The sequence below is a fragment of the Candidatus Macondimonas diazotrophica genome, from assembly GCF_004684205.1.
Taxonomy (GTDB): domain Bacteria; phylum Pseudomonadota; class Gammaproteobacteria; order UBA5335; family UBA5335; genus Macondimonas; species Macondimonas diazotrophica.
On the sequence record NZ_SRIO01000006.1, the window covers coordinates 1 to 57671 of the forward strand.

The window sequence follows — 57671 nt, forward strand, 5'->3', positions numbered from 1 at the left end:
AACCGGCTCGCGCAGCGGACCCGCCGGTAGGCAAATGCCATTCCCAAGGCCGCGCGCACCGTCGATGACCACGATTTCGACATCCCGGGCCAGAGCATGATGCTGAAGACCATCATCGCAAAGCAGTACCGTACACCCCTGCGAGAGCAACAGGCGCGCGGCAGCCGCGCGATTCGGTCCGGCAGCGACGGGCAACTGGGTACGCTGAGCAATCAGCACCGGCTCATCGCCCACCACCCGGGGATCGCTGTGTGCCGTCACCCGTTGAGGCCACTGCCCGGAGCGCCCCCCATAGCCACGGCACAGAATACCGGGCGCTTCCCCCGCCTCCGCCAGTATTTGAGCCAAGTGGATCACTAGGGGTGTCTTCCCGGTCCCCCCGACGGTGATGTTTCCGACGACAATCACCGGCACCGGCAAGCGAACCGACGCACGCAAGCCCAGCCGGTAAGGCAGGCCATGCAGTGCCCGGCCCAGCGCATATACACCCGACAGGGGCAATAAAGGCAGAGCCCGCCAACGTGGCCCGTACCACAACGCCAGAAGTCGTGATTCCAAGCGCCCACGCCAACCAGCCTGGCTCAACCAGTCGCCTCCATATCCCTGAATTGCAACCGATACAGCTCGGCATAGGCGCCGTTCGCCGCCAGCAGTCGCGCGTGACTGCCCCGCTCGATAATCTGCCCATCCTGCATCATCACGATGCAATCGGCCCGCGTGATCGTCGACAGTCGATGCGCGATGACGAGTGTGGTCCGATCACGCATCAAGGCCTCGAACGCCGCCTGGATATGTCGCTCAGATTCGGTATCCAGTGCCGAAGTCGCCTCATCGAGAATCAGGATCGGGGCGTCCTTGAACAAGGCACGCGCAATTGCCAGGCGCTGACGTTGTCCGCCAGAGAGCAGCACACCTTGCTGTCCGACCGGTGTCCAGACGCCGTCCGGCAGATTCTCGATGAATTCCCAGGCGTGCGCCGCACGCGCAGCCCACTCGATCCGTTCCAGAACCGGCTCCGGATCTTCTCCATAGGCAATATTGGCAGCGATACTGTCATTGAAGAGAATCACTTCCTGGCCAACCACCGCGATCTGACGGCGCAAATCGGTCAATCGATAATCGCGAATATCCACGTCATCGATGAGAATCCGGCCACGCTGCGGCTCATAGAATCGTGGAAGTAGATTGACCAGGGAGGTCTTCCCGCTTCCGGAACGGCCCACCAGAGCGACCGTCTGTCCCGGCTCGATCACCAGATCAATATCTTTGAGAACCTCGCCCTTGGCCGGGTCATAGCAAAGACGCACCGCCTCGAAAGTCACCGCGCCGTGTACCCGCGCTACGCGGTGTGTCCCAGTATCGGTTTCGCTGGCCACTTCCAGCAGCGCAAAGATGCTCCCCGCCGCTGCGATTCCTCGCTGCAGCGTGGAGTTGACGGTCGTCAGTTGCTTGAGGGGATTGAGCAAACCCACCATGGCACCGAGAAACGCAGCAAATGCGCCCGGCGTCATCGCCCCGGAAAGGCTGTCGTTGGTCGCCACATAGACGATACCGGCCATCGGAATCGCGGCGATGAGCTGAATCACCGGATTGCTTGCCGCCTGGGTGAGCGCGCGCTTCATCAGCAGACGGCGGTTGCGCTCGTTGACCTGCTCGAAGCGACGCGATTCATGGTCTTGGGCCCCAAAGACCTTGGCCAGTCGCTGGCCCTTGATCACCTCTTCGGAGGCGGTGGTGAGCTCGCCCATGGAATGCTGGATGCGCGTGCTGATGCGGCGAAATCGCTGGCTGATCCATCGAATCAGAACGGCAATGAGGGGCGCAATGATGAGTGCGAAGACGGCCAGTCCGGGATTGAGGTAGAACATCAGACCCATGAATCCCACGACCTTGAGACTATCGCGGATCATGACCGTGACCGCCTGAGTCGCCGCGTTGGCAACCTGATCCACATTAAACGTCAGGCTGGACAGCAGCTGACCGGAAGCATTGTGGTCGTAAAACGTGCACGGCAGATGCAGAAAATGGCCGAACAGCTGAGTACGGATGGCCTTGATGACACGCTGGCCAACGTTGGCCATACAATAGTCCGACAGAAAGGCTGCCACGCCGCGGGCCAGAAAGAGCCCCAGGACCAATGGCGGCATCCAGCGGATGACCATGGGATCGCGTTCCACAAAGCTGCCATCGAGCAACGGCTTCATGAGCCAAGCGAATGCGGTTTCCGACAGGGCGAAAATCACCATCCCCACGACGGCGGCAAGAAACATGGGCCAATGCGCGAGGCTGTAGCGCAGCAGGCGCCGATAGATCTCGAACGGCGTCAAGGTGGTCTGTGCTGATGTCACGGCGATTCCGTTGGCTGAACGGTCTCGATCACCACATCCCGTATCCCCATCTGTGCCAGCACATCGAAGACCGTGACCACAGCCTGGTGGCTGGCACGCCCGTCGGCGCGGACCGCGACTCGCCGGTCGCGATCTGTCCCAAGGCTCTGTTCGAGCGCACGGCGCAGTGTTTCCGGACGGGAATTCACCACGGCCTGCTCTCCGAGGTAGAAACGGCCATTGCGATCCACTGCCACGGTGACCCCCGGATCGGTTGCCGTTTCCGGAGCCGGCGACGCCTGAGGCAACTCGAGACGCAAACCGGACTGCTTGGCAAAGGTGGTGGTGACCAACAGGAAGATCACGAGCACGAACAGTACGTCGATCAGTGAAATGAGATTGACCTCCGGCTCGTCATGGTGGGACCGGCTGAGCTTCATGAAGCCACCGCACGCGCTTTCGGAGACCGGCGGCGCGGCGCGGACGGCGTTGCCGGAAAACCCCCACCGTACAGGGTATTGATCAAGGCGATGGATGCGGCCTCCATTTCGACAACGATATCAGCAACCCATCCGCGCAAATAGCGATGCATCGCCAAGGCCGGGATGGCCACGATCAGACCCGCCGCCGTGGTGATGAGTGCTTCGGCAATGCCGTGCGCGAGATCCGCTGGATTGCCGACCCCTGCGGAGGTCAGCGCGGAAAACATCCGAATCATGCCGAACACGGTTCCCAGCAGTCCCAGCAGGGGCGTCACACCGGCAATGGTTCCGAGCGTATTGAGATATCGCTCAAGCTCATGGACTTCATGCCGCCCCGCATCTTCGATGCTTTCCTTGACGGCCGCCCGATCCAGGTGGCGGCTGGCCAGGCCCGCCGCGAGAACCTTGCCCAAAGGCGAATGGCGGCGCAAACGGAGCACCGCGTCATCATTCAGCTGATCGCTCTTGATCCATTGCTGCACCTGTGGCATCAGCTCGGCCGGTACGATGCGCGCGCGGCGCAAGCTCCACAAGCGCTCTGCGACGATGGCCACTGCACCCAGCGAACACAGCAGGATGGGGATCATCACCCAACCGCCAGCCCGTACCAATTCCCACATCGACGCTACTCCTGTCCATCACGGCGATCCATCGACCGCATTCTACTTGATCGACCATGGATGCTTCATTCCTTAACACCACACTCGACCGGCAAGTGCCAATACCGGCGCGATCTGCACCGCCACCCAACCACGTGAAGCGCTTTGCCGGGATCGAGGCGCACCTGCACCGCCCCGGCCTCGCCCGTAGCCACCCATTCACTTCCCTGCCGATCGAGGCGCCGGCGCACAGCCCGCGCGGGAAAGTTCCAGCGATTGCCATATCCTGCCGCAATCAATGTCCATTGCGGAGCAACCGCTGACAGGAACGTGGCCGATGAGGCCCCTGCGCTGCCGTGATGGCCCGCGATCAGCACATCGGCACGTACATCCACGCCCTGCTTCAGCAAGATTCGTTCACCCCGGCGTTCCAGGTCGCCCATGACCAGCATCCGTCCCCCCGGCGCCGTGATTTGCAGAACACACGACCCCTCGTTATCCGAACCGCGATAACCTGCAGGGGGATACAGTACTTCAAACATTACGCCATCCCAGCGCCAGGTCTCGCCGCTTCGGCAGGGACGCGTTCCAGGGAACGGATGCTCCCCACCACCCAACCATTCGCGCACGGCCATGACCTGGCGCAGACGGACCGCGCCCCCACTGTGGTCGATATCATCATGACTGACGATCACCCGATCCACTTGATCGATGCCTTCACTGCGCAGATAGGGTTCAATCACCCACTCGACCGCATCGGTATCGCCCATGCGTGGTCCGGTGTCGTAGAGCAGAACATGGCGTGCCGTGCGCAAGACGAGAGCCTGCCCTTGGCCGACATCCAGCAGGGTGGCCTCCACGACCCCCGGCTCAATGGGCTGACCCGGTCGGATCAGCGCCAGAACGACCAGCAACGCGCCCATGATGCGACCTGGCGTTCCCCGCGGGGCCAGTAACCAGGCCGTACCGCCTATCATCATCCCCACCCCGATCCAATCCAGCATGGGCAGACTGCTTGCCGCAACCGGCCAGCTCGCCAACCCTGCCCACGGCGTCCACAGGACCGACAGCGTGGTCGCCGCAGCGCCCAACAATGGCGTGGCCAAGGCCGGGAAAAGCGCCCCCAGCAGCGTGCCGGCAAGGATCAACGGCAGCAACAGCACGCTGAATACCGGGACCAGAATCAAGTTGGCTGCAGGTGCCACCCACGACAGACGGCCAAAAGCGAGCAGCAACAATGGCGCCAATCCCAGCGTGACCAGCCACTGGGCGCGCACCAGAGCGCTCAGGCCGCGCCAGCGCCCAAGTCGTCCGCCGAATCCGGCATACAGGCAGCCCACCGCGCCAAACGACAGCCAGGTACCCGGCGCCAGAGCTGCTCGTGGGTCAAGGGTCAACACCAAAGCCAGTGTCGTCAGAAGGAGTCTGGCCCCGGACCGTTCGCGGCGCCACCAGAGTGCGGCCACGAAAGCTGCCATCATCAGCAGCGCGCGCTGGACCGGGACTGAAAATCCCGCGAGAAGACCATAGGCGCCGCCCGCACCCAGTAACGCAATCGCACCAGCCCTGGGCGCGGCCAAGCGCAAGGCCACCGCCGGCAAGCGTGGCCACAACCAGCGGGTCAAGGCGTACACGGGTGCAGAAGCCATCAGAATGTGCTGCCCCGATACCACCGCGATATGGCTCGTACCGGTGTCGCGGAATACTCGCCATTGCTCGGATGTCACCGCGCCCTGATCACCGAGGGCCAACGCACGGATAAGCCCGGCATGGGGATGATCGGCCAAGGCCCGTTCCAGGTTTTGCGCCAGGTGACCCCGAAGGCGAGCCAGGCCCCAAGGGGCAGCCTCGAGCCGCCCGTTGGCGGAATCCTCCCGAACATAGCCAGTCGCAACGATGTTCTGCCGGAACAGCCAGGTTTCGTAATCGAAGACTCCCGGATTGCGCAGTCCCCGGGCAGCGCGCAGACGCAGCGTCAAGCGCCAGGTTTCACCCGGTCTGTAGAGGCGGCCCTGACCGTAATCGGAAATCCGCAGCCGTGCGCCGGACACGACGACCGCCGGCCCCGCATCGCTCGACACCACTTCAGCCAGCAAGCGCTGATGGATTCCACGAGATTGCGGAAAGTCCAGGATGCGAACCACCACGGTGGTGGTTACGCCCCGAGGCGGCAATTCGGGGCGTTGAGCCAGAAGCGCCGCACCTGAAACCGCGGCCCACCAGATCCCGGTCATTACTGCGGCCAATGGCAACATCCAGCGTGAACGGGTGGCGACCGCTGCCACCATGGCGCCCAGCGGGATCAGGCCCAAGAACAGGCATTGTCGGAACCCCGGCAGTACCGGGCTGAGCTGAAGCGCCAACATGCCCGCGACATAGGCCGCCAGAACCACCGCGGGCATTACCGCCCGCCATCAGAAAGGGTGCAGACTCCCTGCCTCGAGGCGCAGTACCCGATCCATGCGGTGCGCCAGATTGATGTCATGGGTGACGATGAGGAAGCTCGTTCCCAATTGGCGATTGAGCGTTTGCATGAGGTCATAGATATGGCCGGCGGTTCCGGGATCAAGGTTACCCGTAGGTTCATCGGCCAAAACACAGGGCGGTTCAGTGACGAGTGCCCGCGCCAAGGCGGCCCGCTGACGCTCACCACCGGAAAGTTGAGCCGGCCGATGATGCAGGCGTCCGCCCAGGCCCACCCGCTCCAGCATATTTTGGGCGCGATCCTCAGCCTCCTGGGGTGCCGCGCGACGCAGCAACAGCGGCATGGCCACGTTCTCGAGTGCACTGAACTCCGGCATCAGATGATGAAACTGGTAGACGAAGCCCATCGCCCGATTGCGCAGCCGGCCCCGCGCCGCGTTGCCAAGGCGGTGCATCGATTCACCAAGCACCTTGACCTCGCCCGCAACGGGACGCTCCAAGCCGCCCAGTAGATGCAGCAACGTACTTTTGCCCGACCCGGATGCCCCTACGATGGCGACCTGTTCTCCGGCAGACAGTGTCAGATCCACGCCATCGAGCACCGGCACTTCGCTCTGTCCCTGTCGAAACCGCTGCACCAGACCCTGACAGGTCAGTACCGTTTGCGGATCACTCATAGCGCAATGCCTCAGCCGGATCGATGCGCGCCGCACGCCAAGCAGGGTACAGAGTCGAGAGCAAAGACAATGCAAACGCCAGGACGGAGATGCGAACCACGTCCGTGATTTCAAGGCGTGAGGGCAGCTCGCTGATGTAATAGACATCGGCCGGCAGAAACTGGAATCCCGCCGCTCGTTCGATGAATGGAACCAGCGTCTCCACGTTGAGCGCAATCAGAACGCCAACCGCCACGCCGGCCAGGGTTCCCACGGTACCGATCAACACACCCTGGACGATGAACACGCCCATGATGCTGGCCGGGGACGCGCCGAGCGTGCGCAGGATGGCGATATCGCCCTGCTTGTCAGTCACCACCATCACCAGCGTGGAGACAATGTTAAACGCCGCCACCCCGACGATCATGGCCAGGATGATGAACATCACCGTCTTTTCGGTTCGGATGGCGCGGAAGAAATTGGCGTGGCGGCGGGTCCAGTCCGTCGCGAAGTATCCCGGATCGAGCACCTGAACCAGATCTCGACTCACCTGTGGCGCCCGATAGACATCATCGAGCTTGAGCCGCACACCGCTCACCGCGTCGCCCAGACTCATCAGCCGGGCCGCGTCGGCCAGATGTACAAAGGCCTGCGTCCGATCGTATTCGTACATGCCGACCTCGAACACGCCGACGACGCGGAACCGCCGCAGACGTGGGATCAGCCCAGCTGGCGTCAGATTGGCCTGCGGCACCATCAGATCGACCGCATCCCCGATTCCCACGCCCAATGCTTCGGCTAGCGCCTTGCCGAGAACGACGCCATAACCCCCGTCGGTCAGGTCTTCCAGTCGGCCTGCCACCATGCGCTGCCCGACTTCAGAAACCTGGCCTTCACGCGCTGGCAACACCCCGTAGAGCATGCCGCCCGTGAGAATCCGGCCATGGCGAAAAATGGCCTCGCCTTCGATGTAAGGTGCGGTGCCGATCACATGAGGATGCCCAGCCACCTGATCCGCCAATCGCGGCCACTGCTCGACGCGGATATCGAAATTGCTGACGGTGGCGTGCGCCGTCATGCCGAGGATGCGCTGACGCAACTCCTGCTCGAAACCATTCATCACCGACAGCACCACGATCAATGCAGCCACACCCAGCATCACCCCGAGCATCGAGATGAGCGAGATGAACGAGATGAAGTGGTTGCGCCGGCGAGAGCGGCTGTAGCGCAAACCAATGAACAGTTCAAAGGGGCGAAACATAGGGGCGCATTAGAGCACAAATCCCGAGCGGTGCGAATGCGTACCGACACAAGATCCGACGCGGCCGTCGCCGCCTCCACTCACCCGCCCCGAGCCCCTGGAAAATCGACGGCACTACCTCTGGTCCGCGTGCGCGAAGCGAAACAGTCCCAGCAAGGCCAGCGCGGTGACGAGAGCCCCGAACCCAAACGTCGCAGACGCCCCATACCCGCTCCACAGCACGCCAGCCAGCGCACTGGCGAGAAAAGTCGCGATCCCGGTGGCCAGATGAAACACACCGAAGGCGGTTCCGCGCAATTCGGGCGGCGCCGCGTCCGCGATCAGCGTCGACAGCAGACCTTGCGTCAAACCCATGTGCAAGCCCCACAACACCACCCCGCCCATCAACATACCCGTACCAGAGGCACTGGCCAGAACCAGATCCGATGCGATCAACACCACCAGACCCGCCGCCATCAGCAGCCGACGGGAGCGGTGATCCGCCAGGACACCGGCGGGATAGGCCGAAGCCGCATAGGCCAGATTCATCACCACCATCACGAGGGGGACTTGGCGCATTGCGAATCCGAGATCTTCGGCGCGCAGCACCAGAAATGCCTCGCTGAAACGCGCCAGGGTGAGCAGACTGGCAAAGCCCAGCGCGGCCCAGTATCGACCCGGCAGATCGCTCAATACCGATAGCCTGAGTGGTGACGACGGCGGTGAAGCCGGCGCGGCCCGCGGCGGCTCGCGAACCATCAGCATCAGGATCAACACCGACAGTACCGCGGGGATTACCGCCACCGACATCACCGCGCGGATATCCCCGGCGAACCATCCCATCAAGATCAGCGCCAGCAGAGGACCGGCCACGGCGCCGACGGTGTCGAGCGCCTGGCGCAGGCCGTAGGCCGCACCGCGAACGGCCTGTGGCGTGAGATCGGCCACCAGCGCGTCACGCGGCGCGCCGCGAATGCCTTTGCCGACGCGATCGATAAATCGCGCCACCAGAACAGTCGTCGCGCTGCCCGCCAACGGAAACAGCGGCTTCACCAGCGCCGCCAACCCATAACCCAGAACCGTGAGCCCTTTGCGTCGACGCACCCGATCACTCAGCACGCCGGAGAACACCTTGGCCAGGGCAGCCGTGGCCTCGGCGATTCCTTCGATCATCCCGACCACCGCCACTGAGGTCCCGAGCGTCACCACCAGAAACACCGGCAACAGGCTATGGATCAGCTCCGAGGAGGTGTCCATCAGCAAACTGACGCTGCCCAAGGCCCATATCGCTCCAGGAAGGCGGGGACGCGCAGACATGACCATCACTCCTCAGGGCAAATCGATTGCGCATGGCTTTTACTGCCCTACGAAATCCGCTATAGTTCACGCCCCCGCGGAGAGGTGCCGGAGCGGTTGAACGGGGCGGTCTCGAAAACCGTTGATCCCGCAAGGGATCCGAGGGTTCGAATCCCTCCTTCTCCGCCAATCCCGCCTGTCCCGCAAGCCACGCCGCGGTAACCCCATCGGCCTTACATGGGATCCCGGTGCAGCGAACGCCCCACCCCCATTGATCCCGGCGGCTGATCCGCATTCAGGCATGCAATTCGGAGATCCGGCCAAGCCCCCGTCGGGCGGCTTATCCCCTTCTCGCCGTCGTCCTCACGATGATCATGAGCGCCGCAGACACGGGCGCTTGAGCTGGCGAGCCACCGCCTGACGCCGGTAATCCGTGTCGAGCCGCCGAGATTCCCTTCCCCGCAGGGATGATGCGTTTACGAAGTGGTCTGCTCCAAGGTGATCTGTACCTGGCAGCGCCCCTGCTCCGCGCTTGGCGAGAAGCTCAGAACACGGACACGCAGCCCCCGTTGTGGCAGGCCATTGATCCAGTGCAACAGGCTTTCATAAGGCACCTCGTGGAAGCTCATCTGCACCGCCGCGTCACCCTGGCTCTGCGCTTCCACGACGAACGGTTCCAAGGCCAGCTCGCGCACCAATTGCTGCGCTGCGAGCAGCGGGCTTTCGCCGTTCGCAGCCGATGCGACCGTGATCGCCCGCAATTCACCGATCACCGCAGCGGCTTCCTGCATCCTGGCCAGTTCGACCCGCTGTGCGGCCACGGTTGCCGTCAGATCATGCCAGCGCCGAATCCCCGGCTGGACAACGCCCGCGATCCAGCCCGCCACCAAGGCCATCGCCGCAGCCAGCAGCAGCAATCGCTGCTCGCGCAGGCTGCGTTGTTTCCACCAACCGCGCAGGCTCACGATCGAAACTCCAGGCGAATACGCGCGCGGGTGCGCCCATTATCACTGGCTGCGGATAACCGGCTCATGGCCACGCCGGATTGCCCCAGGAGTGGAGTCACCGCCTCCAGTGCTGCCAGATCCGATGTCCGCACCGAGAGCTCCAACGTTCCATCCTGATATTGCAGATCTTCGAGGGCATAGTCCGGCAGATCCGTCAACGGCGCCGATACCGTCGCCAGGAGGCGCAGCAAGGGATCCGCCCCACTGCCCTGACGCAACTGCTTCAGCGCCTGGGCCATCTGGATCGCCGGATCGACCACGCGACGTGCCTCGGGAAAGGTCTCGCGATAGAGTTGCGCCATCTGCTCGCTCAACTGGCGCTGCTGCTGTTCCAGAACAAGGGTCTGATAAATTGGATATCCGGCAGCCACCATTCCCCACAAGACAGCCATCGCCACCGGCAAACGCCAGCGCTTCAAGATTGCAGGCATTGCCTCATCCTGTGCGCTCCCCGTATTGCCCAGCGCCAAGCCGGCTACCGTTTCCCGGGCCGGACGTTGCCAACCCTGTTCCGGTGGCCATGACGACATGCTGATTTCCGGCAACATCTCGGCGAGTTCCTGAACCTGCGCTGGATCAGCGATCACCCTGAGCGCCGTCGCTGGTGGATCGTCGACGTTGCCCCACAGGCGACGCAGCATTGGTGCGAGCGCCTCGGGCTCGCAGCCCCATCCCGTCCAGGGGCCGGTACGGACATTGACCTCCCGAGACCCCAAGGCCACGGTCCAGTAGCCGGGCTCCCAGGCGAGCGCCAGGCACGCCGGCAACAGCGGTACAGTCGGAAATCCGAGCTCGGCAAGCCGATCGCGCCAACGCGCCAGATCGTGCCGGCTCACCGCCACCACCGGAATGCATTTGTCCGGCTGGCGTTGCCCAATGGTGAAATCATACTCTTCGAGCTCACCCGGCAAGGACTCTTCCATCGCATAGGGAACCGCGCGCACCAAGGCCTCACGCCCGCGCACGGGCAACGCCAAGGTCTGCAGCAAGAGCCGGGAGGTCGGCGCCAATGCCCACACCGCGCCCGGCTCCGGCGGCGGCTGGATCGGCGGAGCGCCATTGGAGGCGGGTGACACGCCTTCGGCGACGCCGATCGCCTGCCAGGTCACGACCCCCGCATCATCCGCGGGCAGATGAATCAGCCAGCCCTTCATTGGTCTCGATTCGTCGCTGTCGCGCCTGAACGGAAACGTCTTTGCCGTTGCGTCGCAATCGGGTTTCGTAATGCCATGTGCGCCGTCCCACTGTGGTGATGGTATCGAGCTGAAAATAGTCACTGGTCGTGGTCACCAGGGTCGAGAAATCCGCTGGCGTACCGGGCGCAGCCGCCAGCCAGTCCTGGAGGCTGGCAAACGGCTTCGCAAGCGCCCGACGGGCCAGCTCTTCTCCGCCTCGGCCGCCGGCCAGGACATCCAGAATCAAGGGGGGCGCCGTATTGACGTTGATGGCGCCAGGCTCGGGCAAGGCAACCACATAAGGCATCAGCCGCGCCAAGGTCCTGCCATCGATATCCGCGACGAAGCGCAGCTCCTGAACTGACGCCATCGGCCCGTTCGCCGCCCGATAGGACGGTTCCGCACGCAGGTAGAGCACATCCTCCCCACCTCCGGGCAGGGCGATCGTGTCGGGATCGAGCCAGTCAATGATCGCCTCCACACGCACATTGGACAAATCCAAGCGCCGCAGCAGCGCCTTGAAAAAAACAATGGCAGCTGCATTGGGCTCCCCGCCGATCACCAGTGCATTGAGATTGAACCGTCCCTGTAGATCGCTCAGTGAGCCACGCGCTTGCCCCCCGGGAACGGATAAAGTCGTGGAAGGCCTCGCCCACACTTCATTCCGGTGGTCCACCGTGGCACCCGCCCCATCGCGGCGCAACACCACAACCGCCCATGCTTCCATGCTCGCGACGTGGTCTGCCGCCTGGAGTTCTTCCAGAACGCCACTCGCGCGGCCGACAAAGACATCAAGTCGATCGAGCCAAGCCACCGCCAGAACGGTGACGATAGCTGCCAACAGCACCGCCCCCAATAAAGCCACACCCCGCTCGGAATTCGATGCGCCGCTGATCACGGCAATACCCAGCGTCGTTCGAGCCGCCCCCAACCCGCGATGTCCCAGCGCAGCGAGAGCGCGCGCGGCAGAACATCGGCAGCGCCTCCCGGTGGCGGCCAGTCGCTGCGCCAGCGGCCCTCCTGGTCAAGCCAGGTCAACTCAACGGCCCGCAGCCCCGTCAATACGACGGTGAACACTGGCTCGTCACCCGGCGCTGCGTCCAGGATTGGACTCGCCGCCCGCTCCCAACGCCCATCAGCCAAACGGTAGCGTACGCGCATCAGATCGGCGCGCGGAAAATCCAGCGGATTGGGCACACCTGCACGGACCAGATCCAGCTGTCCCGCGCGGGCCACAAGCGGCGGCTGACGATCACCACGGGCATCCCGCACGCTACGCGCCGCGAGCTGGGTGATATCGCGCTCGAACAGTGTCTGGGCGCGCTCCAGGGCAGTCCATTGCGCCTGCGCCTCGCGCACGCCCTCCTCGGCGCGCAACGCGCCCCGAACGCCCTGGTAGGCCAGTATGCTCAGGACCGAGAACACCATCATCGCCACCAGCAATTCCAGCAAAGTGAATCCGGCGACGCGAGTCCTCACGGCTCCCCCAGGTAGATTGCCCAGAGCCCCAGCCCCTGCTGCAGCGCCTGATCGCTTGCCACGGTCACTTCGGCCTTGCGCAAGCCCGGGTCCGCTGCAGCCACGACGCGGGCTTGCCAATACCAGGTGCGGCCCAGCAGCGTCGTCTGGCCGCGCCGCGTGCCCAGTGCCGGCCACTCCGTCGCCAGACGCAGGTCGGTCATCACATTCTGCGCCACCCACGCCGCCTGGGTTCGATCCCGCAGGTATCCGGTATCGACCGCGGCGCGTCCCACCGTCTGCACCAACGCGGCGAGCGCGACCGCAGTAACCAGCAGAGCCACCATGACTTCCAGCAACGTGAATCCGTTCTGGCGACGCATCGCGCTCAAGGGCTGGCCAGTTGGCGGCGAACCTCGCCCCAGCCGGTCCCCGTGACGATCCAGCGCACCCCGGATTGCTCCAGCTCGATCCGGAACGGGCTCACCTCGCCGCTGCCCAGAAGATAGATCTGCGGTGTCTGCGCATCGCCCCCAGCCGTGGGCAGCCGTCGCCCCTCCACCTCGGTGCGCCAACGCAATCCGGGTGGCCAGGCGCGATCCCGGCACGGTGGGTGTGACAGTTTTTCCCATTTCCCGGCACGGTAGATTCGAAAGCCATAATGAGTCGGGTCCACACGCAAGCCCAGATGACGCGGGCCGGCCACGGCGACCTCGATGGCCTGATCGATACAAAGGACCAGCCGATCGGCCTCACGGGCCAGCACCCGTCCGGGATCCGGACCGCGGGTCGACAGCAGCGCCACCGTGCTGATGACCCCGATGATCACGATCACGATCATCAGTTCGATCAAGGTGAAGCCGGCCGCCTCGCGCATTGGCTAGTCCAGATCCCAGCTCTGGATATCGGCGTTGACGCCCTCGCCCCCCGGCTTGCCATCGGCGCCCAGGCTGCTGATCTCCACTTCATCGTTCAACCCGGGGCTAAGGTAGCGATAGGGTCGACCCCAGGCGTCCTTGGGCATGCGATCGAGATACCCCCCTTGACGATAGGCCGGCGGAATCGGTTCGATGGCAGGCTTTTCGACCAGCGCCTCGAGCCCCTGATCCGTCGTGGGATAGCGGTAATTGTCGAGCCGATAGAGGTTGAGCGCGGTTTGCAGAGCACGCAGGTCCTGCTTGGTCTTGGTGACTCGCGCCATGTCCGGGCGGTCCATGATGTTCGGCACGATCAGTGCCGCCAGGATGCCCAGGATCACCACCACCACCATGATTTCGATGAGGGTGAATCCCTTCGCGCGCTTGGGTTTCGGCATATGGACTCCTAGGCCATGAGTTGATTCAAGTCGAAAATCGGCAGCAGAATCGCCAGGACGATGACGAGCACGATCCCGCCCATGAGCAGGATCAGCAACGGCTCCAGTACCCGGACAGCCGCGTTGATCCACGCTTCCTGATCTTGCTCTAACTGGTGCGCTGCCCGTTCCAGCATCTCGCCCAGACGACCGCTGCCCTCCCCGCTGGCGATCAGATGCAGCGTCATGGGTGGGATGCGGCCGGTTCGCTGTAGACTGTTGAACACCCCCGATCCTTCACGAACGCGCTCGGCGGCCTCGAGCACGGCCTCGCGCAACGGCAGGTGCAACAGCACGGCCGCACCGATACGCATGGCCTCGACCACCGGAACGCCGCTGCTCACCAGCAATCCAAAAGTCCGTGTGAAGTGGGCGATGTCATTGCCGGCAAGCACGCCACCGAGCAGCGGCAGACGCAACAGCGCGCGGTGCCAACGGTTGCGAAATGCGTTTTGACGCAGCGCCCGCAAGAACACCACGACACTCAACCCGGCGGTCATCAGTAACCCGATCCCCCAATCCCGCAGAAACGCGCTCAAGCCGATCAGTGCCTGTGTCAACCACGGCAACGGTCGATCCATGCCGGCAAACACCTGGACCACTTCAGGCACGACAAACACCAGCATGGCCACGACGATTCCGATCGAGACGAGACTCAACAGAGCCGGATAGATCATGGCCGCCGTCACGCTCCGGCGCAGTCGGTCCCGATTCTCGGTGTGTTCGGCGAGGCGCTCCAGAACCGCATCCAGATGTCCCGTCTGCTCACCGGCGGCGACTGTTGCGACATAATCGGCCGGAAATACGCGCGCAAAGCGCCGCATGGCGGCCGCCAGCGGCAACCCTTCACTCACCTGACCGTGTATCGCCAGCAAGATGCCGCGCGCCGCGCGCTTGGGCGTCTGGTTCGCTACCGTCTGCAGGGCCTCAGCGAGTGGGACGCCCGCGCGCAGCAACATCGCGATCTGCCGCGTCATCAGGGCCAGCGCGCGCACCCCCAGACGACGGCCATGGTGTTGCCCGCGTGGCGAGGTTTCCACGATCGGCGTCACCGCCAGCGGCGTGAACCCCTGCTCACGCAGACGCGCGCGCACTTGGCGCGGGTGATCGCCCTCCTGAACGCCCCGGTGCCGACGTCCACCCGCGTCAATGGCTTCGAACTGGAACGCCGCCATGACTACTCCTGCCGGCTCACACGCAGCACTTCATCGAGCGTGGTCACGCCGGCGCGCACCTTGGCGAGCCCGGCCTCACGCAAGGGGGCCGATTGCCGGCGCGCCATGGCTTCCATCTCGGCTTCGGGAACACCATCGTGGATCATGCGACGTAGGCTTCCGTCGATGCCGATCATCTCGTAGATGGCCGTGCGTCCCCGGTAACCGGTCTGTCGACAGGCCGGGCATCCAACAGGGTGATAGATCACCGGCAGTGTTTCCGCGTCGTGCAAACCCAGCAGAACACGTTCGCGCGCATCGGGAGGCGCTGCCCGCCGGCAATCGGGACACAAGCGGCGCACCAGGCGCTGCGCGGTGGTTGCAAGCAGCGTGGAGGCGATCAGGAACGGCTCGATGCCCATATCCACGAGACGGGTCACGGCGCCAATGGCGCTATTGGTGTGCAGAGTCGACAGCACCAGATGCCCGGTCAGACTCGCCTGCACGGCGATGCGGGCGGTTTCGAGGTCACGGATCTCCCCCACCATCACGACATCCGGGTCCTGGCGCAGGATGGCCCGCAAACCGCGCGCGAAGCTCATATCCACTTTGGTATTCACAGCGGTCTGGCTGATCCCCTCGAGGAAATACTCGATGGGGTCCTCGACCGTCATGATGTTGCGGCTGGATTCGTTGAGATGACTCAATGCGGCATAGAGCGTGGTGGTCTTGCCCGACCCGGTCGGGCCGGTCACCAGCACGATGCCATGGGGCTCCGCGATCCATGACACGAGCCGTTCCCGTTCGGCCGCCTCGAAACCGATTTCGCGCAGCGACAATCGCCCTGCCTGTTGATCCAGCAGCCGCATGACCACCCGCTCGCCATGGCCTGAGGGAAGCACCGAAACGCGCACATCCACCGCGCGCCCCGCAATGCGCAGCGAAATCCTGCCGTCCTGCGGAAGGCGCTTCTCGGCGATATCGAGCCGCGCCATCACCTTGATGCGCGAAACCAGGAGCGGTGCCAGCGCGGCCTTGGGGCGCAACACTTCACGCAGCACACCGTCCACCCGCAGGCGCACCCGCATGGTCTTGGCAAAAGGTTCGAAGTGAATGTCCGACGCGCCTTCGCGCACCGCCTCGGTCAGAATGGCATTGATCAGCCGGATGATGGGGGCATCATCGGCCTGTTCCAGCAGGTCGGCCGGCTCCGGCAAGGCGAGTGCCAAGTCGTGGAGGTCGCCGGCCTGATCCAGACTGTCGATCACCTCGGCCGCGGCGCCACCCTCGCCGCTGTAGCAGCGATTGAGAGCGGCCTCGAATTCCTCCGCCGACAGCTCGACCAACGTCAGCGGCCGGTTCAGGCGGACTCTCAGCGTGCTCAGCACGCTCAGATTGGCATCGGGCCGGTACCAGACCCGTGCCTGCTGAGCATCGAGTTCGCCGACAATCAGCCCGTGCCGGCGGGCAAAGGCGAACGGCAGCAAGCCGTTTTCGTCACCGGCGGACACCGCCGCCCTCCTCGATCGGCGCCATCTCCTCTCCGGGCGCCACTTCCGGAAGCAGGGAGCGCGATGGCAATACCGGCTCGCGTGCCCGGAGCTGTTGCTGCCGGATGGCCTCGTACTTGCCGTGCGTCGCGAGTTGGTTATCCTCGGCCATCAACAAGACTGTCGGGCGCAGAAAGACCATCAGATTGCGCTTGACCACCCGGCTGTTGTCAAATCGAAACAGGGCTCCCAGTACTGGAATCGACGACAATCCGGGAACGCGGCTCTGCCCCTCGGACAGCTGATCGTCGATCAATCCCCCCAGGACGATGGTTGCGCCATTGTCGACCAGCACATTGGTCTTGATGGCGCGCTTGTTGGTGACCACATCCACGGCACCGATCCGGGCCTTGCTCGCCTGCTCCACACTGGCCACCTCCTGCTCGACCTTGAGGAGCACGGTGCCGTCTTCATTGATCTGGGGCTTGATCTTGAGCGTCAGGCCGACATCCTGCCGATCGATGGTCTGGAACGGATTGAGTGCCGAGTCACTGGCGCCGGTGTTGGTGAACTGCCCCGTTAGGAAGGGCACGGTCTGGGCGACGACGATTTCGGCTTCCTCGTTGTCGAGCGTCAGCAGGGTCGGTGTCGACAGGATATTGGTGTCGGTGTCGCTGAGCAGGGCGCGCAGCAACACGGCCCAGTCGGTCCCGCTGCCATTGACCTTGCCGATCGCCAGGGTTCCACCTTCGCCAACCGAGATACCATCGGTCGAACCACCCGTCGTGGTTCCCGTATCGTCACGCGAGCCCAGCAAACTGGTGGCCAGTGTGCCCAGGCTCAAACCGCTGTTGGCGAAATTGATCAAGCCTGCGGGCCCCGAACCATCGGATATCCCGCTCACGGCCCACTGCACGCCGACCTCCTTACTGCGGTCCGCCGATACTTCAACGATCAATGCTTCGACCATGACCTGCGGCCGGCGGATATCGAGCTGTTCGATGACCGAACGACCGGTCGCGATCTGATCGGGCGCCGCGGTAATCACGACGGCATTGGTGGCGGCATAGGCCTGGACACGAGCCCGATCGCTGTTACCTGGAGCGGGTGCGGGTGTGCCGTCAGCGGCCTTGCCGGCGACTGCACCGCCCAGAATGCTGGCAATGATTGGGGCCACCTGTTCGGCACGGGCGTAGCGCAACGTGGCAACATAGGTATTGCCGCCGGCACTGCGGGGGCCATCCAGCTGTTGGACCAGCTGCTGCAGTCGTGCACGGGTGGCGCGATCGCCACTCAGGATCACACTGTTGGTACGCTCATCCGCCACCACCTGGCTGGCCGCACCTTCGCCGGCCAGCGCCTTCAGGGCGCGCACGACCTCCGTTGCGGACGCCTGCGTCAGCGCGATGACTTGTTGCTGGTTGTGCGTCGGCCGATCGAGCGCGCGCACGATTTCGACCAGGCGGCCGACATTGGCCGCCTGGTCGGAGATCAGCAGGGTATTGGTATCGGCATAGGCCGCCACCAGCCCGTTCTGTGGTACCAGCGGGCGCAAAACGGGAACGAGTTGAGCTGCGGGGATATAGGTGAGCGGAATGACTTGGGTGACAAGGCCGTCCTCAGCAGGCTGCTGTGTGCCGATACGCACCGGCGTGCCACTCTGCCGAGCGTTGACATCCGGAACGATCTTCGTCACGGCGCCTTCTTCGACCGCCGAGAAGCCGTTCACCTCCAGCACCGACAAAAAGATCTGGTAAACCTCGGCAGGACGCAGCGGTCCTGGAGAGATCACGGTGACCCGTCCCTTGACACGCGGATCCACGACAAAACTCCGACCCGTGATCCGCCCGATGGCTTCGATCACTGCACCCAACTCGGCTTCCTGGAAATTCAGCGTGACCGGCTCGTTGGTCTGTGCCCGCAGCCCCGCCCCGGAGAACCCCAGAATCAGCGCCACGCACACGATCGCCCATCTCCGCCGGCTTACCTCAGTCATGAAGCTCTTCCCTATCATGCAACTCCTTCATCCGTTCACGCACCCAGACCGCGGTATCTGGATCAGCTTCTGAGAGATCGTTCAGCCAGCGCGCCATATCCTCGTCCTGAACCCCATCCGTACGGCCCGCCTGCGCCGTCTCGGGCTGCAAGTCGTGCGGGCCGGGCTCGGTGCCGGCTTCAGGATACAGAGGCAGCACTGTCTTGCGGCCGTTGTGCTGCAGCACCACATGATCCGAGAAAATCTGGTGAAGTTGGACATTGGACTCCAGCACACCGCCTTCCCCCAGCACGTGAGTCTGGCCTTCGTATTCGATGATCGCCAATGGGAAAGCGAACCCCGTGCTCACGCCTCGCAGCCGAGCCGATAGCGAGCTTGGCCCTGCAGCCGCAATCGCGGCTGTAGGCAGCGTGACAGTGGGCAGCAACGGGTTGGCAAGGCTGCGAGCCAGTGCGTCGGACGTCATGTCGTCCCGAGCGTCCATCAAGGCCGGTACGGCTTCGGATGCGGGTACGCCCGGATGTCGCCATGTGTGCAGATGCCAGAACATCGCCGCGATGATTCCAACAGTCAACAGCAAGGGGAGACGAACGCGCAAAACAGTCATCCGAAGACTCGGCACCAGACCATCCCCTTATCTTGGCGGGGATCGACCCGGCATGTCAGGCTGTCATATTCAAACGCTGACACTCTAGCGGTCGAAGATGACAGTTCGGGGTCGCCTGTGCTGGGAGCCCTGATCCCGGAACAAGCAAAAGCAGGATCAATGGCTTTGACTCCCTTCCTTGGCTGCATTAACCTTCCATCCCTTCCAATGGTTTAGCCTGGCCGACGGCCGACCTGATTGGCCCGAGCGCACGGATGCCCCCATTGATTTCACGCCAACGACCGTCGCACGAGGGAGACCCGGTTTCATGAGCACCGACCGAATTCATCTGGGCCAAGTGATCAAGCAGACCCCAAGGCTTGCCGCCCGTATTCCCAATTTCATCAAGGCGGGCCGGATCCTGAATCCCCTTCGCCACCATACTTCCTTGGGTTCGGTCATCGAGAATTCGGCGCGCCGCTATGCCGACAACCCCGCCATTTTCTATCAGGATCGGCGGTACTCCTACAAGGAGTTCAATGCTCAAGCCAACCGGGTTGCGCATTTTCTGCTCCAAAAAGGCGTCAAGAAAGGCGATGTGGTCGCCCTGTTCATGGAAAATCGGCCCGAATTCCTGTTCTGCGCCGTCGGAATCGCCAAGGTCGGCGGCGTGGCTGCCCTCATCAATACCTCACAGACAGGGAAAGTGCTCTCCCACAGCATCAATCTGGTCAAGCCGGTCCTGGCCATCGTTGCCGAGGAACTCGTCGAGCCGATCGAAGCTGTGCGTGGCGAGCTCGAGTTGCCAGCCGATGCCTACTATTTCATGGCCGATACCGACACACTGCGCGACTTCGGTCAAGAACCGGACAACTACCAGAATCTCGCCCGCATCGTTGCCGCTCTAAGCACCGAGAACCCGCCGACAACGGCCACCGTCACCAAGTCGGACTTCCTGTTCTACATCTATACGTCCGGCACCACCGGGATGCCCAAAGCATCCATCACCAATCATGAACGCTGGCTCGCGGCTCACGCGGGTTTCGGACACGTCGTTTCGGGAATGCGGCCGGACGACGTGTTCTACCTCACGCTGCCGCTCTACCACGCCACTGGCCTGTTGGTCTGCTGGGGCGCCATCGTCGCTGGCCCGGCCGCCGTGGTCATTCGTCGGCGCTTCAGTGCCAGCGAATTCTGGAAGGATATTCATCACTATCGCTGCACGGGTTTCGGTTATGTCGGCGAGCTGTGTCGTTATCTGCTCAACCGGCCACCGCAGGATGATGACGCCGACAACCCGGTCCGGATGATGATCGGCAACGGGCTGCGGCCGACGATCTGGAAGGAATTCCGCCAGCGCTTCGCGGTCGACAATATTTACGAGTTCTACGCCTCCAGCGAAGGCAACGTGGCGTTTCTGAATGTCTTTAACATGGACAACACCATCGGATTCGGCGGCGGCAACATCGCCTTGGTCAAGTATGACAAGGAAACCGAGCAGCCGGTGCGCAATGCCGATGGTTACCTGGTCCCCGCCGATGACGGAGAGCCTGGGTTGCTGCTCGGAAAGATCACCAAGGCAACGCCTTTCGTGGGCTACACGCAAAAGGAAAAAACCGAAGCCGCATTGCTGCGCAACGTGTTTACCCAAGGTGACGTCTACTTCAACACGGGCGACCTGATTCGTCATATCGGTTGCCGCCACTACCAGTTTGTGGACCGCACCGGCGACACCTTCCGTTGGAAGGGCGAGAATGTATCGACCACTGAGCTGGAAAGCATTCTCAGCAGCCATCCCCATATTGAGGAAGCTGTCGTCTACGGCGTTCAAATTCCGAACACAGACGGCCGCGCCGGCATGGCCGCGATCACGCCCTGTATTCCCGAATCCGAAATCGATTTCAAAGCGTTGCTGGCCTTCATGCGCAAGGAATTGCCACCGTATGCCGTTCCTGTCTTCCTGCGCCTGCGTCAGCAGATGGAAACCACCGGGACGTTCAAATACAAGAAGACCGACCTCAAGTCCGATGGCTTCGATGTCAACAAGGTCAGCGACCCACTCTACGTCTGGCTGCCCGGCACCGATACCTATGCGCTGTTGACCTTGCCGATTCACCAGGCGATCCAGAATGGGGAATACCGCTACTGATTCGTATCCCACATTCGATTCAGCTCATATGGCGGCCAGCTCTGGCCGCCTTTTTTTGTCCCCAACCATCGATTCCTCAGCAACCCTCCCGATGCCTTTCCTGTTCGTGGTGATGTGACCTTGAAACGCCACCCGACTGCAGACCGCATGTCCAGGGACAGGCAGCTGTTCCTCCCGTTAAAGCCAGATCGCCCCATGCATGCTTCGGGGAATCCACACATTTTAGAGGCGACGGGGTACAGGCGAAGATCTGTCGCCTCGCAACCAGCCAGGCGTTTCTACGGGGCCAATGCGATCAAGACCTGCATTGATATCGCTGCACAGGGTGAGTTCGCTCTCGATGCAGAGCCAGATTTGGACAACGACAACGCAGCGGAGCGACACCGACCGCCTGTTGTTGGAACAGCATAAAAAAAGCGCTGGCCTGAGCCAGCGCTTTTTGTGTTCACTCCAGAGGCTTATGCCGGGGGAGGCGTCTCAGGCTTGCGCGCCTTTGACATTCAGTACCGTCAACTCTCGAACGCGCTGGAGAATCTGGATGATCAGTCCACCAATCGCGAACAAGCCCCAACCCAACAGCACGAAGCCCCAGTGAATCGGCGCGGCGAACAACTCTTCAGCATAGAAGAAGGTATGGCCCCACTCGTTCAAACCCAGATTGGGCATGATCAGCACCGGCGCCGCCACAATCAAGGCCATCGGCATGGAGACCCGATTGGTGAAATACGGCACACGGGTATGGAGCAGGACAAAGCCCAGGATCGCACCGACAGCGGCCAGCGGAATGGCGAAATAGAACAAGCCAATATGGGTCGGCGTGAAATCGGTATCGCGAACCGTCACTTGGTGCCATGCAGCATCGGCTTCGACGTACAGACCCAGGATGGCAACCAAGATGATGCTACCCACTGCCGCAAAAGCCAGGATGGCGTAATAGACCAACAACTCGCGCCGGGGAGACATCTCCGGGTTGGCCGGGCGGGTAAACCACAGCAACGGCACGCCGATTGCGCCGATGAGGGTAATAATCGTCATCTGGATATAAAACAGACGCATCCAGTAGGTCTGAAATTCCTGCTCAAAGTAGTCCAGGCCGACTGTGAACGAGTACGCATGCTGATACCAGCGATAGACACCGAACAGCAACGCAGCCAGCGCGACGCCGATAAAAGCAGCCATCCACGGCATACGCGGCGGTTTGCTTTCGTCCTGAACCAAGCCCAGAAACGACATGAGACGCTGCATGACACCCTGCTGGGCCACCGGCGCCGATTGGGTTTTGGTAACGGCGTTCATCGAACTGACTCCTCGGACAATTTGTATTGAATGGATCGAATGGCCAGGCCTCCAATAGTGAGACCCTTCGCTTGAACGAGAGTTCAGGATACCGTTTGCAATGATTTTCGTCAATCGTTATACCGTTTCCACCCCGTCCTAGACATGCATCAGCATAAAGTGCGGGCTGTCACGATGCTGTCATGGTCGGACGATCACAATTGAGTCGCATCACGCGCTGCCCTTATCCTTCCTCAGGACCGATCGTGACCTCCAGAAATTCGCCAGCGCTCAAGGGCGCCAAGTCCCTCCATCTGAAAAAGTTCCTACAGCAAGGCCGGGGAGTTGCATCTTTCGCCCCGTCAAGCCGTAAGCTTTCCGCAGCCGCATGTCGTGGCATTCGACCTGATCGGCCCCAAGTGATTGTGGAGCTGGGCGCGGGGCTCGGCCCCATCACGACCCATGCGACCCAGCGCATGCACCCGGAGAGTCGGATCATCGCCATCGAGCGCGATCCGGATCTTGCCGCTTATGCGCGGCAAGCAGCACCCCGTGCCCTTGTGATTTCCGGGGATGCCGCGGATGTCGCGGCCATCCTGGCCGATCAGGCGATCGATCGCGTCGACGTGATTGTCAACGGCCTGCCGACACCCAGCCTCCCCCACGAGATCAAGCGTCGGATCTTCGACTGGATGGCGACGCTCCCGGGCCCGGTGATGATGAGCCAGCTGACCGTCATGCCTTGGGTCTATCTCCCCATGTACCGCCACCTGTTTGAACGCGTTGACTTCGATCTGGTCCTTGCCAACGTGCCGCCCGGGGGGATCTACCATTGCCATGGCCTGCGCGAAGGATATGCAGCCTGGCTGTAACGACTTGAACGGACAAGCCTGACGCCGAAGCAATCGCGCATTCCGCACCCTCCTGAGGACCGCCATCTTGAACGATCGGTATGTCGGGACTATGTTGTCTGTTGTCGGCTCCGCTCCGGTTCGCTTCCCATCCAGCGTGCCGACCTTCTTGACGCAAGGTACCGACTGCCTTGCATGGACGAACCGGGCCAGCACCGGCGCAACGAATCATCGCACGAATTAGGAGGAGACATCCTATGACGACTCTGACCCATTCCCAGGGTGCCCGAACCGGCCTCTGGCAACGCATCGCCCGAATGGCGGGCATCCCGGATGACGAAAGCCGGGCACCACAGGTCCCCTGGCGCCTTGCCGTCGTTGGCACGCTGCTGGTGGGCCTTGTTCTGGGCATCTACCGCTGGTATCAACAAACCCATTCATTCACTGTCGGTCTGGACTACTTCGAGCAGGACTTCCAGACCTACTGGATGCGGCTGTTCTATATCCAGATGACCATCATCACACTGGTCGGCGTAATCGGCGTACCACTGCTGTGGTTCACCCGCCCGGCCACCCCCTCCATGACCGAACGCCAGGAACTACGCCTCTATTATGGCATTCTGGCCTTTGCCGCGGTTGCCAGCGTGATCGTCGTCGCTGCCTTGGGATTGTTCGTGGAAGCCGATGCCGCCTGGCACCAGGTCACCATCCGCGATACCGACTTCACACCAACCCATATCGCCTTGTTTTACTTCGTGATTCCAGCTTCGTTGGTGGCTGGTGTCCTGGGCTTCATCTGGCTCCATACACGGGTACCCTATTTCGTCAATCGGGTATCCATGCCATTGGCGCTGATGGTGAGCGGCTTCCTCCTCATCATGCCGAACCTCGGACTCAATGAGTGGGGTCATACCTTCTTCTATGCTGAAGAGTTGTTCGCCGCACCGATCCACTGGGGCTTCGTGTTCCTGGGGTGGGCACTGTTCGCAATTGGCGGGTTCGTCATCCAGTTGATCATCCGCATTCGCGAGTTGACCCGTATCGACGCCCCCCAAGCCATTCGCTGACCTCATGAACACCGCACGGGCGCCAGACGTCCCGTGACCTATCGTGAACCGGGCACCTATTGCCCGGTTTTTTTAAGCCTTTTCTCAATCCCCATCGATAAACAGCCATGTTAGGATGCGGCGCAACGTTAGCCATGCCGACGCATCGGGGACGGCATGGATATCGTCCCGATTCATCCCTTGCAGGAGATTAGCGAATGGATATCGAGCTCAGGGAAGAGGATCTGGCCTTCCAGCAGGAAGTGCGCGATTTTCTCACGCAGCATGCGCCCAAGAACAGCAGCGAGCTGTGGAGCAAACGCAACGACTGGTTCAAAGCGCTGAAGGAAAAGGGCTGGGACTGCCCGAAGTGGCCCGTCGAGTTCGGCGGCCCGGGCTGGACGCCCGTTCAACACTATATCTGGGACAAGGAAACCTGCAACTACAGCCTGCCACCGGAGCTGCCCTTCGGCAAGGTGATGCTGGCCCCGATCCTGATGCGCTACGGCTCCAAGGAACAGATCGAACGGTTTTTGCCTGACATCCGCGACAACAAGGTCAACTGGTGCCAAGGATATTCCGAGCCCGGCGCCGGCTCGGATCTCGCTTCGCTGAAGACCAAGGCCGAACTCTCTGCTGACGGCAAGGAATATACCGTCAATGGAACCAAGATCTGGACCACCATGGGCCACATGGCGCAGTGGATGTTCTGTCTGACGCGAACTGCAAACACGGGTGTGCGCCAGGAAGGCATCACCTTCCTGCTGATCAACATGAAAACCCCCGGCATCGTGGTCAAACCAATCTTCACATTGGGCGGCAGCCACCACGTCAACCAGGTGTTTTTCGACAACGTCAAGGTGCCTGCGGAAAACCGTATCGGCGAGGAGGGCAAGGGCTGGACCTACGCCAAGGGCCTGTTGCAGCACGAACGCTCCGGCATCGCCGGCATCAGCCGCACCATCGTCGCACTCGACAAGCTCAAGAAAAATGCCCGCGCGGTGCCCGATGGGGATCAAACCCTGCTGGACGACCGTGGTTTCCTGTCACGCATTGCCGAGACCGAGATCGAACTTCGCGCGCTGGAATTCGCCGAGCTGCGCAGCCTGGCCGACGCTCAGCATACCGGCGAACCCGGCACGGCCTCCTCCATCCTCAAGCTCAAGGGCACCGAGATGCAGCAGCGCATGCAGGAGCTCACCATCGAAGCGGCCGGTATCTACGGCATTAACCAAGGCTTCAAGGAAGCCGGTCCAAAGTTTTCCAAGATGGGCATGATGCTCTACCTCAATGGCCGCGCCGCCACCGTCTACGGCGGCTGCAGTGAGGTGCAAAAAGACGTCATCGCCAAGCGCGTGCTGGGTTTCGTCGACGCCTAAGCCGGCCCATCGAATCTGACAAGGAATCGCAATCATGGATTTTCGTTTCACGGAAGAGCAGCAACTGCTGCGAGACAGTATCGAGAAGTTTCTGCGTGAGGATTACGGCAGCACCGGTGTGGGCATTGCCGAGCGACGCAAGAAATCGCGCAAGGCGCCCGGCTATGACGAGGCCATGTGGAACACCTTCGCCGATCTGGGCTGGTTGGGTGTCGCCATTCCCGAAGAATTCGGCGGCATCGGCGGCAGTCTCGTCGACACCATGGTGGTCATGGAAGAACTGGGCAAAGGCCTGATCCTCGAGCCCTACTTTCCGACCGTGGTACTCGGCGCCAATGCCGTACTGCTCGGTGGTAGCGATGCCCAGAAGCGCAAGATCCTCCCCGGGGTGGTGGAAGGCAAGATCCTGCTTGCCTTGGCCCATGCCGAGGAACAGGCGCGCAACAATCCCTTCGACATCGCGACCACGGCCAGCCGTCACGACAGCGGCTGGACCCTGAATGGCAGCAAATCCCTGGTGCTGAACGGCGACAGCGCGCATCAGCTGATCGTCGTCGCACGTACCTCGGGCAACCGCAATGACCGCAGCGGCCTTACGCTGTTCCTGGTCGATGCCAAGTCCGAAGGCATCACCCGCACCGACTACCCCACCGTCGACTGCCTGCGTGCCTCCGAGGTGCGTTTCGAAAACGTCATGGTCGGCCAGAGTCATGTCCTGGGAACCGTCGACCAGGGCGCCGAGGTGCTCGAAGTCGTGATCCAGCGCGCCATCCTGGCACTGGGCGCCGAAGCGGTCGGCATGATGGAGATGCTGCATCGCGATACCGCCGAATACACCCGTCAACGGGTGCAGTTCGGCCACCCGCTGAGCCAGTTCCAGACGGTCAAACATCGCATCGTCGATATGTTCGTGGAAACCGAGTTGACCCGCTCGCTGCTCTATCGGGCCACCATGGAAACCGAGGCCGCTCACCCCGAAGCAACGCTGGACATACACGCGCTCAAGCACAAGCTGGGCAAGGCAGGACGCTTCGTCGGCCAAAGCGCTGTGCAGCTTCACGGGGGCATGGGACAAACTGAAGAGCTCCGTATCGGTCACTACTTCATTCGGCTGACCGCCATGGATCCGCTCTTCGGCGACAAGGACTATCATCTGCAGCGCTATGTAGATCTGATGTCCATTCCCGAAGGCGAACCCGACGCTAACATCCTGCCGTTCTGACCCTATTCGGTCGCGCATCGGGGGTGACGCCTATGCGGCAGCATCCCCGATGTCTTACCCACCCCGATCCTTCCCCATCGGCTCCAGGTGCCCGCTGTGAATTACCGGGACCGCCCAGTAATGCAGATCCGCGCCGGAGAATGCCGCACGCAATCGCGCCAGCACGTCTGGAAATCGCGCCGCCGGCAGCATCAGGTTGAAAAACACCCGAGCCTGACGGCCAGCTACCTGCTCGGTCGCACTCAGGGAATTTGGATCCTGCCCGTGCCCGGCACCGTGATGAGAACTAAATCCGCGCAGATCGTCCTGGACCAGCAACCAATCGATGACCGCATCGCTGAGTGCCGGCCCAACCACCAGGGTCAGCAGCATCTCGGAATCCGCCGGGTTCAAAGTCTCTTCGGTCATCGGCTTGCCTCGCCAAATCGACGATAAAGAATGGGCAACAACAGCAGCGTGAGCAATGTGGACGAAACCAACCCGCCAATCACCACGATCGCAAGCGGGCGCTGAATCTCGCTGCCCGGCCCCGTTGCAAACAGCAGCGGCACCAGGCCCAGGGCCGCGATGCTCGCGGTCATCAACACCGGGCGCAGACGCCGCTGCGCACCTTCGATGACCGCCGCCTCCAGGGACCGCCCGGCGACCCGCAGCTGGTTGAAGTAGGTGACCATCACCACCCCGTTGAGCACCGCGATGCCGAGCAGAGCAATGAAGCCGACCGACGCCGGCACCGACAGGTACTCGCCGGTCAGCCACAGCGCGAATATCCCGCCGATGAGCGCGAAGGGAATGTTGGTCAAGACCAGGAGCGCCTGACGCACCGAACCAAAAGTGGAAAACAGCAGCAGGAACACCAGTCCGATGGCCAACGGAACGACGATCGCCAATCGCTGTGCCGCCCGTTGCTGGTTTTCGAACTCACCACCCCAGGCCAGGTAATACGCTTCGGGCAGCTCGACCTCCTCAGCGATGCGGCGCCGTGCCTCATCGACGAAGCCGACCAGATCCCGCTCGCCGACGTTCGCAATGGCCACCGCGTTGCGCACCCCCTGTTCCCGCTTGATCGCAACCGGTCCCTCGACGCGCTCCACCGACACCAGGTTCGCCAGCGGCACGCTCCTTCCGTCATCCAGCACCACACGCTGGGCCAGGAAGTCGCCCGGGGAATCGCGCAGATCGGCACTTCCGCGAATCATCAGGGGTGTCCGGCGGTCGCCTTCATAGACCATGCCTGCTGGCCAGCCTTCGACCAACATGCGCAAGTGGTCCTGGAGTGCGTCAACACTCAGTCCCAGGCGACCCAGCGCCAGCCGGTCTGGTACCAGACGGATGTAAAGCGCGCCGTCACTGGCGGGAATGTAGACATCCTCGGCTCCGGGGATGGCCCGCAGGACGGCGCCGATCCGATGCGCCAGTTGGGTTAGCGTGGCATGATCCGGACCGAAGATCTTCACCGCCAGATCGCCCCGCACCCCGGTCAGCATTTCGGACACGCGCATCTCGATGGGCTGGTTGAATACGTAGTTCAATCCGACGAAACCGTCGAGTTTTCCCCGCAATGCCTCCAGCAGTTCGGCCTTCGACTCCATCCGCCACTGTGCCGGTGGTTTGAGCTGAAGGAAGCTGTCCGTTTCGTTGAGGCCCATTGGATCAAGGCCCAGTTCATCGCTGCCCGTGCGGGCGACCACACCGTCCACCTCAGGCAAGCTCATGAGTGCCTGCTGGACGCGCTGGTCCGTGGCCAGGGAGGCTTCGAGCGTAATGGACGGTAGTTTTTCCAGCTGGACGATCACCGTGCCTTCGTCCAGCGTAGGCATGAACGTCTTGCCCACGCGCAGATACAAGCCGCCCGCAACGGTCAGCAATACCAACGCCACCGTGAGCAGAAGTGCGCCATGCGCGAGCGCCCAATGCAGCGCCGGGGTATAAAGTCGATGCACAGTTCGAACCAGGATGGGCTCCGCGTGCCCACCCTGCCCGATCAGCACCGATGCGAGCACCGGAATCACGGTCAGCGACAGCAACAGCGAACTGGTGAGTGCAAAGACGATGGTAGCTGCCACAGGCATGAACAGCTTCCCTTCGAGACCTTGCAGGCTCAGCAGAGGCAGAAACACGATCACGATGATGAGGATGCCGGAGGTGATCGGGGCGGCGACCTCCCGTGCCGAACGGTAGATGAGATGGAGCCGCGGCAAGGGATCTTCGCGACGACTCTGCGACAGGTGGGTCATGATGTTCTCCACCATCACCACTGCCGCATCGACCAGCATGCCAATGGCGATGGCCAGTCCGCCCAGGCTCATCAGATTGGCCGTCAACCCGAAATACCGCATGCACAGGAATGTGGCCATGGCGGAAAGCGGCAGAATCAGCGCCACCGTGAGCGCGGCGCGCAGGTCGCCGAGAAACAAGACCAGCAGCACCAGCACCAGGACAACGGCTTCCAGCAGCGCGCGACTGACCGTATTGACCGCCCGATCGACCAGATCCCCGCGGTCATAGAAGATCTGCACCTCGACACCATCCGGAAGCGACGGCGCCAGTGCATCCAGCTTGGCCCGCACCCCGGCAACCACCTCGCGCGCATTGGCACCACGAAGTCCCAGCACCAACCCCTCCACAGTCTCGCCGCGACCGTTAGCGGTAACGCCGCCATAGCGCGTCAATGCGCCTTCACGCACGGTCGCCACATCCGAAAGCCGTACCGGCTCGGTGGGATGAGATCGCACCACGATCTCAGCCAGATCAGCAAGATTCTGAACGCTGCCCTCCGACCGGACGAGCCAGGCCTCTTCGCCTTCGGAGAGTCGACCCGCACCATCATTGCGATTGTTCGCCGAAAGCGTCTCGCGCAGCTGCGCCAGGGAAATGCCCTGAGCCGTGAGCCGCTCGACGTTCGGCACCACCTCGAATGTGCGGACCGCACCGCCCAGCGCATTGACGTCCGCGACACCCGGAACAGTGCGCAGCGCCGGACGGATCACCCAGTCCAGCACGCTACGGCGCTCCGCCAGAGACACGCCCTCGCCCGTGATCGTGAACATCAGCATCTCGCCCAGGGGTGTCGTCATCGGCGCAATGCCACCGGTCACATTGGCCGGCAAGCGATCCCAGACACCGCTCAAGCGTTCTGCCACCTGCTGGCGTGCCCAGTAGATGTCGATGCCCTCCTCAAAGTCGATGGTGATGTCGGCCAGCGCGTATTTGGTCGTGGATCGCAACATGGTCTGATGCGGGATCCCCAGCATCTCGACTTCGATCGGCGCGCTGACGCGTGTCTCCATTTCCTCTGGTGTCAGGCCCGCCACCTTGACCACCAGCTTGACCTGGGTGGTCGAAACATCCGGATAGGCGTCGATCGGCATGTTGACCATGACCCAACCGCCAGCACCCGTCAGCAACAGAATCCCCAAAAACACCAGGAGGCGCTGGGCGAGCACAAAACGAATCAGTGCGGCCAACATCACTCGCCGCTCCCCATGCCTTTGATCATGGCCTTGAGCGCGGAAACGCCTGACACCGCCACTTCCGCATTCGCCGACAACGCACCTTGAACGACGGGACGATCGCCGCGTTCGCTGATGATCGAAACCGCGACGGCCCGGTAGCCCGATCCTGTCCAGACGAACACATGCGGCTGGGCGTCCAGATAGGCCAAGGCACCGATCGGAACGGCATACAGGGGACTTGCCGAAGAGGCGATCGTCAGCACTGCTTCGGCAAACTGGCCCGGCAGCAGCAACGCCCGCCCGGGCACCACCCGGGCACGCAGCAAGACGCCCTGATCGGCTTCATGAATCCGACGCCCGATCGCGATGATCTCGCCCGCCACCGGGCTTTCGGGGATCTGCACCCGATCCCCCAGGCGCACCTGGGCCGCGACGGACTGCGGCGTGTGAATCTCGAGCCACAGCACATCCAGATTACCAATGGTATAGAGCGGGGTCGCAAGCGCGACCTGTTCACCGGTACTGACAGATTGTGTCAACACTACGCCGTCGATCGGTGCTGCCACGATGAGCATTCCTGTCGACCGGCGTGTTCGCTCCAGCGTGGCGATTTGCGGCGCATCCAGGCCGGCCAGGGTCAACCGGGTACGGCTGTGGTCGAGGGCCACCCGAGCCTCCCGCCATTGGGCTTGCGTATCATCGAACCGGCGCCGCGCAATGATGCCCTGACCAAATAGATCCCGATCCCGCGCCATTGCCGAATCGGCCAGTGCGAACTGAGCCATCGCCACGAGATGCTCGCTCTCCATAGCCGCCAGTTCGACGCTGTGCATCCGGGCCAGTGGCTGTCCCACCCGGACCGGCTCGCCGTCGCCGACTTCCAACGACGTCACGATGCCCGGAACCTGCGCGCTGACCACGCGCAAGCGATCATTGGGAACCGCCACCCGAGCCGGCAGCCGGATTTCCAACTGCCCCCGCATCGCGACAAGCGCCTGGTGACGGATGCCCGAGGCAGCGAGCGCGGCGGGATCCAGCACGAGCACGTCCTGCGCGGAAAGCGGGCTGCAGACCCAGCCCACGAAGAGCATCATCCAACGCATGACGACTTTCACGGCACATCTCCCAAAATCTGATTGAGCCGCGCCGTGGACCAGCCGATGGTCAGGTGCTGGCGCTCGGATTCCCGGATCGTCAGCCGGGCCTGTTCACGGATGCGCAAGAGATCCATCAAGTCGAGTTCACCGGCTGCGAATGCCGCCTGAGCCAGATCCTGCTGGCGCTGCGCCAGTTCCGCGCGACGCTCGACCAACGGCTGGATTTCGAGCGCCTGTTGCAGTGCCGCTTGCGCTTCCTGACGGGATACGGCGTGATCCCGCAGCGCCTGACGCCACTGCAGCCGGGCTTCGCCCCAAGCGCGTTGTGCTGCGGCCCGGTCAGGACTCTTCGCCACCGCGCCGCCAAAGGGAACGCGAAGACCCATTCCCAACGAATCGATCGCCGGCTCATCGCGACTGCCGCGTTCACGCCGGCCACCAATCTGCAGAACGGGTGCACCGGCACCGCGGGCCCGCAACTGCTGCCATTCGGCCTCGGCCCGCTTGACCTTCTGTGCCAGCAGCGCGAGTCCCGGATGCGCGTCTGACTCGATGTCAGCGATCCTCTCGGGGGTCAGGTCGCGCAGGTCGGCTGGAAGCCCCACCAGCAATTCAAAACCGGCGCGCTGCGTGAGCCAGTCGCGTTCGGCCGCCTGACGTTCCGCCGCGCGGCCGAGCATTTCCTGCTCGCTCATCAGCTGATCGGCCTGGGCGAGATCTCCAGCGCGTACGCGGGCCGTCACCTGCTCATGCAGCAACCGGCTGCTCAGCTCAGCCTCCTTGGCTTGAGCCAACGCCGCTTCGGCCGTGGCGAGCATCCAAAGCCGCTCCCGAACCACCGCGGTGGCCAGCCAGCGCTGATAGCGGGGGTGCAGGTTCGCTTCGGCAGCGCTCGCCTCGGCTAGAATACGCGCGGCTTCGCGTGCCCGTGGCCACCACAGAGGCCACTCTAGCCCGACTTCGGCTTCCCGCAGCCCGTCATCCGTCAAGGCCGCATCATCCTGCCAGTAGACCGACCCGACGGGCCCGTCCGAAAACCAGCTGTGGCTGTGCCGCGTCAGGGCGGCCGCCTCTTGTTCAAGGAGTGGAAGCAGTTCCTGGGCAGGATCGCGCGCCAGCGCCGCATCGACATAGCGCGCCAATTCCGATGGGGAATGAACGGCCGGTTCGGCGAACGCGCCGGGGGCGCCATTCACCAGAACGCACAGCACTGCCGCCAGAGTCCACCGCTTCACTGTCGCAGTCCCCAATCGACGCCCCATCGTGCCCTCCTCGATCGTTTTGCCGGCCGTGAGTGCAAGCTTGCACCGGGCAACTTAACCCGGTCTTAACGCAGGTCAGGATTCGGACGTGATTCGAACAGGTCATGAGACGCGCGAGCTCCTCGCGCGCCGGGGCGGCCGATCGATGCGCAGGGGGGGCAGTCAGTTGGAGTCGGGGCCATTCGGTGCGGGCGAGGCATGGGTGGGAAGCCAGAACGGGATGGCCCGCCAAGCGATCAGCGCGGCGATCAACGCGGCAAGCATGGCCAGCAGGTAGATCTCCCCGCGCCATCCTGCCGCCCAAAGCAGCCCACCCATCAGGCTTCCCGCCACCCCCCCTGCGCCAAAACCCAGCGCGCTGTAGAGCGCTTGGCCGCGTCCTTGCAGCGCTCCGGGAAACAGGGCATGCACGTAGCTCATCCCCACGGCATGGCACAGGCCGAAACTGGCCAGGTGCAGCACTTGCGCCATCATCAGGAACACGGGGTGGGCGGCCAGCGTACCGATCAACGCCCAGCGCACCGCCGTCAGGATCAGGGCCGCGATCAGCAATGACCGCCGCCCAAATCGTGCGAACAGCGTCGGCGTGACCCAGAACAGACCGACTTCCGCCACCACCCCCAGGATCCACAACAAACCAATGCGGGCCGGCGAAAAACCCAATCCCTCGAGGTAGAGCGTAAACAGGGCGTAGTAAGGCCCGTGGCTCAGGTGAAGCAGGAACAGGGTCAGCAGAAACCCTGGAACACCCGGTCGACCCAGCAAGGCCAGCCAGCCCCGCTGCGCCGGTTCAGCGGCCGCCACCGGTTCCCGCCCGCTCTGGCTCGCCCCCAGTAGCAGCATGCCGCTCGCCAATATCAATCCGGCAATCGGGAAATGGCGCAGCAGATGCCCCGGGGTATCGAGCCTCAACGCGCCACCGATTCCGGCCGCAATGAATCCCACTGACCCCCACAGACGGATCCGGCCGTACTGCCCGATACGATCCGGCCCTAAGCGATGCAAGGTCAGGGTTTCGAATGCCGGCAGTGTGGCATTCCAGGTCAACGTGAACAGGGCCATGGCAATGCCCAAGGCCCATTGCCCTCGCGCGGACATGAACAGAAGCCAGGCCAGCACCGTCGCGAACAGCGTCACCCGCAGCGGGCGCAACAGCTCCCCACGACGGTCGATCCACATGCCGATGAGTGGTGGGCTGAGCAGCTTGGTGCCCATCAGCAGCCCCATCAGGACACCGATGAGGCCGCCGGCTAGCCCCCGTTCCTGCAGATAGAGGGGCAGATAGGGCATGAGCAGCCCCAACAACCCGAAGTGAAAAAAATAGAAGCCGGCCAGTTGCGCAGACCCAGGCGGCCCCATCAACGATCCGGCGTGGCAGGAATCAGGGGGGTTGCGGAATGCACATCGGCGTTCTGCGCCCGGTGACGCAGGTAATGATCCATCAGCACCAATGCCATCATCGCTTCGGCAATCGGGGTCGCCCGGATGCCCACGCAGGGATCGTGGCGGCCGGTAGTGCGCACGGTCACCGCTTCGCCTGCCCGGTTCACACTGCGGCCCGGCAAGTGCAGACTGCTGGTGGGTTTGAGCGCGATGCTGGCGACGATATCCTGCCCCGAGGAAATGCCGCCCAGCACACCGCCGGCATGATTACTGAGGAAACCTTCGGGGGTGATTTCATCGCGAAACGCTGTTCCCTTGGCGTCCACGCAACCGAAGCCGTCGCCGATCTCGACGCCCTTGACGGCATTGATGCTCATCAGTGCATGGGCGAGATCAGCATCCAGCCGGTCGAACACCGGCTCACCGAGGCCAGGCGGCACGCCGGTCGCGATCACGGTTACGCGCGCGCCGACCGAATCGCCGCTCTTGCGCAGGGCGTTCATGTAGTCCTCGAGCTCACCCACCCGAGCAGGATCGGGACAGAAAAACGGATTGTCGTCCACGCGGTCGAGATCGACTGGATCGAGCACGATCGGCCCGAGCTGGGCGAGATAGCCGCGGATGCGCATGCCGCGCGTCGCGAGATAGTGCCGGGCGATGGCGCCGCCAGCGACGCGGATGGCGGTCTCGCGCGCCGAGGAGCGCCCGCCGCCGCGGTAGTCACGCAGGCCATATTTCTGCTGGTAGGTGTAGTCGGCATGGCCCGGCCGGAAGGTATCGGCGATGTTGGCGTAGTCCTTGGACTTTTGATCGACGTTCTCGATCAGAAGGCCAATCGGCGTACCCGTGGTGACACCCTCGAACACACCGGAAAGGATACGCACCTGGTCCGGCTCGCGGCGCTGGGTAGTATAGCGGGATGTGCCGGGTCGGCGCCGGTCGAGATCACGCTGCAGAATGGTCTCGTCGAGCAGCAGTCCCGGTGGGCAGCCGTCGATGATTCCGCCCAGAGCTGGGCCGTGGCTTTCACCGAAACTGGTGAGTGTGAAGAAGCGACCGATGGTGTTCCCCGACATGGTGTTATCCTTCCGTCCGGCCCGCGCCCAGCGCCACGGCATCGTCGTGTAGCTGTTCGGCAGTGAGGAGGAAGACCCCATCCTCGCCATGCTCGAATGCGAGCCAGGTAAACGGCACCTCCGGCCAGGTCCGCGCCACGGCTTCGGCGCTGTTGCCCACTTCAACGACCAGGATGCCGCCCGGATTCAGACGGTCGCCGGCGCCCGCGAGAATCTGCCGCACCACGTTCAGGCCGTCGGTACCCGCGGCCAGGGCATGATCCGGTTCATGGCGATATTCGGGCGGCAGATCACTGAAATCGGCGGCATCGACATAGGGCGGATTGCTGATGATGAGGTCATAACGCACCGCCGGCAGGCCCGCGTAGACATCACTCTGATGGAGATGCACGTGGTTTTCGAGCTGATGGCGGGCCACGTTGCGCGCCGCGACGGCCAGTGCGCCGGGATCGATGTCCGCCGCATCCACCTGGGCTTCCGGGAAGGCCATGGCGCAGGCAATCGCGATACAGCCGCTGCCGGTTCCGAGGTCGAGGACACGGCTCACGGCGGCAGCATCGAGCCAAGGGTCGAAGCCGCGTGCAATCCATTCGGCCAGCGGCGAGCGCGGCACCAACACCCGCTCGTCGACGAAGAACGGCAAACCCGCAAACCAGGCCTCGCCGGTCAGATAGGCCGCCGGCCGGCGCTCGCGGATGCGGCGATCAAACAGGCTCAGGATGGCGAGTCGTTCCTCCACAGTCAGCCGGGCATCCAGATAGCTGGGATGCAAATCAAAGGGAAGATGGACCGCTTGCAACGCCAGACCAAAGGCCTCGTCCAAGGCATTATCGGTGCCATGCCCGAAATGCAGGCCGGCCGCGTTGAACTGGCTGGCGCCCCAGCGGATGCAATCGGTCAGCGTCAGCAAACTGTTCGCCACCTGCTCCAGGTGCCTCATTCTGGTCATCCCCGATTTTTCAGACAATCTTTTATGATAAACGACTCTTTCGAATCGAGACCATGTCGGACCATGCGCCCCATTGCACTCATTGGCCTCAGCGTACTTATCTTCGGACTGATCCTTGGGATCCCTGAACGTGTTCGGGCAGCCGAAGCCTCTTTTCAGTCGTCTTCCGAGGACCCCATGACTCAATCCAGCCGCCTTGACCAAGCCAATGCCTGGCTACAGGATCATTTGCCTCAGCATGCCCTCTCTCGACTGATGTACGGCGTGACACGGATCACCTGGCGGCCATTCAAGAACGCCTTTATCCGGGCATTCTCCGCCATCTACGACATCAACCTCGACGAAGCGGTCAGCGCCGATCCGGATGACTACCGGCACTTCAATGCCTTTTTCACCCGCGCCCTGCGCGCAGATGCCCGTCCACTGGCTCCAGGCGAGCTCGTGATCGCCAGTCCAGTGGATGGGCTCATCAGCCAGATCGGTACGATCAACGGCACGACCCTGATTCAGGCCAAGGGACGGGATTTTGCACTCGGCGATCTGGTCGGCGGCGATGAAGCGCTCACCCAGGCATTCAGCGGCGGAAGCTATGCCGTCATCTATCTGTCGCCGCGGGACTATCATCGCATCCACATGCCGCTTGCCGGCACCTTGGCACGCACCGGCTACATCCCCGGAAAGCTCTTCAGCGTCAATGACGCGACCGCCCGCAGTGTGCCGAATCTCTATGCCCGCAATGAGCGGGTGATTGCGCTGTTCGACACGGGCGCCGGGCCCATGGCGGTGATCTTGGTCGGGGCGATCTTTGTCGGGAGCATGGAAACGGTCTGGGCCGGCCAGATCACGCCGCCTTATCGAAAAAGCCCCAGCTGGTCCGTGTTTGCCGATGAATCGGTGCGCTTGAGTCGCGGCGCGGAATTGGGACGATTCAATATGGGCTCGACGGTGGTCTTGTTGCTCCCGCCCGGGCGGACCAGCTGGAAACCGGACCGAGTCGCCGGGACGCCGGTTAAGATGGGCGAAGCATTGGGCAATGTGACACGGATCGAGTAGTGACGCGGCGCGTCGCCACTCGCGTCACAAGTTGCCGAGACGCGGCAAGCACACCATCCAAACCCCCTGAAAAGCCCTTTAACTCAACTCATTACGAGTTGGCACGTGTTCTGCTTGAAGCTCATTGACCCCCGATCGGCTTGATCAGATCAGATTGGGGAAAACAGCAACAATGATCCTGAGGGGAGAACACACCCATGAACAAATTCCGCACGTTGGTTGGACTCACCGCTTTGGCGTTTCTGCCCATCGCGGCACAAGCTGAAATGAGCATGATGACCTACGACGAGCTGGCGGCCGTCGAGGGGCAAGCAGGCCAGTATTCCGTCTCAGCCGGTTCAATCGACCTCTTTACATTCAATACCGCCACGCTGGGCGGACTGTCGGTCGGCCCCATTGCATTGTCCGGCGTCTACGGCGCGGTCAATACCCGAGCACCCAATCTGGTTCCCACCGCCCGTGACCGGGGGCTGACGCTCGTCAATGGCGTCATTCTTCCGCCTGTAAACGCCGCCGTCCGCACCACCCTCATCGCCTCCATTCCGATTTTCGGCAGCACGGTGGCCGATATGGTCACCCCGATCGGCGTGACGTTCACACCCTGAGACGATCCGTTCAAGTCACCAGTTGGACTCCTTCAGGCCCTCTGAAACGAGGGCCTTTTTTTGTTCTGGCCGGGTGTCGCCGTTAGTCCGGATCAGCACATGATTGACGGCCGTCCGAAATGGCGCCTTGATCCCTTCCACCGACCGTCATAAAGTGGCGCCCACCCGGGGATCATCCATTCGAGGACGCCATGCCCAGCAAGGCCCTGCATATCCGCCACAATCTGGCCCACCGGCGGGACAAATACCGTCAGTTTCTGGGCATTGCATTGATCGCCTTGCTTTGTGTCGTTGGGGCTCCCACCACACAACACGTTTTTGCCGTGGCGGCCGGTCTCGTCATGCTCGGCATGCTCATCCGGCTGTGGGCTTCGGGACACATTAAGAAAGACCAGGAACTGGCTCAGGACGGGCCATATGCATTGGTTCGCCATCCCCTTTATGTCGGAAATCTAATCCTGCTGGCAGGTTTTTGCCTGGCGAGCGGTCAGTGGTGGTCCTATCCCGCCGCAATCGCCGTGGTCTGGGGATTTTACCCACCCGCGATCCGACGCGAAGATGCCAAACTGGAACGCCTGTTCCAAGAGCGCTGGCGCCAATGGGCACGCAGCACCCACGCGCTGATTCCGCGCTTCGATCGGCTGGACCAATGCCGGGGCGGAGCGTGGTCGTTCACCCAAAGCCTGCGTGCCAACGGGGAACCCATCATTGCCATTCTTCTGCTGTGGGGACTCTGGACACTGTTTCAACGCTTGGTCTGACCGGTGGAGACCCGTACGCATTTCCAGCATGGCCCGGATCACCAGGCCGTCGCGCGCTTCATCCTTCAGCAAATTCGAGACGGTCTGCCCGCGCAGAGCCAAGGAGCCCAATCGCGAATCTACCGGTACACCGACCCAAGCGGATGCTACGCCGTCAAGATTCCCCGAAGCGGCGTAATGGGCGGCTGCATCGGGCGTTGGATGATTCACCGGGAACGGCGTGTCTACGAGCGGCTCACCGGGTTGCCTGGTGTACCCCGCTGTCATGGGCTGGTGGAAGGCCGTTATCTCGTGCTCGATTTCATGGCCGGCGAGAGCTTCCGGGATGCTCAGACGCGACTGCCACCGGATCACGATTACTTCGAGCAACTCCGTATTTTGATTGACGCCATTCACGCTCGCGGCGTAGCGCACACCGACCTCAAACGCAAGGACAACTTGCTTGTTCTCGACAACGAATTGCCCTGTCTGATCGACTTCGGGGCGGCAATGGTGCGCCGGTCCGATCCGCTATCTCGCGTGCTTTTCCTGATCGCACGCCGATTCGACCGCAATGCGTGGATCAAGTTGAAATACAACGGTTACCGGAATATCCCGCCGGATGAACGCCGGCATCTGCGCCGCTTGCCCATTGAGCGGGTTTCCCACTGGCTCAAGCGGCGCGCGCGCCATCTGCGCCGTGCACTGGTGAAACACAAGGAACGACTTCGGCCATGAGTCCATTTCGCTACAGCCCTTTGCGTAATTTCAGGCTAGCCCGATTCGCCGTCATCCTGCTTGTTGCAGCCGCTCTGCCTGTCTTGGCGGCACCGAACCGATTTATCAGCGACCAGTTGACTGTCGAATTGCGCCTGAAGCCTGGGGATACCATGCCCGTGACGGGGCATATCGCCGCCGGCGCTCCCGTGGAGGTCGTCTCCACATCACCCGGTGGCTGGACGCAGGTCCGTACCCGCGCGGGCCAGATCGGCTGGGTACGCAGCAATCAGGTGATGGATGTCCCACCGATCCGGCCACGCATGGATCAAGCCAGCCGAGAATTCGCGGAACTGCGGGAACAGAACCAGCGCTTGCGCAATCAGGTCGAGGCGCTGGAAACCACCGCACTGCAAACCGGACCGGATCTCGAGCGCTTGCGCGCGGAAACCCAGCGGTTGCGAGATGCCTTGAAGCTCTCGCAGGAAGGTTTGCACATGGCGGAGATCAATCAAAAGTTGCGCGAAGACGTTGCCAGCCTTCGCCTCGAAATTCAGGCATTGGAACAACAAGCGGAGCGGCTGACTGACCGGAGCCGCCGGGATAACTTCATCGCCGGCGCTCTGGTCATGATTCTGGGGACGCTTGCCGGTCTGGCCATTCCACGGCTATTCGGTCTCAAACGTCCCCGACAGTGGGATCGCTGGTGATCAACCGGGCTGGTGATCCTTGACTGCGTCGCGACGAAATTCCAACGCTTTCTCCGTCATCCCCTGTTCCAGCGCTTGATGCTCGTTCAGCCCCCTGCTGCTGGCATACCGCCGCACTTCCTGAGTGATCTGCATCGAGCAGAACTTCGGTCCGCACATGGAACAGAAGTGCGCCGTCTTGTGACCCTCCTTCGGCAGGGTTTGGTCATGGAATTCGCGCGCCTTCTCAGGGTCCAGACCCAGATTGAACTGATCCTGCCAGCGAAACTCGAAACGGGCCTTGGATAGCGCGTTGTCGCGCAGCTGCGCCGCCGGATGCCCTTTGGCCAGATCGGCCGCGTGTGCGGCAATCTTGTAGGTCACGATGCCCTCGCGCACATCGTCGCGATCCGGCAGGCCCAGATGTTCCTTGGGCGTGACGTAACACAGCATGGCGGTGCCGTACCAAGCGATCTGCGCTGCGCCGATGGCGGAGGTGATGTGATCGTAGCCGGGCGCGATATCCGTAGTCAGTGGGCCCAGCGTATAGAATGGCGCTTCGAAGCATTCGGCCAGCTCCTTGTCCATGTTTTCCTTGATGAGCTGCATGGGCACGTGTCCCGGCCCCTCGATCATCACCTGGACATCGTGCCGCCAGGCGACCTGGGTCAACTCTCCCAGCGTCCTGAGCTCGGCGAACTGTGCGGCATCATTGGCATCGGCAATCGACCCGGGGCGAAGCCCATCGCCCAGTGAAAAGCTGACGTCGTAAGCCTTCATAATCTCGCAGATTTCTTCGAAATGCGTATAGAGGAAACTCTCGCGATGATGGGCCAGACACCACTTCGCCATGATGGAGCCACCCCGACTGACGATACCGGTCACCCGATCGGCCGTCAGCGGAATGAAGCCCAGACGGACGCCGGCATGGATGGTGAAATAATCCACGCCCTGCTCGGCCTGCTCGATCAGTGTGTCGCGAAAGATCTCCCAGTTCAGATCTTCGGCCCGGCCATCGACTTTTTCCAGCGCCTGATAGATCGGCACCGTACCGATCGGGACCGGCGAGTTGCGGATGATCCACTCGCGCGTTTCGTGAATATGCTTGCCCGTCGACAGATCCATGACGGTATCGCCGCCCCAGCGGATGGCCCACACCAGTTTTTCGACTTCCTCGGCGATCGAGCTGGTCACAGCGGAGTTGCCGATGTTGGCATTGACCTTGACCAGGAAATTCCGGCCAATGATCATCGGCTCAGTTTCCGGATGGTTGATGTTGGCCGGAATGATGGCACGGCCGGCCGCTACCTCGGCGCGCACGAACTCCGGTGTCACCGGGTCGGGCAGAGACGCGCCAAATCCCTGCCCGCGATGGCGTCGCAGGAGGCCGGCCCGGTGATAGGTTTCCCGAAGACTGTCCAATCGCTGATTTTCCCGAATGGCGACATATTCCATCTCGGGCGTAATAATGCCGCGCCGGGCGTAGTGCATCTGGGTGACATTGGCACCGCTGCGCGCGCGCCGTGGCAGACGCATCCGGGGAAAGCGCACCCTCGCGGTTTCCGGATCCTGCTGACGACCCTGACCATAAACCGAGGTCATGACTTCCAGGTTTTCGGTATCACCGCGCTCGATGATCCATGCGTCACGCAGCCCCGGAAGACCGGCCTGCAGATTGATCGTCGCGGCGGGATCGGTATAAGGACCCGAGGGGTCATAGATGGTAATCGGCGGATTCTCGGTGAGCCCGTCGGGGGTGTGAGTCGAGGACTGCATCACTTCACGCATCCCGACGCGGATGTCTGGACGTGAACCCGTCACATGAATCTTGCGCGACTCGGGATAGGGTTGGGTCAAACCCGCCTCACCCAAGCGCTCGATGTGTTGGGCAAGTTCCGTTTCAATGGCACTCATGGTCGTTGTATTCCTCGCTTGCGCACCGTCGCCGTTCCAGCGGACAGGCAGGATGAAGATTTCATTGTATCGCTAGCAGCAGCGAAGGAAGAAAGTCTGTTCTGCGTGATACCATAGGCCACCCTTCTTCCATCGTTCAGGGAGTGTCGCCTCGTGGATTCCAAGCAGGCCCGCAGCAGCATGGTGGAACAGCAGATCCGCACCTGGTTGGTATCGGACGCACGAATCTTGGATCTGATGGAGAATCTGCCCCGCGAACGGTTTGTTCCTCCGGCCTACCGGTCTCTGGCCTATGCCGATCTGTCGATCCCCCTCGGTCATGGCCACGTGATGGAAGAACCGAAGATCGCGGCCCGGATCCTCCAGGCGCTGAATGTCGATTCACTCGATAACGTGCTTGAAGTGGGGACGGGCAGCGGCTATCTCACTGCGTGCCTGGCCCAGCTGGGACGCCAAGTGCGCAGCATCGACATCCATGAAGCGTTTATCCGCGCAGCCGCACTGCCGCTGACTGATTGCGGGCTCAACAACTTCGAACTCGAATGCAGAGACCTGGGCAGAGGATTGCCCGGCGTCGAACAACACTATGACGCAATCGTGGTGACCGGATCGCTACCGGCCTACCACGAAGGTTTCCACAGGGCACTGACGATCGGTGGCCGCCTGCTCTTGATCATCGGCACCGAACCGGTGATGGAAGCCGTGCTGTTCACCCGAGTGGACGTTGATCAATGGGTGCGCCGCAGCCTGTTCGAAACCTGTCTGCCGCCGTTGGAAAACGCCACCCAGCCGCCAGCCTTCACGTTCTGAGTGACATCCACCATGCAATCCATCGACGTCCAATCCCTGGCAAGCTGGCTGGCAGAAGACGCCCCGCCCTTGCTGCTCGATGTACGCGAAGACTGGGAATACGCCATCGTCCATCTCCCCGGGTGCCTGCTGATCCCGATGGGTCAGATTCAGGCCCGATGGGAGTCCATTCCGCGTGACCGGCCGATGGTGGTGTATTGCCATCATGGTCTGCGCAGCGCGCAAGTCGTCAACTTCCTGTCCAGTCGCGGATTTGACTCTATCTACAACCTGACCGGCGGAATCGATGCCTGGTCGGCGCAAATCGACCCGGATTTGCCGCGTTACTGAGTGCGCACTGAATGTCCGGCGGGCATCGGGGCCAGTCTCCGCGACATCGGCGCCACGGGACCACCACCAGACGCCAGATAGGGATCGACCACCGCCCATAACCGATCCAGAGCGCCCTGATTCGCCACCATCCAGTCTCTTCCGCGTTCACCCGCTCGCCGGGCGGCGGCCGGATCATTGAGCCAGACATGTGCGCCGTGAGCCAAGGACTCGGTGTCCCCGACCATGACGGCCGCACCGACCCCACGCAGCGCAGAATAGATTTCCTGGAAGTTGAAGACCGCCGGTCCGGTCAGCACCGGTACGCCATGTACGACCGCCTCAAGGGCATTGTGTCCCCCGACGGGTACCAGACTGCCGCCAATGAAGGCAAACTCTGCCGCACTGTAGAGCTGGTTCAGCTCCCCCATGGTATCGATCAAAAACACGGGGGTTTCGGAACTCGGCCATTCTTCGGCACTGCGCCGGGCGTAAGGAATTCCGCGCGACTCAAGTAACGCCTGCACCGCAGCGAATCGCTGTGGATGGCGCGGTACCAGAACCAGCAGCAGGTCCGGCCAGCGCCCACGCAGCGCCATCAGGGCATCGAGCAGACAGGCGTCTTCCCCCTCGTGTGTGCTCCCTGCCACCCACACGCGCCGATTTACGCCCCAACCCGCCTGCCAGTCTGGTATCGACACCGTCGAGGCGGCGTGATCACGATCGAACTTGAGATTGCCCATCACCTGAATGCGCGCCGGATCCAGTCCCATCTGTGCAAGCCGGTTGGCATCCGCCACACTTTGCGCTGCTGCGCAATTGACGTGCGCAAACAGTTCGCGCATCAGCGGCCGCAACCTCAGATAGCCGGCCAGGGAACGCTCGGAAATTCGCGCATTCGCCACCACCACCGGGATATCGCGACGCCCACACGCCGCCAGCAGATTGGGCCACAGCTCCGTTTCCATGATTACCGCGAGATGGGGCTGGATTCCGTCGATCAATCGATCGACCATCCACGGCATATCGAGCGGCAAATAACAGTGGGTCACACTGTCGCCGAAATTACGCCGCACCCGATCGCCCCCGGTGGGGGTCAACGTCGTCACCACAACCGGCCAGTCCGGGTACCGTGCCTGCAACCGCTGAATGAACGGTGTGGCCGCCACGACTTCGCCAACCGATACGGCATGGACCCAGATGCGAGGCCGGCGGCCGGTCTGGACATTGGAAAACCCGAAGCCGAGTCGCTGCCACCAGCGATCTCGATATTCCGCGCGACGCCACAAACGCCAAGCGAACAACGTGAGCAAAACCGGCAGGAGAAGCAGCAACAGGAAGGTGTACAACCGACGAAACATGTCAGCTCTCTCCCCGCCGCACCCGTTCCAATAACCCCGTCGTGGAATATCCCCCGACAAACGGCAGCACCCTGACTTCTCCACCTGCGGCACGCACCCCATCGGCGCCGGCGATCTGATCGACAGTGTAGTCACCGCCCTTGACGAGGACGTCCGGCTTCACGACACCAATCAATCGTTCCGGCGTGTCTTCACTGAACGCCACCACCCAGTCAACGCAATCCAGTGCAGCCAGCAAAGCCATCCGGTCCTGGAGCGGATTCACCGGACGTTGCGCACCCTTCAGACGGCGCACCGAGTCGTCGTCGTTCACGGCAACGACCAGTCGATTTCCCAATGCCCGAGCCTGGCGAAGGTAGCGAATATGGCCCGGATGCAACATATCGAAACAGCCATTGGTCATCACCACACGCTCCCCTTGCGCGCGGGCGCGGGCAACCGCATCCAGCAATGCCGTTTCATCCATGACCCCATGGGCATCCCCAATGGCTTCGCTGACGGCCCGGCGCAGCTGCGACGCATTGATGGCCACCGTTCCCAGGCGGCCAACCACCGAACTGGCGGCGATGTTGGCCAACTCTGCTGCGGCCGACCAGGGCATCCCTCGTGCACATCCGGCGGCGAGAACGGCGATCACCGTATCGCCCGCGCCAGTGACATCGAACACCTCGCGGGCCTGGGCGGGCAGATGCTCATGTCCGGTGGCACCATCGAAAAGACTGATCCCCTGCTCCCCCCGCGTGACCACCAAGCGCTCGAGTTCAAGCGCGCGACACCAGGCATCACCGGCCTGCACAAAATCAGAAAGATGCGGACATGGCCCGGCAACGGCCAGAAATTCGGCAAGATTCGGCGTCAGCGCACTTGCCCCACGATAGCGCGTGAAGTCCGTTCCCTTGGGATCGACCAATACCGGGATTCCCGTCGCCCGAGCGGCCTTGATCAGGGTTTGAACCGGCGTCAACGTCCCCTTGCCATAATCGGACAAAACCACCACATCGATATCGGCGAGCAATGCCTCGAAACGCGCAATAAGCCCGTGGCCAATGGGATCGGCAAACCCTTGTTCGAAATCGAGCCGCAGCAGTTGCTGATGGCGACTCATGACCCGGAGCTTGGTGATGGTCGGCAACCCCGGCACCGGCAACAGATGGGCTTCAACATGGGCCGCAGCAAGCAGCCGACCCAGAATGTCCCCCGCCTCATCATCCCCGCACATCCCCAAAAGACGGGTGCGAACCCCGAGGGCGGCCAGATTCATGGCGACATTGCCGGCGCCGCCGACCCGATCTTCGCATTCAGCCACACTGACGACGGGCACCGGCGCTTCCGGAGAAATGCGCACCGTTTCGCCCCGCCAATAGCGATCCAGCATCACATCGCCGACGACGAGCGCTTTTATTCCTTCGAAATCAAAATCTTGCAAATGCATTCACGATCCACTCAAAAACTTGACGGGATCATAACACAAGCCTGTGACAGCCTTGCTAGACTGCCTTTTTGCCGAAGGAACGATGCATGCGCCTGCCCCCCAGCCATCTCCGCCATCCCCGTCACTGGCCGCTTTGGTTCCTCATAGCTGGATTATGGGTCGTGGCCCAGCTGCCATATCGGGCCCAGATGGCAATTGGAAGGGGGTTGGGTCTCTTGGCGTTCTACAGCATCAAAAGCCGCCGCCACGTAGCGGATCGCAATCTGGAATTATGCTTTCCCGATCTGAGTGCCGCCGACCGCGCCGCGTTGCTCCGCGCACATTTTGCTTCCCTGGGTATGGGGATCATCGAGGTTCCGATGTCCTGGTGGGCACCGGCCAGGCGGCTGAACGGTCGGCTCAAGCTGGAGGGGCTGGAGCATCTGCACGCAGTTCAGCAGCAGGGACAGGGCGCCATTCTCCTGAGCGGCCATTTCACGTCCATCGACATTTGCGGTCGACTGTTTGCACCCCATGCCGATGTCGACATCCTGTTTCGGCCGCAGGACAACCCGGTCATCGAACACTACCTGGGTGGACACCGGAAACGCCGCTTTCGACACGCGATCGAACGACACGATATTCGCGGCATGGTTCGTGCGCTTCGCCAAGGCCGCGCCATCTGGTATGCCCCGGATCAGAATTACCGCGGGAACAACAGTGCGCTCGTCCCTTTTTTCGGCCATCTCGCACCGACCCACACGGGCACCGCGCGCCTGGCGCGCCTGAGTGGCGCAGCTGTTTTGCCCTTTTATATGGAACGCTGCCTGGAAACAGGGACGTATCTCATCCGGATCGAACCCCCGCTCAAGGATTTTCCCAGCCAAGATCCCGTCGCCGACACTGACCGGCAAAACCGGATCCTCGAAGCACAGATCCGACATTGTCCAGCGCAGTATCTGTGGGTGCATGAACGCTTCAAGAAACGGCCCGCCCCCCTGCCGGACGTCTACGCCCGAGAACTCCCGCCTGCGTAGCCATCCAAAAGACGCTTCCAGTCGGCGGAACCGAACATCAGGTCGGGATAACGCCCCAAGGCTTTGATCAGTGAATGCCGCAATCGCCGGAGATTGGCGCGCTGCCAATGTAGCCGGGGTTTTCGCCGCCATCCCTTGTCAAAATCGAGCAGGAACACCCGCATATCCCCATCTACCAGAATATTGTCGAGATTGAGGTCGGCATGATAGATCCCGGCACGGTGGAACTGGTTGATCTGCGCCCCGACCCGCTGCCAGAGCCCCTCTGGTATGTTCTGGCCTTGAAGCACCAGGGATAGCGGTGACGCATCGAGTCGCTCCGTGATCATGTCCGCGCGATACCACCAGCGATCGACCCGTTGCACCTGCGCGGCAATGGGCCGCGGCACGGGCAACCCACCCCGATACAGGTCATACAGCAGATGCCATTCCCGCCAGGGCCGACTCTGAATGAGTCCGGTCCAGAGATACCGATCCTCTGTCAACCGGCCCATCCAGCCGCCCCGGCGGAAATGGCGCAGGATCCAGTCCTGCCCGGCCAGCCCGATCCGTTGAACCTGCCCGCGGCCACCCGGCACGGGCAGCACCTCGGCATGATTTTTCCAGTAATCCGGATCGAAGTAGTGGCGGCTGGGCTGCGAGAGCCGCATGGCGTCATAGACCACGGCCCCATCGTCTAGGCGGAGATAGGCTGCCTTGATGTCGGGCCCACTCGCGGCTTGGGGATCCAAGCTGCTCGCCCATGATTCTTCAATCTGCAGAACGCTCACGCCCAACTCCTGCACGCGGCCCTGTGGTGATCCCTCAAGGCAATACTTCGATGGTGATGCGCTCGGACATCGCCGGCGGCTGATGGGGCACATGATTGGCATCACCCATGAGCAGCTGCAGGGTGTGCCGGCCCGGTGGGAGTTCCAACGTGGTCTCGGTCTGGCCATTTCCGAAATGGCGATGATGGGCATCGGACGGAATCGGCTGCCCTTTGACCGGCGGCTGATCCCAATCGACAAGCAGATGATGATGGCCCGTTCCATCTTTCACGGTCCCGGCCGGGGCAACACCCATGCCTTTGAGACCGAAACGCACGACCACCGGACCGCGAATACGGTCGCCATCCTGAGGCGTGATGAAATAAGCCACTGCGCCGGGTGGTGCGGGACTAACCGGCAATTCGGCCCATGCCGTCCCGGCAACCATCACGATGAAAAAAAGCAGAGAACCCCGAAGGTGACCACGTCGGATCATGATGTAGCTCCAGATCATGCAACCCGAATGGCTGCCCCTGTAAGACCGCGTAGCCTTGATCATATTCACTCGATATCGAATTGTCACCTAAATGTCATGCAACAAACATCCTCCTGTCATCTTGAGTCGGGACTTGCCCCGATGGCGGAATGATCTCCATCAAGCCGCAGCGGCTCCTCAACTCGGGAACGATTTTCAGACTCGACCCAGCGCCTTACAATCGGGGTTCAATTCTGCTCCACCCAGGAGGCTCTCCATGCCCCGGTTTCGCTGGATCCTGATGCTCTCGGTTTCGATGATGGCGCTCACGACCCCGGCCCACGCCGAGATCGTCACCCGCGAGCTCCCCTATACCGCCAACGGACAGAACATGGTGGGCTATTTCGCCTATGACGACCGGCTCGCCACCCCGCGCCCCGGTGTGCTTGTCTTCCATGAATGGTGGGGGCTCAACGACTTCGCCAAACACCAGGCCGACGCTTTGGCGGCCAAGGGTTATGTGGTGCTGGCCGCTGACATGTACGGCGAAGGCGTGGCCACGCATGATCCGGACAAGGCCGGATCACTGGCCGGTGCAATCAAGCGCAAGGATCTGTTCCGCAGTCGAGCAGAAGCTGCACTGGAAGCGCTGATGAAACAAGACGGGGTCGACCCGAACCGAATTGCGGCGGTTGGCTACTGTTTCGGCGGCACCACGGTGCTTGAAATGGCTTACAGCGGGGTGCCCGTGCGTGGCGTGGTTTCCGTACACGGTGGACTGACGGCTCCGCGGCCGGACGACACCCATATCCGATCGGCCGTGCTTGTGTTGCATGGGGCGTCGGACCCCTTCGTCAAACCCGAGGAGATCCGGGCTTTTCAGTCAGGCATGGAACAAGCGGGTGCAGCTTGGGAGATGATCATTTACGGCGGGGCACAGCACGGGTTCAGCAACCCGGGGGCGGACGCGCATGGCATGGACGGCCTTCGCTATGATGCAGCAACCGCCGAACGGGCCTGGCAGGCCACCACCGACTTTCTGGCCCGAATACTGGGCGCACCGCGCGGCTGAGCGAAGAGCGACCAAGGCGGTGGTGCCCCGAACACGATTCGAACGTGTGACCTTCCCCTTAGGAGGGGGACGCTCTATCCTGCTGAGCTACCGGGGCGGAGTCGAACTGACTTCATAACGGCCACCAAGGCCGGCCGGGGGGGATTATACCCCCTCCCCAGAGCCCAGCGAAAATGGGCCTCCACAGCTGCCTCGGCATCCCGTCGATGCGGCCTGAGCACCTCCGGACGCTGAGCGCTTTCAGGCATCCTTGGTCATCGTCTCGGCCAGCGCCTCATCAACCGTTTCGATCCAGGCGAAATTCATCTTGCGCCGCACCGCTTCGGGAATCTCGCTGAAATCACGCCGGTTGCGGGCTGGGAGAAGCACTTTGGCGATTCCTGCGCGATGCGCAGCCAGCACCTTTTCCTTGATTCCCCCGACTGGCAACACCAGTCCCCGGAGTGTAATCTCACCGGTCATTGCCACATCGGAACGGACCGTGCGATCACGGAACAGCGACGCCAGAGCCGTAAACAAGGCGACACCAGCGCTGGGACCATCTTTCGGAATCGCGCCCGAGGGGACATGAACATGGATGTCCTGAGCTTCGAAGGCGACTGGATCGATCCCCAGCGCCTGTGATCGCGCCTTGAGCAGACTCAGGGCCGCCTGGGCACTTTCCTTCATCACGTCGCCCAGCTGTCCGGTCAGAATCAGCCGCCCGCTCCCCGGTGCCCGGCTCGCTTCCACGAACAGAATCTCCCCGCCGACCGGCGTCCAGGCCAAACCCGTGGCCACGCCCGGTACACAGGTACGGGAGGCCACCTCGGGCTCGAACCGCACCGGGCCCAGAATCGCCGGCAAATCAGATTCGTCGATGCGCAGAGTCTCTGCTTCTCCGATGGCGACCTGGAATGCTGCGTGGCGACACAGATTGCCGAGTTCGCGCTCCAGATTCCGGCACCCCGCTTCACGCGTATACCCGCCGATTACTGCGGCAATCGCTGCCTGGGTAATCTCACATTGCGCCTTGGTCAGGCCGGCGGCTCGCCGCTGCCGATCGAGCAGATAGCGCCGGGCGATCTCGAGCTTATCTTCTTGGGTATAGCCCGGCAGTTCGATGACCTCCATGCGATCGCGCAGCGGTGCCGGAATCTGATCGAGCACATTCGCAGTCGCAATGAACATTACCCTGGACAAATCGAAGGGCACGCCAAGGTAGTTGTCCCGGAAAGTGGCGTTCTGCTCCGGGTCGAGTACTTCCAGCAACGCGGCAGATGGGTCGCCCTGGATACCGCTGCCCATCTTGTCAATCTCATCGAGCATCACGACCGGATTGCGGGTTCCCGCCTTGCGCAGTGCCTGGATGATCACGCCAGGCAAGGCACCGATATAGGTACGCCGGTGACCACGGATCTCGGCTTCATCGTGTACGCCACCTAGACTGACCCGCTCGAACGGACGCCCCATGGCGCGGGCAATGCTCTGGCCCAGGGAGGTCTTTCCGACGCCCGGCGGTCCCACGAAACACAGAATGGGGCTCTTGCCTTGCGGATTAAGCTTGCGCACGGCCAGATACTCAAGGATCCGCCGCTTGACCTTGTCCAGGTCATAGTGATCGGTATCCAGAATCGTACTCGCTTCGGCCAGATCCAGATGCTCTTCACTGGCCCTGCTCCAGGGCAGCTCCACCATCCAGTCCAGGTAGGTTCGCAGCAGCGAATACTCCGCCGCACCTTCCCCCATGCGTTCGAGGCGCCGCAGATCCTTGGTTACGGTACCCAGCACCCCTTCCGGCATGCCCGCAGCCTCAATGGCCTCACGGAGGTCACGCAACTCATCTTCACGCTCTTGCCCCTCTCCCAGTTCATTCTGGATCGTCCGCATCTGTTCGCGCAGCAGCGCTTCTCGCTGACGGCTATCGATCTGCTCCTTGGTTCGCTCGCTGATGTCCCGAGTCAGTCGCATCACCTCCACACGATGGGTCAGATGCTCGAGAACCTCATCGACGCGTCGCTTCAGATCGGTCTGCTCAAGCAATGACTGCTTATGCTCCGGTTTCAGGTCCAGATAACCCGCAACCAGATCGGCCAGGGCGCCGGCCGACTCCATACCTTGAACGGCGTTGATCAACTCGTTCGGCGCTTGCGGCATGAGCGCCAGCGCTTCGGTCGCTTTCTGCTTGAGCAGGATCAGGCGCGCCTCGAGTTCCGGCGACCGGTCGGCTGGATCTTCGATCCGATCGACCCGCGCCAGCAGGAAAGGATGGCCCGGGATGAAATCCACCACGCGGAAACGTGCTTCACCTTGACACACCACGTGGTGACGTCCGTCAGGCGCAGTAACATAGCGCAGAATGTGGGACACGGTGCCCATGTGGAAAAGCTCGTCCGGACCGGGCTCATCTTTTTCGGAATCCTTCTGCAACAGCAGGCCGACCGGCCGACCGCTGCGCGCCGCTTCCTGGGCAGCGGCCAAGGATTGCGGACGACCAATCGTGACTGGGTGCACGATGCCGGGATAGAGCACCAGATTGCGCACCGGCAGAATGATCAGAACATCATCGGCCCACTCCGTCTGAGGCGAGTTCTGTTCCCCGGCGTCAACGAGCGAATCGGCTTGCGAGTTCATAGCATTTCCTCAAACCACCGGCGTGGCGGACATCAGGCGAATGGACAGGCATCCGTCTCGCAGTTCAATCGGTCGCAAGATCCAAGAGCCGGGCGGCAAACCGATGCAGCGTTCGAATCGGCCAAACGGTATTTCCAGACGATGGATTCGTCCCTGCCGGACACCGGCAGGCAGCGGTCGCTCGCCTCGAATGCACAGCTCACCGGCCTCGAGATGCACCTGCACCGCGTCGGACGGAACCCCAGGCAAGGCCACCTGAATGATCACTCCGCCAGACACCTCCACCACGTCGACCGGTGGCGCCCAGCAAGGCATCGGCGCCGAACCCACCGCCGGCTGAAAAAAGCGCCGCTGCAAACGCTCTGCATGCTCCAGCAGTCGCTGCGCCTCTTCCCACATCCAACCATTGAGTTCATCACGCCACATGCTTGGCCTCCCTTGTCTTCATCCACCATGGGGTCCGGCTGCGCCGATCTCAAGACCGAGGTTACCGTCGAATGCAGTCGACCATCCCTCATCACTTCCAACACGCGACCCTGGCCAGATTGTGGGGCCAGATCGCGGCCCTTCTGCACCGACTGGCGGTCGTCGCCGGCGAGGCACCAAGGATGATGCTCCAGCAACCGGCCCTGCCTCCAGAATTTGAGGGGATGCACCTGACCCTGCCGTCGCCTGGTCATTGTTTGAAACGGGAGGGGTCGTTGGTTTGACCCGCGTCAAACCACAGAGTGCCAGGCGAAGCAATCGCCCGCCGGCGGCCGGTCGCAAGCGCTTCGGCGCAAACTGGATCCATAGGCCGGCGGTGACCCATTTGTTGCGCAGACCGCTGCGGGGCACGGCCGACCCAATACAAGCGGAATGGTGGGACAATGCTGGGATTCGGGGAATGCCCGCTCAGCGCCGCGGACCGATACGCATATGAAGGGTCGCCTCGGCGACCACCTCGTTGTGCTCGTCAATGACTTCAATTTGAAGGGGAACGTCCTGGTTCTGGTGCCAATCGAGCGGATCCAAACTGCATCGCGCCCGCACCGCCGTACGTGCCTTGCGTCGATACCGGATATCGAGGCCAGACGGAATCCAGCGCGCGGAACGAGGAATCGTGAGTTGAACCGCCAACGAACCACACAGTTCCATCAGATTGGCGAGCGCAGCGGCGTGCAGCGTGCCCATGTGGTTGCTGACCGCACGCCGCTTGGCCATCCCCAGTTCGAGACATCCCGGAGCGGCATGAACGAGGCGCGGCCGGATGGTCGCCGAATAAGGCGCGGCCAAGGCCAATCCCCAGCGAAACAGCAGATTATGGCCCGGTACACGCATCAACAGTCTGATTGCGCGGAGCATCGGGGTCTCGTCCATGAAACCCTCATCCGTGGATAAAAAATACAGCCGCCCGGGGCGCAAGGCGCGACCGCGCCCATCCGGGTCTACTTTTCGACGAAAGCTCGCTCGATCACATAGTCGCCGGCATAGCCGATTTTGGGCGAGACCTCGAAACGCCACTCGTCCAGAACGGCGCAGATGGACTCGAGCATGGCCGGGCTGCCGCACAACATCGCCCGATCATCCGCCGTGTTCATCGGCGGCAAACCGATGTCGGCGAACAGCTTGCCGTTGCGCATCAGGTCGTTGATCCGTCCCTGATGCGCGAAGGGCTCGCGGGTCACCGTCGGATAATAGATCAGTTTCTCCCGCACCGCGTCACCGAAGAACTCGCTTTGCGGCAACTCCTGCGTGATGAATTCGCGATACGCCAGATCGCAGACCCGCCGAACCCCATGCACCAGCACCACCCGCTCGAAGCGGTCGTAGGTTTCCGGGTCCTTAATCACACTCAGAAATGGCGCCAGACCAGTTCCGGTGCTGAACAGGTAAAGGTGGCGCGCCGGCTTGAGATCATGCAGGACCAGGGTTCCGGTGGGCTTACGACTAACCAGTAGCGTATCGCCCTCCTTCAGATGCTGAAGCCGCGAGGTCAGCGGTCCGTCCTGAACCTTGATACTGAAAAACTCGAGATGTTCTTCGTAATTCGCGCTTGCGATGCTGTAGGCCCGCATCAACGGTCGACCGTTGACCTCAAGGCCGATCATGACAAACTGACCGTTCTCGAAGCGCAACCCGGAATCGCGGGTCGTAGTGAAGCTGAACAGCGACTCGTTCCAATGTCGCACGCTCAAGACTGTTTCGGTGCCGATTGCCGCCATGGAATGGTGATACTTCTTCTGAAATGGATTGAGGCGGTTAATTTTACACCCTCGACAAGGTATATCCACCTGCAACAATCGACATAATCGGCGCCAGACAGCAGCTCGATCCTTGCATTCGCCCGGGCTTGAGCTACTCAAATAGGAAGCAGAAGGCTTCAGAAACGCTTACGCGTACCCGATAACCCACAAGGAAATCATAATTACAGGTCAAAGGGGGAATTTTGACCATGGACGCCAGCCTTACTTTGCCCAGACCCCGAGACATCGCTTTCTCTCCGTCATCCACGACGACCAGCGCCCGCCCGGCGCATGCCCGGCCGATCATGCAGACGCGCATGCCCTGGCTGCCCGTCGCGCTCGCCATGTTGACATTCGTCACGGCGTTCGGCCTCTACCGCTGGTACCAGCAAACCTATGCCTTCACCACCGGACTGGACTATTTCGAACCTGAATTCCAGACCTATTGGATGAACCTGCTCTGGGCGCAGGGAACCCTCCTGGTGCTTCTGGGCGGTTCAGGCATGGCTTGGGCATGGTTCACCCGTGAACGGGACCTGAGCCGGCTTTCGCCCCAAGATGAACTCTGGCGCTACTACCTCGTCATCTGCATCCTGGCGATGGGCAGCGTGATGGTCCTGTTGACGCTGGGCGTGTTTGCCGAATCCGATGCAGCCTGGCACCAGATCACCATCCGCGACACGGACTTCACCCCGACCCACATCGGACTGCAGTATTTCGCCATTCCGGCATTCGGCGCATCTCTGCTGGTGGCATTCATCTGGATTCATACCCGCCTGCCGGCATTCCAGAATCGAGTTTCCATCCCCGCGACACTAATCGCCCTGGGCCCCATCCTGATGATGCCCAACATTGGCTTCAACGAATGGGGCCATGCCTTCTTCTATTCCGAGGAACTCTTCGCCGCGCCGATCCACTGGGGATTCCTGGTTCTGGGGTGGAGTGCTTTTGCCTTAGGCGGGTTTGTGCTGCAATGTCTGTCCCGCATTCAGGAGCTGACCCGTCTTGATGTCGCACCCTTTCCGCCGCTTGTCGAACATCACCCCCGAATGCAAACGCTTGCCGACTCAAATCAGAACGGTAAGAATAGCTAACCATTCGGCCCTGTGAAAGAGAAGGCGGGCGAGCCCCAGGGGAGCCAACTTCGCGACCCCGAAGAAATTCAACTCGAACAACGGTGATGGAAGGCGCCATGACACATTCCATCGATACGGATACGCATCGTTCTTCGCAGGCGGGAGACCCGTTCATCGAAAAGCACACACCAGATACAGCTGCCTTTTCGTCCGAAGATCCGCAGCAGTTGTTGGAAGCGGTAAACCAGGCCCGAACGGCATTGATCCGTGCGCGAACACGGGACGAGCTGTTCCAGGAGGTCTGTCACGCCCTCGCACAGCCGAGGTGTTTCAGCCTGGTGGGTATCGCACTGCGGTGCGACGGTACCGTGCTTGGACTGGCCGCTGGCAGGAAGTCCAGTAATTCTTTCGCCCCCGCAATCGGCCTGGAAACCGATGAACATCACCCCGCCGCCCTTGCCTTCCGGCGAGGACGTGTTGAGATTCTGCATCCGATCCCAGAGACCGACCCTCTCTGGCCGGTTTGGACACAATTCGGAAAAAGTGAGCGCCCAAGCCACGGAATCTACATCCCGATCCAGGAAAATCACCAGCCCGTTGGCGTGGTGGCGGTATTCGGCTCGCATCGGGTCATCCACGAACCACACCTTTCCATTTTGACCGATTTGGCAGAAGACCTCGCCTATGCACTGGAGTCCTTGGAAAAGGATGCGCTTCGCCAAGCCATGGATGCGCAGCTGCGTGCCAGCGAGGCTCACCTTGAAGAAGCTCAGCGGCTCAGCCATATGGGCTCGTGGACGCTGAATCTGGCACAGGATCGCATCGAGGGGTCGGCTGAAGCACGGCGGTTGTTTTTTATCCCGGACACCCAGCAGGACATCACGCAGGAGGACATCACTAACCGGATCGTGCCCGCCTACCGCGCCGCATACCTTGAAGTGCTTGAACGCAGCATTGCGACGGGCGAACCCTTTTCAATGGAGTACCCCCTCCAGTTGCCGGACGACGGAGTTCGCTGGATTCACGCGCAGAGCCAGGCCAAAAAGGACGCCGAGGGCAATCCGATTCGGCTTTATGGCACAGTGCAGGACATCACCGAACGGAAAACCATGGAAGATGCCCTGAAGGCCAGCAATGCCCGTTGGGAATTCGCGCTGGATGGCGCTGGCGAAGGCGTCTGGGACATGGACACCGAGAAAAACACGGTGTTCTATTCGCCGCGGTGGAAGCAGATGCTGGGTTACGAGCCCGATGAGGTCGCCAATGACCTCAGCGAGTGGGCCAAGCGGCTGCACCCGACGGAAAAGAATCGTGTCCTCCAGACACTGGTCGGATTCATTCGGAGTCGCGACCAGGAAAGCTACACCCTCGAATACCGCTTGCAGACCAAGAGCAACGCCTATCTGTGGATACTGGATCGCGGCAAAGTCATCAGCCGCAACGACGCCGGCATTGCGTTACGAATCATCGGGACCCATACCGATATCAGCGAGCGCAAGAAGGCCGAAGAGGCCATTCGAGCCAGCGAGGCACTGCGCCGCAGTATCCTGGACTCTGCCTCGGATGCGATCATCTCCACCGACGCATCCAATCGCATCATTCTCTTCAATCAGGCAGCGGAAACCCATTTTGGATATGGCGCGAGCGAGATTCTGGGACAGCCGATCACGCTGCTGATTCCGGAAAAATATCGCGCGAATTTTTTTCAGTACCGCGACGCAATGGCGGACGCCGTCATTCAGCCCGTCCAGAGAGCCAGCGCCCGGCGGCGTAACGGGGACGTCTTTCCCATCGAGCTTACGGTGAGCCGCGCGGCGGTTGGCACCGATATCCTTTACACCTTCATCCTGCGCGACATCTCCAGCCAGATTGCGGCCAATCGGGATCTTCGGCTCGCCGAGCAGGTGTTTCAGAACAGTGCGGAGGCCATCTGCATCGTCGATGAAGACCGGCGGATCGTCTCCGTCAACCCGGCATTCTGCGCACTGACCGGATGGTCCCATGACGCGATCATTGGCCAGGAAGCCGAGATTCTGACCCCGGAAAACGAAATCGGCAGGCCGCCTCAACAGATCTGGCAGCAGCTTCTGGAAAACGGCGTTCTGCAGAGCGAACTGGAACTTGTGCGACGCGATGGCAGCCGCTTCCCGATCTGGATCAATCTCAGCGCCTTGCGCAACACATCGGGCAAACTCACCCACACCATCGCGATGTTTTCAGATATCACCGAACGCCGGCGGGCCGCGGAGCAGCTCGATTACCAAGCCAGTCATGATGTTCTGACCGGCCTGCCCAACCGCTATGAACTGGATCGCACGCTTCCCGAGCTGCTCGTCCAGCATCGCAAGAGCAAACAGAAACTGGCAGTATTTTTCCTGGATCTCGATAGTTTCAAAACCATCAATGATTCACTGGGCCATGCAACCG

At 62.0% G+C, this 57671-nt stretch carries 52 protein-coding genes and 2 tRNA genes (1 of these 54 running past the window's edge); 17 read left to right on the plus strand and 37 right to left on the minus strand.

Translation table 11 applies throughout. The annotated features are described in order from the left end of the window. The 8 genes from lpxK to E4680_RS05880 form a co-directional block, all read right to left on the minus strand. Window positions 1-558 (minus strand): tetraacyldisaccharide 4'-kinase (lpxK, locus tag E4680_RS05845; protein ID WP_205688778.1); only part of this gene is annotated, 558 nt, incomplete at its 3' end. Window positions 559-581: 23 nt separating this feature from the next. Continuing rightward, complete coding sequence (gene msbA, locus E4680_RS05850; RefSeq protein ID WP_135281620.1) at window positions 582-2270, minus strand: lipid A export permease/ATP-binding protein MsbA; 1689 nt, start codon at window positions 2268-2270, stop codon at window positions 582-584. A 74-nt stretch (window positions 2271-2344) separates the two neighbouring features. Beyond that, window positions 2345-2767, minus strand: coding sequence for an ExbD/TolR family protein (locus E4680_RS05855; RefSeq protein WP_135281472.1), 423 nt, complete (start codon window positions 2765-2767; stop codon window positions 2345-2347). Further along, window positions 2764-3429: a MotA/TolQ/ExbB proton channel family protein gene (locus E4680_RS05860; protein ID WP_135281473.1), complete on the minus strand. Its 666-nt coding sequence runs from the start codon at window positions 3427-3429 to the stop codon at window positions 2764-2766. Before E4680_RS05860 ends, E4680_RS05855 begins: the two co-directional genes overlap by 4 nt. A 65-nt stretch (window positions 3430-3494) precedes the next feature. After that, window positions 3495-5810 (minus strand): DNA internalization-related competence protein ComEC/Rec2, encoded by a 2316-nt coding sequence (locus E4680_RS05865; RefSeq protein ID WP_135281474.1) that lies wholly within the window; start codon window positions 5808-5810, stop codon window positions 3495-3497. Between the two features lie 12 nt (window positions 5811-5822). Continuing rightward, a complete protein-coding gene (gene lolD / locus E4680_RS05870; protein ID WP_135281475.1) occupies window positions 5823-6509 on the minus strand; it encodes a lipoprotein-releasing ABC transporter ATP-binding protein LolD in 687 nt (228 codons plus the stop codon). Then, on the minus strand, window positions 6502-7749 hold the full coding sequence (locus E4680_RS05875) for a lipoprotein-releasing ABC transporter permease subunit (RefSeq protein ID WP_135281476.1): 1248 nt from the start codon (window positions 7747-7749) through the stop codon (window positions 6502-6504). Before E4680_RS05875 ends, lolD begins: the two co-directional genes overlap by 8 nt. Before the next feature lie 114 nt (window positions 7750-7863). Next, entirely contained in the window at window positions 7864-9045 is a 1182-nt protein-coding gene (locus tag E4680_RS05880; RefSeq protein ID WP_135281477.1) for an MFS transporter, read from the minus strand. A gap of 78 nt (window positions 9046-9123) precedes the next feature. Between E4680_RS05880 and E4680_RS05885 the strand changes: the two genes are divergently transcribed. Continuing rightward, a tRNA-Ser gene (locus tag E4680_RS05885) sits at window positions 9124-9213 on the plus strand. A gap of 287 nt (window positions 9214-9500) precedes the next feature. Here the strand turns inward: E4680_RS05885 and gspM are convergent. The 11 genes from gspM to E4680_RS05940 are packed head-to-tail and all read right to left on the minus strand — an operon-like array spanning window position 9501 to window position 19265. After that, the gene (gspM, locus tag E4680_RS05890) at window positions 9501-9989 is read right to left on the minus strand and encodes a type II secretion system protein GspM (protein WP_167792403.1); all 489 of its coding nucleotides are present in this window, start codon (window positions 9987-9989) and stop codon (window positions 9501-9503) included. Then, window positions 9986-11185: a type II secretion system protein GspL gene (gene gspL / locus E4680_RS05895; RefSeq protein WP_135281479.1), complete on the minus strand. Its 1200-nt coding sequence runs from the start codon at window positions 11183-11185 to the stop codon at window positions 9986-9988. The genes gspM and gspL overlap by 4 nt, the downstream gene beginning before the upstream one ends. Then, window positions 11151-12137 (minus strand): type II secretion system minor pseudopilin GspK, encoded by a 987-nt coding sequence (gspK, locus tag E4680_RS05900; RefSeq protein ID WP_167792404.1) that lies wholly within the window; start codon window positions 12135-12137, stop codon window positions 11151-11153. Before gspK ends, gspL begins: the two co-directional genes overlap by 35 nt. Beyond that, window positions 12101-12685, minus strand: a complete 585-nt coding sequence (gspJ, locus tag E4680_RS05905) for a type II secretion system minor pseudopilin GspJ (protein ID WP_135281481.1) — start codon at window positions 12683-12685, stop codon at window positions 12101-12103. Before gspJ ends, gspK begins: the two co-directional genes overlap by 37 nt. After that, window positions 12682-13047 (minus strand): type II secretion system minor pseudopilin GspI, encoded by a 366-nt coding sequence (gene gspI / locus E4680_RS05910; RefSeq protein WP_240696140.1) that lies wholly within the window; start codon window positions 13045-13047, stop codon window positions 12682-12684. The genes gspJ and gspI overlap by 4 nt, the downstream gene beginning before the upstream one ends. Window positions 13048-13052: 5 nt before the next feature. Then, window positions 13053-13541, minus strand: coding sequence for a type II secretion system minor pseudopilin GspH (gene gspH / locus E4680_RS05915; protein WP_135281483.1), 489 nt, complete (start codon window positions 13539-13541; stop codon window positions 13053-13055). A gap of 3 nt (window positions 13542-13544) precedes the next feature. Further along, entirely contained in the window at window positions 13545-13979 is a 435-nt protein-coding gene (gspG, locus tag E4680_RS05920) for a type II secretion system major pseudopilin GspG (protein ID WP_135281484.1), read from the minus strand. An 8-nt stretch (window positions 13980-13987) separates the two neighbouring features. Then, the gene (gene gspF / locus E4680_RS05925) at window positions 13988-15193 is read right to left on the minus strand and encodes a type II secretion system inner membrane protein GspF (protein WP_135281485.1); all 1206 of its coding nucleotides are present in this window, start codon (window positions 15191-15193) and stop codon (window positions 13988-13990) included. Between the two features lie 2 nt (window positions 15194-15195). After that, window positions 15196-16683: a type II secretion system ATPase GspE gene (gene gspE / locus E4680_RS05930; protein WP_135281486.1), complete on the minus strand. Its 1488-nt coding sequence runs from the start codon at window positions 16681-16683 to the stop codon at window positions 15196-15198. After that, a complete protein-coding gene (gene gspD, locus E4680_RS05935; RefSeq protein WP_167792405.1) occupies window positions 16670-18658 on the minus strand; it encodes a type II secretion system secretin GspD in 1989 nt (662 codons plus the stop codon). The genes gspE and gspD overlap by 14 nt, the downstream gene beginning before the upstream one ends. Beyond that, window positions 18651-19265, minus strand: a complete 615-nt coding sequence (locus E4680_RS05940; RefSeq protein WP_135281488.1) for a type II secretion system protein N — start codon at window positions 19263-19265, stop codon at window positions 18651-18653. The genes gspD and E4680_RS05940 overlap by 8 nt, the downstream gene beginning before the upstream one ends. A gap of 307 nt (window positions 19266-19572) precedes the next feature. Between E4680_RS05940 and E4680_RS05945 the strand changes: the two genes are divergently transcribed. Beyond that, window positions 19573-21393 (plus strand): long-chain-acyl-CoA synthetase, encoded by a 1821-nt coding sequence (locus E4680_RS05945; protein WP_135281489.1) that lies wholly within the window; start codon window positions 19573-19575, stop codon window positions 21391-21393. Window positions 21394-21870: 477 nt separating this feature from the next. Here E4680_RS05945 and E4680_RS05950 read toward each other — a convergent pair whose 3' ends face one another. Continuing rightward, window positions 21871-22689, minus strand: coding sequence for a methane monooxygenase/ammonia monooxygenase subunit C (locus E4680_RS05950; RefSeq protein WP_135281490.1), 819 nt, complete (start codon window positions 22687-22689; stop codon window positions 21871-21873). 398 nt (window positions 22690-23087) lie between these two features. On the opposite strand from E4680_RS05950, the gene E4680_RS05955 reads away from it, so the two are divergent. The 4 genes from E4680_RS05955 (at window position 23088) to E4680_RS05970 (ending at window position 27166) form a co-directional block, all read left to right on the plus strand. Then, entirely contained in the window at window positions 23088-23540 is a 453-nt protein-coding gene (locus E4680_RS05955) for a class I SAM-dependent methyltransferase (protein ID WP_135281491.1), read from the plus strand. 236 nt (window positions 23541-23776) lie between these two features. Beyond that, complete coding sequence (locus E4680_RS05960) at window positions 23777-24586, plus strand: methane monooxygenase/ammonia monooxygenase subunit C (RefSeq protein WP_135281492.1); 810 nt, start codon at window positions 23777-23779, stop codon at window positions 24584-24586. A 197-nt stretch (window positions 24587-24783) separates the two neighbouring features. Next, window positions 24784-25944, plus strand: coding sequence for an acyl-CoA dehydrogenase family protein (locus E4680_RS05965; RefSeq protein ID WP_135281493.1), 1161 nt, complete (start codon window positions 24784-24786; stop codon window positions 25942-25944). 34 nt (window positions 25945-25978) lie between these two features. Continuing rightward, a complete protein-coding gene (locus tag E4680_RS05970; protein WP_135281494.1) occupies window positions 25979-27166 on the plus strand; it encodes an acyl-CoA dehydrogenase family protein in 1188 nt (395 codons plus the stop codon). A gap of 54 nt (window positions 27167-27220) precedes the next feature. Here the strand turns inward: E4680_RS05970 and E4680_RS05975 are convergent, their stop codons facing one another. The 7 genes from E4680_RS05975 to prmB all read right to left on the minus strand — a co-directional run bounded on the left by E4680_RS05975 (window position 27221) and on the right by prmB (window position 36379). After that, the gene (locus tag E4680_RS05975) at window positions 27221-27574 is read right to left on the minus strand and encodes a DUF3240 family protein (protein ID WP_135281495.1); all 354 of its coding nucleotides are present in this window, start codon (window positions 27572-27574) and stop codon (window positions 27221-27223) included. Then, entirely contained in the window at window positions 27571-30636 is a 3066-nt protein-coding gene (locus tag E4680_RS05980) for an efflux RND transporter permease subunit (protein ID WP_135281496.1), read from the minus strand. The genes E4680_RS05975 and E4680_RS05980 overlap by 4 nt, the downstream gene beginning before the upstream one ends. After that, window positions 30636-31736, minus strand: coding sequence for an efflux RND transporter periplasmic adaptor subunit (locus E4680_RS05985; protein ID WP_135281497.1), 1101 nt, complete (start codon window positions 31734-31736; stop codon window positions 30636-30638). The genes E4680_RS05980 and E4680_RS05985 overlap by 1 nt, the downstream gene beginning before the upstream one ends. Further along, window positions 31733-32980, minus strand: coding sequence for a TolC family protein (locus tag E4680_RS05990; RefSeq protein ID WP_135281498.1), 1248 nt, complete (start codon window positions 32978-32980; stop codon window positions 31733-31735). The genes E4680_RS05985 and E4680_RS05990 overlap by 4 nt, the downstream gene beginning before the upstream one ends. Window positions 32981-33142: 162 nt before the next feature. Continuing rightward, the gene (locus tag E4680_RS05995) at window positions 33143-34339 is read right to left on the minus strand and encodes an MFS transporter (protein ID WP_135281499.1); all 1197 of its coding nucleotides are present in this window, start codon (window positions 34337-34339) and stop codon (window positions 33143-33145) included. Continuing rightward, a complete protein-coding gene (aroC, locus tag E4680_RS06000) occupies window positions 34339-35439 on the minus strand; it encodes a chorismate synthase (protein ID WP_135281500.1) in 1101 nt (366 codons plus the stop codon). The genes E4680_RS05995 and aroC overlap by 1 nt, the downstream gene beginning before the upstream one ends. Before the next feature lie 4 nt (window positions 35440-35443). Further along, window positions 35444-36379: a 50S ribosomal protein L3 N(5)-glutamine methyltransferase gene (gene prmB / locus E4680_RS06005; protein WP_135281501.1), complete on the minus strand. Its 936-nt coding sequence runs from the start codon at window positions 36377-36379 to the stop codon at window positions 35444-35446. Window positions 36380-36565: 186 nt separating this feature from the next. On the opposite strand from prmB, the gene asd reads away from it, so the two are divergent. The 5 genes from asd to E4680_RS06030 all read left to right on the plus strand — a co-directional run bounded on the left by asd (window position 36566) and on the right by E4680_RS06030 (window position 40213). Next, window positions 36566-37441 (plus strand): archaetidylserine decarboxylase, encoded by an 876-nt coding sequence (gene asd, locus E4680_RS06010; protein ID WP_135281502.1) that lies wholly within the window; start codon window positions 36566-36568, stop codon window positions 37439-37441. Window positions 37442-37638: 197 nt separating this feature from the next. Continuing rightward, window positions 37639-38046 carry a DUF6160 family protein gene (locus tag E4680_RS06015; protein ID WP_135281503.1) on the plus strand — a complete coding sequence of 136 codons (408 nt, stop codon included), beginning with the start codon at window positions 37639-37641 and terminating at the stop codon, window positions 38044-38046. Between the two features lie 191 nt (window positions 38047-38237). Further along, a complete protein-coding gene (locus tag E4680_RS06020) occupies window positions 38238-38807 on the plus strand; it encodes a methyltransferase family protein (protein WP_135281504.1) in 570 nt (189 codons plus the stop codon). A 3-nt stretch (window positions 38808-38810) separates the two neighbouring features. Then, window positions 38811-39524 (plus strand): protein kinase family protein, encoded by a 714-nt coding sequence (locus tag E4680_RS06025; protein WP_135281505.1) that lies wholly within the window; start codon window positions 38811-38813, stop codon window positions 39522-39524. After that, entirely contained in the window at window positions 39521-40213 is a 693-nt protein-coding gene (locus tag E4680_RS06030) for a TIGR04211 family SH3 domain-containing protein (RefSeq protein ID WP_135281506.1), read from the plus strand. Before E4680_RS06025 ends, E4680_RS06030 begins: the two co-directional genes overlap by 4 nt. Here E4680_RS06030 and thiC read toward each other — a convergent pair whose 3' ends face one another. Further along, window positions 40214-42106: a phosphomethylpyrimidine synthase ThiC gene (gene thiC / locus E4680_RS06035; RefSeq protein WP_135281507.1), complete on the minus strand. Its 1893-nt coding sequence runs from the start codon at window positions 42104-42106 to the stop codon at window positions 40214-40216. Between the two features lie 153 nt (window positions 42107-42259). Here thiC and E4680_RS06040 point away from each other — a divergent pair, with 153 nt between their 5' ends. Next, the gene (locus E4680_RS06040; RefSeq protein WP_240696134.1) at window positions 42260-42916 is read left to right on the plus strand and encodes a protein-L-isoaspartate O-methyltransferase family protein; all 657 of its coding nucleotides are present in this window, start codon (window positions 42260-42262) and stop codon (window positions 42914-42916) included. A 12-nt stretch (window positions 42917-42928) separates the two neighbouring features. After that, complete coding sequence (locus E4680_RS06045; RefSeq protein ID WP_135281508.1) at window positions 42929-43246, plus strand: rhodanese-like domain-containing protein; 318 nt, start codon at window positions 42929-42931, stop codon at window positions 43244-43246. Here E4680_RS06045 and waaA read toward each other — a convergent pair. Further along, window positions 43240-44586, minus strand: a complete 1347-nt coding sequence (gene waaA, locus E4680_RS06050) for a lipid IV(A) 3-deoxy-D-manno-octulosonic acid transferase (protein WP_167792406.1) — start codon at window positions 44584-44586, stop codon at window positions 43240-43242. The genes E4680_RS06045 and waaA overlap by 7 nt on opposite strands. Window position 44587: 1 nt before the next feature. Next, a complete protein-coding gene (hldE, locus tag E4680_RS06055; RefSeq protein WP_135281510.1) occupies window positions 44588-46018 on the minus strand; it encodes a bifunctional D-glycero-beta-D-manno-heptose-7-phosphate kinase/D-glycero-beta-D-manno-heptose 1-phosphate adenylyltransferase HldE in 1431 nt (476 codons plus the stop codon). An 86-nt stretch (window positions 46019-46104) separates the two neighbouring features. Here hldE and lpxL point away from each other — a divergent pair, with 86 nt between their 5' ends. After that, window positions 46105-47034 (plus strand): LpxL/LpxP family Kdo(2)-lipid IV(A) lauroyl/palmitoleoyl acyltransferase, encoded by a 930-nt coding sequence (gene lpxL / locus E4680_RS06060; RefSeq protein WP_135281511.1) that lies wholly within the window; start codon window positions 46105-46107, stop codon window positions 47032-47034. On the opposite strand, the gene E4680_RS06065 is transcribed toward lpxL, so the two are convergent. Continuing rightward, the gene (locus E4680_RS06065; RefSeq protein WP_167792407.1) at window positions 47007-47804 is read right to left on the minus strand and encodes a 3-deoxy-D-manno-octulosonic acid kinase; all 798 of its coding nucleotides are present in this window, start codon (window positions 47802-47804) and stop codon (window positions 47007-47009) included. The two genes, lpxL and E4680_RS06065, sit on opposite strands and share 28 nt — an antisense overlap. Before the next feature lie 34 nt (window positions 47805-47838). Further along, complete coding sequence (locus E4680_RS06070; protein WP_240696136.1) at window positions 47839-48279, minus strand: DUF4399 domain-containing protein; 441 nt, start codon at window positions 48277-48279, stop codon at window positions 47839-47841. A 256-nt stretch (window positions 48280-48535) separates the two neighbouring features. Between E4680_RS06070 and E4680_RS06075 the strand changes: the two genes are divergently transcribed. After that, entirely contained in the window at window positions 48536-49330 is a 795-nt protein-coding gene (locus tag E4680_RS06075; protein ID WP_167792408.1) for a dienelactone hydrolase family protein, read from the plus strand. A 20-nt stretch (window positions 49331-49350) separates the two neighbouring features. On the opposite strand, the gene E4680_RS06080 is transcribed toward E4680_RS06075, so the two are convergent. The 5 genes from E4680_RS06080 to E4680_RS06100 form a co-directional block, all read right to left on the minus strand. Then, window positions 49351-49427 (minus strand) — tRNA-Arg (locus E4680_RS06080). 143 nt (window positions 49428-49570) lie between these two features. Continuing rightward, window positions 49571-51943, minus strand: a complete 2373-nt coding sequence (gene lon / locus E4680_RS06085; RefSeq protein WP_135281514.1) for an endopeptidase La — start codon at window positions 51941-51943, stop codon at window positions 49571-49573. Window positions 51944-51952: 9 nt separating this feature from the next. Then, the gene (locus E4680_RS06090; RefSeq protein ID WP_205688780.1) at window positions 51953-52369 is read right to left on the minus strand and encodes an Hsp20/alpha crystallin family protein; all 417 of its coding nucleotides are present in this window, start codon (window positions 52367-52369) and stop codon (window positions 51953-51955) included. Window positions 52370-52837: 468 nt separating this feature from the next. Continuing rightward, window positions 52838-53302 carry a hotdog fold domain-containing protein gene (locus tag E4680_RS06095; RefSeq protein ID WP_135281515.1) on the minus strand — a complete coding sequence of 155 codons (465 nt, stop codon included), beginning with the start codon at window positions 53300-53302 and terminating at the stop codon, window positions 52838-52840. Between the two features lie 68 nt (window positions 53303-53370). After that, the gene (locus E4680_RS06100; RefSeq protein WP_135281516.1) at window positions 53371-54147 is read right to left on the minus strand and encodes a ferredoxin--NADP reductase; all 777 of its coding nucleotides are present in this window, start codon (window positions 54145-54147) and stop codon (window positions 53371-53373) included. A gap of 230 nt (window positions 54148-54377) precedes the next feature. Between E4680_RS06100 and E4680_RS06105 the strand changes: the two genes are divergently transcribed. Together E4680_RS06105 and E4680_RS06110 are read left to right on the plus strand one after the other, a co-directional pair. Next, window positions 54378-55262: a methane monooxygenase/ammonia monooxygenase subunit C gene (locus E4680_RS06105; protein WP_135281517.1), complete on the plus strand. Its 885-nt coding sequence runs from the start codon at window positions 54378-54380 to the stop codon at window positions 55260-55262. Window positions 55263-55360: 98 nt separating this feature from the next. After that, on the plus strand, window positions 55361-57671 hold the 5' portion of the coding sequence (locus E4680_RS06110; RefSeq protein ID WP_167792409.1) for an EAL domain-containing protein. 1136 nt of this gene lie beyond the right edge of the window; only the first 2311 of its 3447 coding nucleotides appear in the window; the start codon lies at window positions 55361-55363; the stop codon falls past the right edge of the window.

Excerpts from the sequence above, each read along its gene's own strand:
- gspI (WP_240696140.1), bottom strand. The coding sequence starts at position 13,047 with ATGCGTCGCCAGAACGGATTCACGTTGCTGGAAGTCATGGTGGCTCTG.
- E4680_RS05970 (WP_135281494.1), top strand. The coding sequence starts at position 25,979 with ATGGATTTTCGTTTCACGGAAGAGCAGCAACTGCTGCGAGACAGTATC.
- E4680_RS06100 (WP_135281516.1), bottom strand. The coding sequence starts at position 54,147 with ATGGCGGCAATCGGCACCGAAACAGTCTTGAGCGTGCGACATTGGAAC.
- lpxL (WP_135281511.1), top strand. The coding sequence starts at position 46,105 with ATGCGCCTGCCCCCCAGCCATCTCCGCCATCCCCGTCACTGGCCGCTT.
- gspL (WP_135281479.1), bottom strand. The coding sequence starts at position 11,185 with ATGAAGGGCTGGCTGATTCATCTGCCCGCGGATGATGCGGGGGTCGTG.
- E4680_RS05865 (WP_135281474.1), bottom strand. The coding sequence starts at position 5,810 with ATGCCCGCGGTGGTTCTGGCGGCCTATGTCGCGGGCATGTTGGCGCTT.
- E4680_RS06075 (WP_167792408.1), top strand. The coding sequence starts at position 48,536 with ATGCCCCGGTTTCGCTGGATCCTGATGCTCTCGGTTTCGATGATGGCG.
- E4680_RS05945 (WP_135281489.1), top strand. The coding sequence starts at position 19,573 with ATGAGCACCGACCGAATTCATCTGGGCCAAGTGATCAAGCAGACCCCA.
- E4680_RS05975 (WP_135281495.1), bottom strand. The coding sequence starts at position 27,574 with ATGACCGAAGAGACTTTGAACCCGGCGGATTCCGAGATGCTGCTGACC.
- E4680_RS05960 (WP_135281492.1), top strand. The coding sequence starts at position 23,777 with ATGACGACTCTGACCCATTCCCAGGGTGCCCGAACCGGCCTCTGGCAA.
- E4680_RS05950 (WP_135281490.1), bottom strand. The coding sequence starts at position 22,689 with ATGAACGCCGTTACCAAAACCCAATCGGCGCCGGTGGCCCAGCAGGGT.
- asd (WP_135281502.1), top strand. The coding sequence starts at position 36,566 with ATGACTCAATCCAGCCGCCTTGACCAAGCCAATGCCTGGCTACAGGAT.
- E4680_RS06090 (WP_205688780.1), bottom strand. The coding sequence starts at position 52,369 with ATGTGGCGTGATGAACTCAATGGTTGGATGTGGGAAGAGGCGCAGCGA.
- E4680_RS05855 (WP_135281472.1), bottom strand. The coding sequence starts at position 2,767 with ATGAAGCTCAGCCGGTCCCACCATGACGAGCCGGAGGTCAATCTCATT.
- E4680_RS06045 (WP_135281508.1), top strand. The coding sequence starts at position 42,929 with ATGCAATCCATCGACGTCCAATCCCTGGCAAGCTGGCTGGCAGAAGAC.
- lon (WP_135281514.1), bottom strand. The coding sequence starts at position 51,943 with ATGAACTCGCAAGCCGATTCGCTCGTTGACGCCGGGGAACAGAACTCG.
- waaA (WP_167792406.1), bottom strand. The coding sequence starts at position 44,586 with ATGTTTCGTCGGTTGTACACCTTCCTGTTGCTGCTTCTCCTGCCGGTT.
- E4680_RS06105 (WP_135281517.1), top strand. The coding sequence starts at position 54,378 with ATGGACGCCAGCCTTACTTTGCCCAGACCCCGAGACATCGCTTTCTCT.
- E4680_RS05965 (WP_135281493.1), top strand. The coding sequence starts at position 24,784 with ATGGATATCGAGCTCAGGGAAGAGGATCTGGCCTTCCAGCAGGAAGTG.
- E4680_RS05980 (WP_135281496.1), bottom strand. The coding sequence starts at position 30,636 with ATGTTGGCCGCACTGATTCGTTTTGTGCTCGCCCAGCGCCTCCTGGTG.
- gspD (WP_167792405.1), bottom strand. The coding sequence starts at position 18,658 with ATGACTGAGGTAAGCCGGCGGAGATGGGCGATCGTGTGCGTGGCGCTG.
- gspH (WP_135281483.1), bottom strand. The coding sequence starts at position 13,541 with ATGCGCGAGGCGGCCGGCTTCACCTTGATCGAACTGATGATCGTGATC.
- gspF (WP_135281485.1), bottom strand. The coding sequence starts at position 15,193 with ATGGCGGCGTTCCAGTTCGAAGCCATTGACGCGGGTGGACGTCGGCAC.
- E4680_RS06095 (WP_135281515.1), bottom strand. The coding sequence starts at position 53,302 with ATGGACGAGACCCCGATGCTCCGCGCAATCAGACTGTTGATGCGTGTA.
- E4680_RS06020 (WP_135281504.1), top strand. The coding sequence starts at position 38,238 with ATGCCCAGCAAGGCCCTGCATATCCGCCACAATCTGGCCCACCGGCGG.
- E4680_RS06070 (WP_240696136.1), bottom strand. The coding sequence starts at position 48,279 with ATGATCCGACGTGGTCACCTTCGGGGTTCTCTGCTTTTTTTCATCGTG.
- aroC (WP_135281500.1), bottom strand. The coding sequence starts at position 35,439 with ATGTCGGGGAACACCATCGGTCGCTTCTTCACACTCACCAGTTTCGGT.
- E4680_RS05875 (WP_135281476.1), bottom strand. The coding sequence starts at position 7,749 with ATGTTTCGCCCCTTTGAACTGTTCATTGGTTTGCGCTACAGCCGCTCT.
- lolD (WP_135281475.1), bottom strand. The coding sequence starts at position 6,509 with ATGAGTGATCCGCAAACGGTACTGACCTGTCAGGGTCTGGTGCAGCGG.
- E4680_RS05940 (WP_135281488.1), bottom strand. The coding sequence starts at position 19,265 with ATGACTGTTTTGCGCGTTCGTCTCCCCTTGCTGTTGACTGTTGGAATC.
- msbA (WP_135281620.1), bottom strand. The coding sequence starts at position 2,270 with ATGTTTCTTGCCGCCGTCGTGGGGATGGTGATTTTCGCCCTGTCGGAA.
- gspG (WP_135281484.1), bottom strand. The coding sequence starts at position 13,979 with ATGCCGAAACCCAAGCGCGCGAAGGGATTCACCCTCATCGAAATCATG.
- prmB (WP_135281501.1), bottom strand. The coding sequence starts at position 36,379 with ATGAGGCACCTGGAGCAGGTGGCGAACAGTTTGCTGACGCTGACCGAT.
- E4680_RS05990 (WP_135281498.1), bottom strand. The coding sequence starts at position 32,980 with ATGGGGCGTCGATTGGGGACTGCGACAGTGAAGCGGTGGACTCTGGCG.
- E4680_RS05860 (WP_135281473.1), bottom strand. The coding sequence starts at position 3,429 with ATGTGGGAATTGGTACGGGCTGGCGGTTGGGTGATGATCCCCATCCTG.
- E4680_RS06030 (WP_135281506.1), top strand. The coding sequence starts at position 39,521 with ATGAGTCCATTTCGCTACAGCCCTTTGCGTAATTTCAGGCTAGCCCGA.
- thiC (WP_135281507.1), bottom strand. The coding sequence starts at position 42,106 with ATGAGTGCCATTGAAACGGAACTTGCCCAACACATCGAGCGCTTGGGT.
- E4680_RS05995 (WP_135281499.1), bottom strand. The coding sequence starts at position 34,339 with ATGGGGCCGCCTGGGTCTGCGCAACTGGCCGGCTTCTATTTTTTTCAC.
- E4680_RS05880 (WP_135281477.1), bottom strand. The coding sequence starts at position 9,045 with ATGTCTGCGCGTCCCCGCCTTCCTGGAGCGATATGGGCCTTGGGCAGC.
- hldE (WP_135281510.1), bottom strand. The coding sequence starts at position 46,018 with ATGCATTTGCAAGATTTTGATTTCGAAGGAATAAAAGCGCTCGTCGTC.
- E4680_RS06015 (WP_135281503.1), top strand. The coding sequence starts at position 37,639 with ATGAACAAATTCCGCACGTTGGTTGGACTCACCGCTTTGGCGTTTCTG.